General features: G+C 61.0%; 55 protein-coding genes and 1 tRNA gene (1 of these 56 running past the window's edge). 32 read left to right on the top strand and 24 right to left on the bottom strand.

The genetic code is table 11. The features are described 5' to 3' along the window. Positions 1-52: 52 nt before the first annotated feature. From F1609_RS26795 to F1609_RS26810, 4 genes are all read left to right on the top strand, one after another. Positions 53-129: transfer RNA gene (locus tag F1609_RS26795), tRNA-Asp, on the top strand. A gap of 212 nt (positions 130-341) precedes the next feature. After that, entirely contained in the window at positions 342-2,273 is a 1,932-nt protein-coding gene (locus tag F1609_RS26800; RefSeq protein WP_167079781.1) for a SurA N-terminal domain-containing protein, read from the top strand. Positions 2,274-2,376: 103 nt separating this feature from the next. After that, positions 2,377-2,715, top strand: coding sequence for a hypothetical protein (locus F1609_RS26805; protein WP_167079783.1), 339 nt, complete (start codon positions 2,377-2,379; stop codon positions 2,713-2,715). Between the two features lie 53 nt (positions 2,716-2,768). Continuing rightward, positions 2,769-3,056, top strand: coding sequence for a hypothetical protein (locus F1609_RS26810; protein ID WP_167079785.1), 288 nt, complete (start codon positions 2,769-2,771; stop codon positions 3,054-3,056). A 123-nt stretch (positions 3,057-3,179) separates the two neighbouring features. Here F1609_RS26810 and F1609_RS26815 read toward each other — a convergent pair whose 3' ends face one another. Next, positions 3,180-5,405 carry a hypothetical protein gene (locus tag F1609_RS26815; RefSeq protein WP_167079787.1) on the bottom strand — a complete coding sequence of 742 codons (2,226 nt, stop codon included), beginning with the start codon at positions 5,403-5,405 and terminating at the stop codon, positions 3,180-3,182. A gap of 188 nt (positions 5,406-5,593) precedes the next feature. Between F1609_RS26815 and F1609_RS26820 the strand changes: the two genes are divergently transcribed. From F1609_RS26820 to F1609_RS26835, 4 genes are all read left to right on the top strand, one after another. Next, the gene (locus F1609_RS26820) at positions 5,594-6,328 is read left to right on the top strand and encodes a hypothetical protein (RefSeq protein WP_167079789.1); all 735 of its coding nucleotides are present in this window, start codon (positions 5,594-5,596) and stop codon (positions 6,326-6,328) included. A gap of 67 nt (positions 6,329-6,395) precedes the next feature. Beyond that, the gene (locus tag F1609_RS26825) at positions 6,396-7,259 is read left to right on the top strand and encodes a hypothetical protein (protein ID WP_167079791.1); all 864 of its coding nucleotides are present in this window, start codon (positions 6,396-6,398) and stop codon (positions 7,257-7,259) included. A gap of 24 nt (positions 7,260-7,283) precedes the next feature. Then, entirely contained in the window at positions 7,284-7,598 is a 315-nt protein-coding gene (locus F1609_RS26830) for a hypothetical protein (protein WP_167079792.1), read from the top strand. Between the two features lie 4 nt (positions 7,599-7,602). Continuing rightward, the gene (locus F1609_RS26835) at positions 7,603-8,478 is read left to right on the top strand and encodes a hypothetical protein (protein ID WP_167079794.1); all 876 of its coding nucleotides are present in this window, start codon (positions 7,603-7,605) and stop codon (positions 8,476-8,478) included. A gap of 9 nt (positions 8,479-8,487) precedes the next feature. On the opposite strand, the gene F1609_RS26840 is transcribed toward F1609_RS26835, so the two are convergent. Genes F1609_RS26840 through F1609_RS26850 form a run of 3 tightly spaced genes read right to left on the bottom strand, consistent with a single transcriptional unit; the run spans position 8,488 to position 10,677 of the window. After that, the gene (locus tag F1609_RS26840) at positions 8,488-9,045 is read right to left on the bottom strand and encodes a hypothetical protein (protein ID WP_167079796.1); all 558 of its coding nucleotides are present in this window, start codon (positions 9,043-9,045) and stop codon (positions 8,488-8,490) included. Next, entirely contained in the window at positions 8,996-10,051 is a 1,056-nt protein-coding gene (mnmH, locus tag F1609_RS26845; RefSeq protein WP_167079798.1) for a tRNA 2-selenouridine(34) synthase MnmH, read from the bottom strand. The genes F1609_RS26840 and mnmH overlap by 50 nt, the downstream gene beginning before the upstream one ends. A 2-nt stretch (positions 10,052-10,053) precedes the next feature. Continuing rightward, positions 10,054-10,677: an arylesterase gene (locus tag F1609_RS26850; RefSeq protein WP_167079800.1), complete on the bottom strand. Its 624-nt coding sequence runs from the start codon at positions 10,675-10,677 to the stop codon at positions 10,054-10,056. Between F1609_RS26850 and F1609_RS26855 the strand changes: the two genes are divergently transcribed. After that, positions 10,676-11,392, top strand: coding sequence for an ABC transporter ATP-binding protein (locus F1609_RS26855; RefSeq protein ID WP_099882717.1), 717 nt, complete (start codon positions 10,676-10,678; stop codon positions 11,390-11,392). The genes F1609_RS26850 and F1609_RS26855 overlap by 2 nt on opposite strands. Before the next feature lie 104 nt (positions 11,393-11,496). Here the strand turns inward: F1609_RS26855 and F1609_RS26860 are convergent, their stop codons facing one another. Next, entirely contained in the window at positions 11,497-12,981 is a 1,485-nt protein-coding gene (locus F1609_RS26860) for an NAD(P)H-hydrate dehydratase (protein ID WP_167079802.1), read from the bottom strand. A 112-nt stretch (positions 12,982-13,093) separates the two neighbouring features. On the opposite strand from F1609_RS26860, the gene F1609_RS26865 reads away from it, so the two are divergent. Further along, positions 13,094-16,720 (top strand): hydantoinase B/oxoprolinase family protein, encoded by a 3,627-nt coding sequence (locus tag F1609_RS26865; protein WP_167079804.1) that lies wholly within the window; start codon positions 13,094-13,096, stop codon positions 16,718-16,720. Positions 16,721-16,893: 173 nt separating this feature from the next. Next, positions 16,894-17,733 (top strand): hypothetical protein, encoded by an 840-nt coding sequence (locus F1609_RS26870; RefSeq protein ID WP_167079806.1) that lies wholly within the window; start codon positions 16,894-16,896, stop codon positions 17,731-17,733. A gap of 266 nt (positions 17,734-17,999) precedes the next feature. Here the strand turns inward: F1609_RS26870 and F1609_RS26875 are convergent, their stop codons facing one another. The 6 genes from F1609_RS26875 to F1609_RS26900 form a co-directional block, all read right to left on the bottom strand. Continuing rightward, positions 18,000-18,212, bottom strand: a complete 213-nt coding sequence (locus F1609_RS26875) for an RICIN domain-containing protein (protein ID WP_167079808.1) — start codon at positions 18,210-18,212, stop codon at positions 18,000-18,002. A 45-nt stretch (positions 18,213-18,257) separates the two neighbouring features. Further along, complete coding sequence (locus tag F1609_RS26880) at positions 18,258-18,431, bottom strand: hypothetical protein (RefSeq protein WP_167079809.1); 174 nt, start codon at positions 18,429-18,431, stop codon at positions 18,258-18,260. 249 nt (positions 18,432-18,680) lie between these two features. Beyond that, positions 18,681-19,340 (bottom strand): hypothetical protein, encoded by a 660-nt coding sequence (locus F1609_RS26885; RefSeq protein ID WP_167079811.1) that lies wholly within the window; start codon positions 19,338-19,340, stop codon positions 18,681-18,683. Positions 19,341-19,343: 3 nt separating this feature from the next. Next, on the bottom strand, positions 19,344-19,979 hold the full coding sequence (locus F1609_RS26890; RefSeq protein WP_167079813.1) for a hypothetical protein: 636 nt from the start codon (positions 19,977-19,979) through the stop codon (positions 19,344-19,346). Between the two features lie 5 nt (positions 19,980-19,984). Then, positions 19,985-20,503, bottom strand: a complete 519-nt coding sequence (locus tag F1609_RS26895) for a hypothetical protein (RefSeq protein ID WP_167079815.1) — start codon at positions 20,501-20,503, stop codon at positions 19,985-19,987. A 1,488-nt stretch (positions 20,504-21,991) separates the two neighbouring features. Continuing rightward, entirely contained in the window at positions 21,992-23,623 is a 1,632-nt protein-coding gene (locus F1609_RS26900) for a tetratricopeptide repeat-containing response regulator (RefSeq protein ID WP_167079817.1), read from the bottom strand. A gap of 251 nt (positions 23,624-23,874) precedes the next feature. Between F1609_RS26900 and purL the strand changes: the two genes are divergently transcribed. From purL to F1609_RS26920, 4 genes are all read left to right on the top strand, one after another. Continuing rightward, on the top strand, positions 23,875-27,921 hold the full coding sequence (gene purL / locus F1609_RS26905; RefSeq protein ID WP_167079819.1) for a phosphoribosylformylglycinamidine synthase: 4,047 nt from the start codon (positions 23,875-23,877) through the stop codon (positions 27,919-27,921). Between the two features lie 181 nt (positions 27,922-28,102). Continuing rightward, a complete protein-coding gene (locus F1609_RS26910) occupies positions 28,103-28,549 on the top strand; it encodes a hypothetical protein (protein ID WP_167079821.1) in 447 nt (148 codons plus the stop codon). Between the two features lie 93 nt (positions 28,550-28,642). Then, a complete protein-coding gene (locus F1609_RS26915; RefSeq protein WP_167079823.1) occupies positions 28,643-28,972 on the top strand; it encodes an NIPSNAP family protein in 330 nt (109 codons plus the stop codon). Continuing rightward, positions 28,969-29,313 (top strand): antibiotic biosynthesis monooxygenase family protein, encoded by a 345-nt coding sequence (locus tag F1609_RS26920; RefSeq protein WP_167079825.1) that lies wholly within the window; start codon positions 28,969-28,971, stop codon positions 29,311-29,313. Before F1609_RS26915 ends, F1609_RS26920 begins: the two co-directional genes overlap by 4 nt. A 70-nt stretch (positions 29,314-29,383) precedes the next feature. Here F1609_RS26920 and F1609_RS26925 read toward each other — a convergent pair whose 3' ends face one another. The 7 genes from F1609_RS26925 to F1609_RS26955 form a co-directional block, all read right to left on the bottom strand. After that, complete coding sequence (locus F1609_RS26925; RefSeq protein ID WP_167079828.1) at positions 29,384-30,163, bottom strand: peptidylprolyl isomerase; 780 nt, start codon at positions 30,161-30,163, stop codon at positions 29,384-29,386. A 116-nt stretch (positions 30,164-30,279) separates the two neighbouring features. Next, positions 30,280-31,059, bottom strand: coding sequence for a peptidylprolyl isomerase (locus F1609_RS26930; RefSeq protein WP_167079830.1), 780 nt, complete (start codon positions 31,057-31,059; stop codon positions 30,280-30,282). A 108-nt stretch (positions 31,060-31,167) separates the two neighbouring features. Continuing rightward, positions 31,168-31,443 carry a BolA family protein gene (locus F1609_RS26935; protein WP_167079832.1) on the bottom strand — a complete coding sequence of 92 codons (276 nt, stop codon included), beginning with the start codon at positions 31,441-31,443 and terminating at the stop codon, positions 31,168-31,170. Next, positions 31,440-32,075 (bottom strand): septation protein A, encoded by a 636-nt coding sequence (locus F1609_RS26940; RefSeq protein ID WP_167079834.1) that lies wholly within the window; start codon positions 32,073-32,075, stop codon positions 31,440-31,442. The genes F1609_RS26935 and F1609_RS26940 overlap by 4 nt, the downstream gene beginning before the upstream one ends. Before the next feature lie 15 nt (positions 32,076-32,090). Then, the gene (gene msrB / locus F1609_RS26945; RefSeq protein ID WP_167079836.1) at positions 32,091-32,498 is read right to left on the bottom strand and encodes a peptide-methionine (R)-S-oxide reductase MsrB; all 408 of its coding nucleotides are present in this window, start codon (positions 32,496-32,498) and stop codon (positions 32,091-32,093) included. 21 nt (positions 32,499-32,519) lie between these two features. Then, entirely contained in the window at positions 32,520-34,016 is a 1,497-nt protein-coding gene (locus F1609_RS26950; RefSeq protein ID WP_167079839.1) for a protein adenylyltransferase SelO, read from the bottom strand. 243 nt (positions 34,017-34,259) lie between these two features. Then, positions 34,260-36,011 (bottom strand): hypothetical protein, encoded by a 1,752-nt coding sequence (locus F1609_RS26955; protein ID WP_167079841.1) that lies wholly within the window; start codon positions 36,009-36,011, stop codon positions 34,260-34,262. Between the two features lie 316 nt (positions 36,012-36,327). Here F1609_RS26955 and F1609_RS26960 point away from each other — a divergent pair, with 316 nt between their 5' ends. The 7 genes from F1609_RS26960 to F1609_RS26990 all read left to right on the top strand — a co-directional run bounded on the left by F1609_RS26960 (position 36,328) and on the right by F1609_RS26990 (position 45,608). Beyond that, on the top strand, positions 36,328-37,980 hold the full coding sequence (locus F1609_RS26960; protein WP_167079844.1) for a 3-(methylthio)propionyl-CoA ligase: 1,653 nt from the start codon (positions 36,328-36,330) through the stop codon (positions 37,978-37,980). A 275-nt stretch (positions 37,981-38,255) separates the two neighbouring features. Continuing rightward, entirely contained in the window at positions 38,256-39,494 is a 1,239-nt protein-coding gene (locus F1609_RS26965; protein ID WP_167079846.1) for a branched-chain amino acid ABC transporter substrate-binding protein, read from the top strand. A 168-nt stretch (positions 39,495-39,662) separates the two neighbouring features. Further along, positions 39,663-40,607, top strand: a complete 945-nt coding sequence (locus F1609_RS26970) for a branched-chain amino acid ABC transporter permease (RefSeq protein WP_167079953.1) — start codon at positions 39,663-39,665, stop codon at positions 40,605-40,607. Then, on the top strand, positions 40,604-41,881 hold the full coding sequence (locus F1609_RS26975) for a branched-chain amino acid ABC transporter permease (RefSeq protein WP_167079848.1): 1,278 nt from the start codon (positions 40,604-40,606) through the stop codon (positions 41,879-41,881). The genes F1609_RS26970 and F1609_RS26975 overlap by 4 nt, the downstream gene beginning before the upstream one ends. Beyond that, a complete protein-coding gene (locus tag F1609_RS26980) occupies positions 41,878-42,642 on the top strand; it encodes an ABC transporter ATP-binding protein (protein ID WP_167079850.1) in 765 nt (254 codons plus the stop codon). The genes F1609_RS26975 and F1609_RS26980 overlap by 4 nt, the downstream gene beginning before the upstream one ends. Next, entirely contained in the window at positions 42,639-43,343 is a 705-nt protein-coding gene (locus F1609_RS26985; protein ID WP_167079852.1) for an ABC transporter ATP-binding protein, read from the top strand. The genes F1609_RS26980 and F1609_RS26985 overlap by 4 nt, the downstream gene beginning before the upstream one ends. Positions 43,344-43,520: 177 nt before the next feature. Next, entirely contained in the window at positions 43,521-45,608 is a 2,088-nt protein-coding gene (locus F1609_RS26990; RefSeq protein WP_167079854.1) for a 3-hydroxyacyl-CoA dehydrogenase NAD-binding domain-containing protein, read from the top strand. Positions 45,609-45,670: 62 nt separating this feature from the next. On the opposite strand, the gene F1609_RS26995 is transcribed toward F1609_RS26990, so the two are convergent. After that, positions 45,671-46,129, bottom strand: coding sequence for a hypothetical protein (locus F1609_RS26995; RefSeq protein ID WP_167079856.1), 459 nt, complete (start codon positions 46,127-46,129; stop codon positions 45,671-45,673). Positions 46,130-46,265: 136 nt separating this feature from the next. Between F1609_RS26995 and F1609_RS27000 the strand changes: the two genes are divergently transcribed. The 3 genes from F1609_RS27000 to F1609_RS27010 all read left to right on the top strand — a co-directional run bounded on the left by F1609_RS27000 (position 46,266) and on the right by F1609_RS27010 (position 47,839). Beyond that, complete coding sequence (locus F1609_RS27000) at positions 46,266-46,838, top strand: helix-turn-helix domain-containing protein (RefSeq protein ID WP_167079858.1); 573 nt, start codon at positions 46,266-46,268, stop codon at positions 46,836-46,838. A 4-nt stretch (positions 46,839-46,842) separates the two neighbouring features. Further along, positions 46,843-47,373, top strand: a complete 531-nt coding sequence (locus tag F1609_RS27005; protein ID WP_167079860.1) for a GNAT family N-acetyltransferase — start codon at positions 46,843-46,845, stop codon at positions 47,371-47,373. Positions 47,374-47,593: 220 nt separating this feature from the next. Next, a complete protein-coding gene (locus tag F1609_RS27010; RefSeq protein WP_167079861.1) occupies positions 47,594-47,839 on the top strand; it encodes a hypothetical protein in 246 nt (81 codons plus the stop codon). Positions 47,840-47,892: 53 nt separating this feature from the next. On the opposite strand, the gene F1609_RS27015 is transcribed toward F1609_RS27010, so the two are convergent. Further along, positions 47,893-48,327 (bottom strand): PACE efflux transporter, encoded by a 435-nt coding sequence (locus F1609_RS27015; protein WP_187363149.1) that lies wholly within the window; start codon positions 48,325-48,327, stop codon positions 47,893-47,895. A gap of 120 nt (positions 48,328-48,447) precedes the next feature. On the opposite strand from F1609_RS27015, the gene F1609_RS27020 reads away from it, so the two are divergent. Further along, positions 48,448-49,341 carry a LysR family transcriptional regulator gene (locus F1609_RS27020; protein WP_167079863.1) on the top strand — a complete coding sequence of 298 codons (894 nt, stop codon included), beginning with the start codon at positions 48,448-48,450 and terminating at the stop codon, positions 49,339-49,341. A 54-nt stretch (positions 49,342-49,395) separates the two neighbouring features. On the opposite strand, the gene F1609_RS27025 is transcribed toward F1609_RS27020, so the two are convergent. Both F1609_RS27025 and F1609_RS27030 read right to left on the bottom strand, forming a co-directional pair. Continuing rightward, positions 49,396-49,773 (bottom strand): hypothetical protein, encoded by a 378-nt coding sequence (locus F1609_RS27025; RefSeq protein WP_167079864.1) that lies wholly within the window; start codon positions 49,771-49,773, stop codon positions 49,396-49,398. A 125-nt stretch (positions 49,774-49,898) separates the two neighbouring features. Then, complete coding sequence (locus tag F1609_RS27030) at positions 49,899-50,351, bottom strand: GNAT family N-acetyltransferase (protein WP_167079866.1); 453 nt, start codon at positions 50,349-50,351, stop codon at positions 49,899-49,901. Between the two features lie 271 nt (positions 50,352-50,622). Between F1609_RS27030 and F1609_RS27035 the strand changes: the two genes are divergently transcribed. Both F1609_RS27035 and F1609_RS27040 read left to right on the top strand, forming a co-directional pair. Continuing rightward, entirely contained in the window at positions 50,623-51,984 is a 1,362-nt protein-coding gene (locus F1609_RS27035; RefSeq protein WP_229422092.1) for a serine hydrolase domain-containing protein, read from the top strand. A gap of 89 nt (positions 51,985-52,073) precedes the next feature. Then, positions 52,074-52,616, top strand: coding sequence for a TetR/AcrR family transcriptional regulator (locus F1609_RS27040; protein WP_167079868.1), 543 nt, complete (start codon positions 52,074-52,076; stop codon positions 52,614-52,616). A gap of 49 nt (positions 52,617-52,665) precedes the next feature. Here the strand turns inward: F1609_RS27040 and F1609_RS27045 are convergent, their stop codons facing one another. Continuing rightward, complete coding sequence (locus tag F1609_RS27045) at positions 52,666-53,040, bottom strand: DUF6463 family protein (RefSeq protein WP_167079869.1); 375 nt, start codon at positions 53,038-53,040, stop codon at positions 52,666-52,668. 157 nt (positions 53,041-53,197) lie between these two features. Here F1609_RS27045 and F1609_RS27050 point away from each other — a divergent pair, with 157 nt between their 5' ends. Genes F1609_RS27050 through F1609_RS27065 form a run of 4 tightly spaced genes read left to right on the top strand, consistent with a single transcriptional unit; the run spans position 53,198 to position 55,771 of the window. Beyond that, on the top strand, positions 53,198-53,842 hold the full coding sequence (locus F1609_RS27050; protein ID WP_167079959.1) for a helix-turn-helix transcriptional regulator: 645 nt from the start codon (positions 53,198-53,200) through the stop codon (positions 53,840-53,842). Continuing rightward, entirely contained in the window at positions 53,839-54,810 is a 972-nt protein-coding gene (locus F1609_RS27055) for a threo-3-hydroxy-L-aspartate ammonia-lyase (RefSeq protein ID WP_167079871.1), read from the top strand. The genes F1609_RS27050 and F1609_RS27055 overlap by 4 nt, the downstream gene beginning before the upstream one ends. Beyond that, complete coding sequence (locus F1609_RS27060; protein WP_167079873.1) at positions 54,811-55,344, top strand: gamma carbonic anhydrase family protein; 534 nt, start codon at positions 54,811-54,813, stop codon at positions 55,342-55,344. A gap of 16 nt (positions 55,345-55,360) precedes the next feature. Continuing rightward, positions 55,361-55,771 carry a hypothetical protein gene (locus tag F1609_RS27065; protein WP_167079874.1) on the top strand — a complete coding sequence of 137 codons (411 nt, stop codon included), beginning with the start codon at positions 55,361-55,363 and terminating at the stop codon, positions 55,769-55,771. A 70-nt stretch (positions 55,772-55,841) separates the two neighbouring features. Here F1609_RS27065 and F1609_RS27070 read toward each other — a convergent pair whose 3' ends face one another. Beyond that, on the bottom strand, positions 55,842-56,075 hold the 3' end of the coding sequence (locus tag F1609_RS27070; RefSeq protein WP_167079876.1) for an MFS transporter. It continues 1,470 nt past the right edge of the window; 234 of the gene's 1,704 nt are visible here — the last part of the coding sequence; the start codon falls outside the window, past its right edge — the gene reads right to left on this strand; it ends in the stop codon at positions 55,842-55,844.

Here is a 56,075-nt window from a genome sequence, read left to right on the forward strand (position 1 = left end):
CGGGTTCGAGTCCCGTCCGCTCCGCCAACAACAAAGAAGAAGAAACGATTTAGGAGTGGTAGTTCAGTTGGTTAGAATACCGGCCTGTCACGTCGGGGGTCGCGGGTTCGAGTCCCGTCCGCTCCGCCAGCATATAGCAGTACGATGGTGCAGTCCCTGAACGGGGAGTGCGCCGGGGTTCAGGAGTCGCCATCAGGCAGATTCCATGGTTCGCACACAAGGCGGCCGGGTCCTGGCAGTCCTGTCAAAAAAAAGAAGAGGCGAACGAAAGTTCGCCTTTTTTTATATGTGCGTCTCATTCGCATTCAATCGCAATTTTATTTATCTCGAATTGGCAAACCATGTTTGAATTTATTCGTAATCACAAACGCTGGATCCAGGTCATGCTCGTGCTGCTGGCCGCCTCGTTCCTGGTCGTCGGTGGCATGGCCACCAACGAAAACACCGACAGTACGGTGGTCGTGGCGAATGTGGACGGCAAGAAGATCACGCAGCCCGAATGGGAAGAGGCGCAGCGCCAGCAGGTCGACCAGTACCGCGCCATGATGGGTGCGCAGTTCGACCAGAAGCGCTTCGACACCCCTGAATTCAAGCGCGAAATCCTCGACAACCTGATCGCGCGGCGCGCCGTCGAAGCGGAAATCGACCGCAGCCACCTGACCGTGGGCGACGATGTGCTGATCAACACCATCCAGCAGAATGATGAATTCAAAACCGCCGGCAAGTTCGATGTCGATGTCTACAAGGCGGCGCTGCTCAACGCGCGCATGACGGCGCCCCAGTACGAGGCCAGCCTGCGCCGCGATTTCGTGCTGCGCCAGCTGACCGGCACCGTGCAGGAAACCGCTTTCCTGCCGCGCACGGTCGCCACGCGCATGTCGAACATCTTCGACGAAGAGCGCGAAGTCCAGGAAATGCTGTTCCCGGCCAGCGAGCAGCAAGCCCAGGTCAAGGTCACCGACGAGATGATCAAGGCCTTCTACGACAAGAACACCGCCTTGTTCCAGGTGCCGGAAAAGGCGAAGATCGAATACGTCGTGCTCGACGCGGCCGCGGTCGAAGGCATGGTCACCGTCAGCGATGAAGAAGTCGCCAAGTTCTACGAAACCAACAAGGCGCGCTTCACCACGCCGGAAGAGCGCCAGTACAGCCACATTCAGTTCAAGTTCGCTAAAGACGCGAGCGCGGCCGACAAAGCCGCCGCCAAGGCCAAGGCCGAGGCTGCTCTGGCCGAGCTGCGCAAGGCGCCTGCCACGTTTGCCGACGTTGCCAAAGCCAAGTCGCAGGACGTGTCGACGGCCGAGCAGGGCGGCGAACTGGGCCAGGCCGAAAAGGGCAAGATGATCAGCCCGGCCATTGAAACCGCCGTGTTCAAGCTCAAGCAGGGTGACATCAGCGACGTGGTCGAATCGGACCAGGGTTACCACATCGTGACCGTCACCAAGCTGGTGCCGCAGACCATCAAGCCGTTCGACGACGTCAAGACGGCGCTGGTGGCGGAAGTGAAGAAGCCGAAGATGTCGCAGAAGTACACCGACCTGTCGCAAACCTTCACCGAAACCGTGTACGACCAGTCCGCCAGCCTGAAGCCGGTGGCCGACAAGCTCAAGCTCAAGATCGAGACGCTCGACAATGTCACGCGCACGCCGAGCCCTGCGCTGGCCCAGTCGCCGCTGAACAATGCCAAGTTCCTGGCCGCGCTGTTTTCCGATGGCGTGGTCAAGGAAAAGCACAATACCGAAGCGATCGAAGTCAAGCCAGGCATGCTGGTCTCGGCCCGCATCGTGGAATACGCGCCGGCCGCCAAGCGTCCGCTGGCTGAAGTGCAGGACATCATCCGCATGCGCGTAGCCCAGCAGGAAGCGGCCAGCCTGGCCAAGAAAGCCGGCGAAGCCAAGATTGCCGCAGCCAAGGCCAGCGGCGACGCGGCCGGCTTCGGCGCAGCCAAGGTGGTCAGCCGCGCAGCGCCGACGGCGGTCAACCAGGCAGCCCTGCCGGTGGTCCTGAAGGCCGACGCCAGCAAGCTGCCGGCGTATGTGGGTGTCGACATTCCTGGCGTAGGCTACGGTGTGTACCGCGTCAACAAGGTATCGCAGCCAGCCAAGGTCGACGAAACGCGCCGCACCGCCGAGCAGAAAGAAATCGCCGAGCGCCTCGGCCAGGTCGAAATGCGCGCTTATGTCGATGCGCTGAAAGAAAAATCCAAGGCCAAGGTCATCGTCAAGACCGAGGTTGCCGCAGCCGATGCGAAAGATGCGCCGGCAGTAAAATAAGCCGCCGCACACTCGGATCAAAACCCGGTCGCTCGCGCTGCCGGGTTTTTTTTCGCCGCAGCGCAGCGGCGTCTCGCCTGATATCCCAACTTCTCCTGTCGCCATGACCAGCAAACCCGACTCCTTCGCGTCCGGAGACATTGTTTTCGCCGGTGACCTGGACGCACTCGGCGCGTTGCTTGCCGCGTCGGGCATGCCCAATACCGTTGGCGCATATGCGATCAGGCTCGACGACTTTCCGACCAGCTTCGAGATTGCCTGGGTCGGCAATGTGTCGCCCGACGCTCCTTACGAGGTCGACTGCTGCGGCTACGGCATGCCGCATGAAGCGGTCGCCTTCTGGTGCGCGCGGCTGGCTGCCATCCTGCAAGCAAACGGCATCAAGTACGATTTTGCCCATTGCAATGCCGAACATGAGGAACTTGGCGTCTATACTGCGTAGAGCCGCGCCAATGGCGCTATCTGACCTTACCAACACATGAACAGGAGATCGACGTGGACAATATGAATGTGCCGCCCGCCCCGGCGACAGTGGTGATTATCGGGACGCAGGCCTACTCCGTGAACGGCGTCGCACTGGCGGACACCGCCGGCCTGTTCCAGGCCCTGCAGGTGCAGCGTGCCGAACGTATCGAGGTGCGCATCGCTCCCGGAACGGGCACCGACTACGAGCGCGTGGGCAAGCTCATCTTTGCGCTGTCGCGCAATGGCTGGAACAGCGAATCGCCCGACAGCATGCACTGGGCCCTGGAAGCGGCCGGCCCGGCGTCAACGGCGCACTGATCCAAACATCGCCATCAGTGCCGCCAAACTTGCCGAGTCGGGCCGTTTCACCAATGTCCCGCTGATGGTCAATTGGGACGGCGTGGCGCCAGCTGATCAGCCTGTGGCACGCCGTCCCGGTGCTCAGTCGGGCGCCAGCACGAAAGCCCGCGCCGCGCTGCTGTCGTAGCCGCTCAGGCGCGACCAGCCGTCGGTCCCGCTGTGCGCCACGTACAGCTGCTCGGTAAAGCCCGCCAGGCTGCAAGCGTCGAGCAGGCTGCCCACCGTTGGTGGCGGAGCGGCCGGTGGCGACGCCGGTATCGCCCCGGGCATGCCGGCGGCGCTGGCGGCCGCCGTCGCCGCCAGGCTGTACTCCGGCGGCCACACCGCGCCGCGCTGCACATAGAAGCTGTAGCTGGCAAAGCGATTCAGTTGCAGCGCCAGGAAAGGCACCGCCACCGCCTGGCCCGACGCACCGTAATGCATCACCCCGCACTGATCGGCGGCCGTGCTGCCGCCCACGGCCGGGGCGTCGATGCGGGCGAAGGCGGGGTTGTTGTCAACCCGCACCGTCAACACCATGCGGTTGAGCGCCGCATCGACCAGCCCCAGCAGTGCCGCATCCTGGGTCTGGATCGTGCCGCTCAGGGTGTCGGTGGCCGGCACGCGCCATTTGATGCCCAACGCCTCCGGGTCGACCAGCGCGCCGGCAGTGTTGAACAGCTCGACCTTGATCTGCCACAGGCCGCCCTGGTCCGGCCCCGTCGCCACCCCGTTGAGGTCGAACGGAACGCCGGGCGCGACCGCCGTGGTGGGAATCACCGCGTTCTGCGTATCGAGCACGGCGTTCGGGATCGACCACTGGCCGGTTGGCGGCAGTGCCGGCGCAATTTCGTACAGATGCGCGCTGCTGCCGACCGTGCGCGGCCCCAGCGCGTACTGTTCGAGGATCAGGTCGCCGCCGACTTCGCGCGTGTAGTGGCGGTTGATCGCCTCCACGCTGGGGCGCCAGGACGATTCGTCCTCGCTGGCGCGCTTGTACGATACGCGGTAGAAGGCCACGCCCAGGTCGTTGCGCAGGGAACTGTCGAACTCGAGGCGGGGGCGCAGCGACCCGCCCCAGGGCGCAGTGCCGTCGAGCAGGCCGCGCTGGGCCGGATCGAAACCGGCGCTGCCGATCCGGGTGCTGTCGTTGGCGCCGTGGATGCGCCACACCGAGGTATTGCCGATGGCCATGAACAAGACCCAGTTGTTGGGCGCCACCACCGGCGGGCAGGGCGGGCAGGCGCGCGCCAGCGGGTGGCTGGTGACGAGCGTGACTTCCGAGCCGCAGGCATAGTTCCACCAGGTATGGCACAGCACCGGTTTGGGTTCGTAGATGGTGACCGAAAAGCCCGGCCAGATGCGCTGGCGCGCGATGAAGTACAGATCGGGCTGGTCGAAGTTAAAGATCGAGCGCCAGATCACGGCGCGGAAGTGGCCGCACTCGTCGGTGGTCACGGTCGCGATCCTGGTTTTGCGCACCGCGAACGGGAACAGCCAGCAAAACAATGGGCGCAGCAGATCGAGGTGGGTCAGCACGGCGCGTTCGAAGACTGGGCGGGGCGCGCGCGCGGCCAGCACCAGGTCGGCCGGCAGGGTCAGCGCGCTCAGGGCATGGTTTTGGTCGATGGCGAGCGGCTCGGCGTGCTGAAACGCGTCCGCTTGCAGCCGGCGTGGCGGCAGCGGCTGCGGGTTCAGGGCCACGCTCAGCAGCGGATCGTCCAGTTCGGTGGCCAGGAAGGGCTCGGGAGAATTTGACGTATTCGGCGCAATTGGCAGCCGCAGCGGCGGCCACGGGCCGTCGACGATGTCGCGCAGGCGGTCGATGTCGAGCTGGGGCAGGGCGGCGATGATGAGCGGCCACGGGTCGACTTCGTAGACCTCGACGCTGGCATGGCATACCGGCAGGTTCAGCACGATACCGCCCGAGACGACGCGCTTGAGCAGCGTGCCGTTGACCACGCACAGGCGCCCGATCCAGCGGCGCCAGCGTTCCGGGCCTAGCTCGAACAGCACCGGCTCCACCCGCTCCGTGCCCGGGCGCAGCGCGACATGCCGGTCGACTCCGCCGCGCCGCAGCAGTTCGCCAACGTCCAGCGCGTCCTTCTCCAGTTCGGAGCCCAGCACGATACGCACCAGTTGTCCTTCCGCGCCGACCGGGACGGTGAGGCGCGCGCGGCCTTCCTTGTCGAGCGGCTGCGTGTCGAGCAGGGTCCCGCCCTGGCTGAACGCATAAGCGACGATGGTGGGAAGGTCGTCCGGGCGCTCGGCGATGCTGGCCTGGACTTCCAGCGTGACGCTGCGCTCTTGGGCTTGTTTCGATGACATTTCGGCTCCTTTGTTGTTGGTATGAGCTTGAAAAGTAGACCTGCCGCAAAGCGGACGCTAGCGGCGATGTCATGAAAACCATGATTAATAACTACAGATCTGATAGGTCAGGCTGGCCGCAGGGGCGTCGCGCTGTGGCAAAATGCGCCACTGGCTACGCAGGGTAGCCCGCCGGATTGAGGAAACAGATGCAAAAGATGATGACGGAACTGAACCGTTTGTACCTTCCCGCGGGCGCCTTGTCGCTGGAACTGCTCGCACAGCGCCGCGCGGGGCACAGCGCACTTGCCATCGAGCTGGCCGAAGGCGGCATGACGCGTGCGCTGGTGATTCCGTTTCGCAAGATGCCGGGTGCGGGGGAGGCGCAGCACTGGGAGCAGCTGTGCACGCTGGCGAATGGCGTGCAGGCCGAACTCGGCTTTCCCGCGCCGGCGGTGAGCATTTCCGGGTCGGATGGCTATTACTTGTGGATGTCGCTGGAAACGCCGACGCCGATCGCGCAGGTGCGCGCTTTCCTGGAGCTGATCCGCAAGGCCTACGTGCCGGCGATGGCGCCGTTTGCCGATGCGGCCGGCGCGGCGGTGGAATTGCCGCCGTGCCTGGACCCGCGCACCGGCAAGTGGGCCGCGTTCATCGACGCCGGCCTGGGCGCCGCGTTCGCCGACGAATCGGGGCTGGAGATGGCCCCGCCGCTGGGCGCCCAGGCGGCCTTGCTGGAGCGTCTGGAACGCATCAGCGCAAAGCAGTTCCAGCAGGCGCTGGAGGTGCTAGGGGCCACCCATGGTGCACCGGTGGCTGGCGCCACGCCTGCCGCCGCGAGCGCGCCGGATGGCTTGCTGCTGCGCGACGCGACCCTGGAAGATATCGTGCGCTTCCTGCATGCGAAAAACATCGAGCCGACATTTCGGCATCTGATCTCTTGAACTCTCGCATAGTGAGTCAATAATGGCGCATTCACGACAGTTAGAGCGTACCCGGCCGAGGAACACATTGCTGCAATTGTGGGGATTCGCCGTCATGACGGTGGTAGGGAGCGCCGCGGCAGGGGAGATGCGTCACCAGGTTTTTCAGACGCAAAATACATTCTTGGCTCCTGAAATCAATATTGTTCTGTATAACGATAAGGATTATTCAAGAAAATTCATCGTGGATTTTGGCGACAATGACGTAAAAAGCCCGGCCGCACACCGCCACTCGTGCCTGTCACGCAGGCCTGTCGCGGTGATGAATGGCCCGCCGTTTGATCAATGGGATCCTTCCGCAAGACCGCGCCCGTATGGCGCTTTTGAACGCTCGACCAGCATGGCGATGATTCCTGCCAAATCTTTTGCACACCGATATTATCCAGTCGGCTTCTTTGCGCGAATGCCGTGCGAAATCACGCTGACCATCACGGATCAGGCCGACGGTCAAAAAATCGCGAGCCGGATTGTCGTGACCAAACCTTCACAGGATGAGGACGTCGAGCCGGATAATGTATCGGTAACAGCGACAGCGGAATCGCTGGACGAGGACAAACTCCGACTAGTCACGATTCTGGTCAAAAACAACGCGGCAAAACCGGTCGCTTTCAGGTTGGTGCGGAAAGTGCTGCTTGACTGTGATGCTGATATCAGCGATTTCTTGGTCAAGGAGGGGATGGAAGGCAGCTTTGTGCGGATCGAAGAGCATTCCTATGCAGCGGTGCTCACTGCGGTCACTATGCGGTCCGGATCTGTTTCGAAGGACTGCCGCTTATCGGCCGAGTTTCAGGCGCTAGAGCAGTTGTCCCGGCGCCACCCTTTGCGCCAAGTGACGGTTCCGCTATCGGCAATAGCTCAAGATCATCGCGCGGCGCCGCGTGTGGCCAAATAATGCGGCCTCCGACACGACTCTCATGTGGACGTCCACAACGATATCGTTGTCGTCAATACTAAGGTTGCCTCGGCAGTGCAGCCTTCGCCCGGAGATTGGGCAAGTGGATTTGGGCACGAGTTGTTGCATGAGTGGCAATGGGAGTCTCAGCAAATGCGCGATATAGCCAAGCCAGAAGTCGATGCCTATCAATGGCAGATTGAGAACAAGGGGAAATTTGGGGAGCAAAAGGTGTTTTCTGATGATGCACTGAAAAAATCGCTTGATAACTATAAAAAGGGGAAGCACCCTAGCGTTGTGCCTAGTAATCGAACGCATCCACCAACTGGGAAGAAATAAGAAGGTGAATAATTCTTTATTGCTTGTTCCGCTCTTTCTATTCTGTGCGGCACCTGCGGTAGCAGAGGCGCAAACTCGTCATCTGGTTTTTCAGTCGAATGCGACCTTCCTGGCGCCGGAAGTCAATGTCGTATTGTTTAACGACAAAGCCTACCCCGTATCCGTCGCGCTGGACTTCGGAACCAGGGGCGCCGATCTGGACTTGCTGACGGATCGGACATGTTACTCACGCAATCGTGCCGTGCAGTTTGCCGGAACGCGTTTTGAAATTTTTTTTGATAAAGATGGAGTGAAACGCCCCAAGCTGTTTGAAGCGCAATCGACAATCGCCGTCATTCCGCCCGGCGGCTTTGCCCATCGATCTATTCCCGTGGGTTTCTTTTCATCGCTCCCATGCGAAATTTTATACACGTTGAGGGATCTGCCTGGTGATCGCCGCGTGACGCGTCAGTTCATGGTCAAACCAACTACGGATGCCCATGTGCAGAATGCCCTCGATGTGAGCGTTGATTCAAGCGTCGAAAATTTTTCGGATAAAAGGCTGATTTTTATAACGCTCTTGTTTAAGAATAGCGCTAACAAGCCCGCGCGATTCAAACTGGTGCGCAAGACCATGCTTGGATGTGCGGCTGATATCCGGGATGGCATGGTACGACAGGGCATGGAGGGCAGCACCGTCGAGATTGATCCGGTCTCGTATGCGGCGACAAAAACCGTCATCGAACTTCGTAAGCGCGCCAGCGCGGCGAATTGCCGTTTGATGGTTGAATTCTCGGCGATGGACGGAACGGCCCTTCCTGAGCACCTGCGGAAAATCACTGTGCCGATGAAGCGGCGTGGCGAGTTCAAGTTCTGGCCGAGCGTGATGTTGCATCAATAAGTGTGCTGGTCAGGTGTTCGTTGAGCGCTCCACTGCCTCGACCCTGCCATTTACGTATGCAACAATCGCGCACCAGTCCGCGGAGGCGTTAGGCAGCCTGTACCGTCCAGCCAGCCCGGAGACGAGCGGATAGATCGTGGCGCCTTCTTTCTCGACGATGAAACCGAGCATGCCAATCCAGCCCTCCGCAATGAACCACCATCCGGCGCCTTCGACCGCATGCTCGGGATTGCCATCGAGTGGACGCTCCAGGTAGGCCGACAAGGCCGCGAGCGCGCAATCGTAGGACTGCCGGGACGCCGCTCCCACGATGCCGTACGTCCCGTGCAGCGCATGTTGCTCAAGAAGCCGGCGCTTGGCCTCGTCGAACGCTCGCACTCGCTCCACAGCCCGGGCTTCGCAGGCCGGGTGAAAGCCGTACTTGCCGCAACCGCTGCAAACGCCGGGGCCGAACAGATCGACATCCTGGTGAGTCAGATAGTGTTCGTGAACCGGTGATCCTTCTCGAACCAGACAATCAGATGGCATGCAAACGCCGCGCCGCCGCCATAAAATCAGCTTCGCCAATATCGTCCAGCTCCACTACCTCCGCCTTGCCGACCTGAATGAAATTGCGGTCGATCGAGCGCAGGTAGGCCGGGTCGTAGTGCGAGGCCAGCAGTTCATCGACCAGCACCGGCATCTGCCCGCCGCTGGCCAGCGCGTGCCAGCTGTCGATCTTGTCGCGCCCGTGCAGCTGCGCTAGGCAGTCGAGCTGGGTATTGAGCGTGTCGGGGCTGTTGGTGAAATGCTCGTAATCCTCCATCAGCAAGCGCACCCGGTTGGGGCGCGACAGCATCAGGGACACGCAGGGCGATTGCCGCATCTTGTTCATCAGCGCATCCGGCACGCGCAACTGGCCGACCTTTTTGCTTTCGGATTCCACGAACACCGGGCGCGCCGGATCGAAGTTGCGCAGCTTGTCCCAGATCGTCGTCTCGAACATTTTTTGCGATGGCTGCGGCTTGCTCGGCAAATTCCCCAGCACCGAACCGCGGTGCGCGGCCAGCTGTTCCAGGTCCAGCACCTGCGCGCCGATCGAGTCGAGCACTTGCAGCAGGCGGCTCTTGCCGCTGCCGGTGGTGCCGCAAATGACCTTCAATTCGGGCAGGGGCGACTCGAGCAGCGCGGTGCTCACGTGGGCGCGATAGGCTTTATAGCCGCCGTCGAGTTGCACCGCCGGCCAGCCGATCTTGGCCAGGATCAGCGCCATCGAGCCGCTGCGGTTGCCGCCGCGCCAGCAGTAGATCAAGGGACGCCATTCCTTCGGCGTGTCCAGGAACAAAGTTTCGATATGGCGCGCGATGTTCCTGGCCACCAGCGCCGCGCCGACCTTTTTCGCTTCGAACGCGTTGATCTGTTTGTACATGGTGCCAACCCGCACCCGCTCCGGATCGGTCAGTACCGGGCAGTTGATGGCGCCGGGAAGATGGTCGAGCGCGAACTCGGACTCGCTGCGCGCGTCGATGATGCAGTCGAACTGGTCGAGTTGCGGCAGCAGGTCCGCAAAATTCTCAAGGGCGGGATATTTCATCGTCATTTCACCAAGGGCAGGATGTGCGGCCAGATATTATCCAGGATGATCGGATGCGCGTTCGCGGCCGGATGCAGGCGGTCCGGCTGGAACAGGGGCGGCTTGTCGGCCACGCCATCAAGCATGAACGGCACCAGAGCCGTCTTGTATTTGGTCGAGAGCGACTTGTACATGCCGAAAAAGCTGTCGGTGTATTGACGTCCGTAGTTGGGTGGAATGCGCATGCCGACCACCAGCACGCGCGCCTTGTTCTTTTGCGCCAGCTCGATCATGGTGCGCATGTTCGCTTCGGCGGCCGGCACCGGCAGGCCGCGCAAGCCGTCATTGGCCCCCAGTTCGATGACCACCACGTCCGGCTTGTGCTTTGTGAGCAGGGCCGGCAGGCGCGCGCGCCCGCCGCTGGTGGTCTCGCCGCTGATGCTGGCGTTGACGATGGCCGCCTCGATTTTTTCGGCCTTGAGTTTTTGCTCCATCAGCGCGACCCAGCCGGCGCCGCGATTGAGTCCATACTCGGCCGACAGGCTGTCGCCCAGCACAAGCACGGTTTTTGGTGCAGAATAGGCGCTCGCCGAGGCGGCCATCGTCAGCAGAGCGCAAACCGACCACTTTTTGAGATAAACAAACATGCGTGACATTCCTGATTCTTCCAATCGTTACGTAAGTGACCATGCAAAGGCGCCCGCGGCGATCGAGGTGATCGGCCTGTCGAAGCGCGTGGCCGATGCCAGCGGCGAACTGACCATTCTGCACAGCGTCGATTTTACAGTGCAACCGGCCGAGACGCTCGCGATCGTGGGCGCGTCCGGTTCGGGCAAGTCGACCTTGCTCGGACTGCTCGCGGGGCTGGACACGCCGTCCAGCGGTAAAGTCATCCTGGCCGGCGACGACATCTTCGCGCTCGATGAAGATGGCCGCGCCAGTCTGCGCAAGGCCAAGCTGGGCTTCGTGTTCCAGTCGTTCCAGCTACTGGCGCATTTGAACGCGCTGGAAAACGTGATGTTGCCGATGGAGCTGCGCGGCGAAAGCGATGCGAAGGAAAAGGCGGCAGCCATGCTTGGACGGGTAGGGCTGTCGAGCCGTTTGAAGCATTATCCGAAGTTTTTGTCGGGCGGCGAGCAGCAGCGCGTGGCCCTGGCGCGCGCGTTCGTGACCGAGCCGCCGCTCCTGTTTGCCGATGAACCGACCGGCAGCCTCGATGCGGCGACCGGCGAGGCGGTGATTCAGCTGATGTTCGAATTGAACCGCGAGCGCGGTTCGACCCTGGTGCTGGTGACGCACGATCCGTCGATTGCGGCGCGTTGTGGCAGGACGATCACGATTGCGGGTGGACGGCTGGTTTAGCGGTTTCCCGTTAGCCACAATCTTATGAGCCGTCTCTCCCGGCCTCGGCGGCACCCTTGGCGGGAGAGACGGGTCATGCTGTCGTGACTTTCGGTTGAGTACACTTAACGCGCCAGCGCGTTGAGCACCGCCCTTGCCGCCACCGGCAATTCGCCGGCTGTCAATCCAATCGGCCCGCTCCCTTGCGCCACCAGCCGGTCGGCCGCCGCGCCATGCACCCACACCGCGCCGATGGCCGCCTCCCACGGCTGCCACCCCTGCGCCAGCAAACTGCCGCAGATCCCCGCCAGCACATCGCCGCTGCCCGCCGTCGCCAGTCCGGCATTCCCGGTCGGATTGATCACCACCGCGCCGCCGGCATTGGCAATCACCGTGCCCGAGCCCTTGAGCACCACCACCGCATTCAAACGCGCCGCCAGTTCACGCGCCGCCGCCAGCCGGTCGCCCTGGACCACCGCACTGGTCACGCCCAGCAGCCGCGCCGCCTCCAGCGGATGCGGCGTCACAATCGCGGTGGCCTCGCGCTGCGCCAGCCGTCCCTGCAAATCCGGACTGTCGGCGATGAGGTTAAGCGCGTCGGCGTCGAGCACCAGCGCCGCTTTGCCTTCGAGCGCCTTGAACAGCACCCGCATCGCGGTCACCGAATCGCCCATGCCCGGCCCGATCACCAGGGTGGCGTCGCCGCTGTCGAACTCCTGCGCGTCGCGCATCATGATCTCGGGCTGCACGACATCGACCGCGCCGGCCGGCTCGATGGCCGCCACGAACACCCGTCCGGCGCCGGTAAACAGCGCCCCGCGCGCCGCCATCAGCGGTGCGCCCGCCATGCCCCTGGCGCCGCCGATCACCGCCACGTCGCCAAAACTGCCTTTGTGGCTGTTATGGCGGCGCGGCGCCAGGTAGCGCGCAAACAGCGCCGGCTCGTTCAAACGTGCCCCCGCAGGCGGGCGCTGGCCCGGGTCGATGCCCAGTGGCGCCAGCTGCACCTGGCCGGCGTAATCGCGTCCTTCGAACGTATGCAGTCCCGGTTTGTCGCCGATGAAGGTAATCGTGCGCGTGGCCTGCACCGCCACGCCATCGGGGCCGATCACGGCACCGGTATCGGCATCGAGCCCGCTCGGCACATCGAGCGCCAGCACTGGCCGTCCGAGCGCATTGATCGCCTCGACCAGCAGGCGCATGGCGCCGTCGATCGGACGCGCCAGGCCAATGCCGAACAAGCCGTCGACGATCAGGCTCCAGTCGCGCCCGAGCGGCAGGCTGTCGACAAACTGCGCCTTGCTGGCGCGGGCCCGGGCCAGGGCCCTGGCCGTCTCGGGCGAGGGCGCGCTTGAACCCGGGAGGTACAGCACCGTCACCTCGGCCTCAAGGTCGGTCTCGGCGCCGGCCAGGTTGGCCGCCACTTCGAGCGCGTCGCCGCCGTTGTTGCCAGGTCCGGCCAGGACCAGGACCTTGCGTCCGGCCAGCATGGCGCGCGCGGCGCTGGCGGCGGCTTCCCCGGCGCGCTGCATCAGCGTGCCGGCCGGCAGGCTCTCGGCCATGGTGTGTTCGATCGTGCGGATTTCGGCGACGCTGTACAGTGATTTCATCATAACTCCGTTGCAAAGGCGCTAATATTGCGCCAATTTCAAGACACGCTGACTAAAATTTCGGGATGGGCACTACAATATGCGCCATCCCAAACACATTGAAGGATGGCACATGGATTGGCAATTCTGGATCGATCGCGGCGGCACATTTACCGACATCGTAGCGCGCCGGCCTGACGGCAGCCTGGTGACCCATAAATTGTTGTCCGAGAATCCGGAGCAGTACAGCGACGCCGCCGTTGCCGGCATCCGCCACCTGCTTGGCCTGCACACCGATGCGCCCATGCCGGTCGATGCCATCGAGGCCGTCAAGATGGGCACCACCGTCGCCACCAACGCCCTGTTGGAGCGCAAGGGCGAGCGCACGGCGCTGGCCATCACGCGTGGCTTTCGCGACGCGCTGCGCATAGCGTATCAGAACCGGCCAAAATTGTTCGATCGGCATATCGTGCTGCCGGAACTGCTGTACAGCCATGTGGTCGAAATCGACGAACGCATCGGCGCCCACGGCGACGTGCTCACCGCGCTCGACGATGCCACCACCCGCGCCGCCCTGCAGCGCGCCTACGACGACGGCGCCCGTTCGCTGGCCATCGTCTTCATGCACGGCTACCGCTACACCGCCCACGAAGCAGCCTGCGCGCGCATCGCCCGCGCCATCGGTTTTACCCAGGTGTCGGTGTCGCACGAAGTCAGTCCGATGATGAAGCTCGTCGCGCGCGGCGACACCACCGTCGTCGACGCCTACCTGTCGCCGATCCTGCGCCGCTACGTCGACCAGGTGGCGGCCGAGATGCCGGGCGTGAACCTGCAGTTCATGCAGTCGAACGGCGGCCTGACCGACGCCCGCGCCTTCCAGGGCAAGGACAGCATTTTGTCCGGCCCCGCCGGCGGCATCGTCGGCATGGCGCGCGCCAGCGGGCTGGCCGGCTTCGACAAGGTCATCGGCTTCGACATGGGCGGCACCTCGACCGACGTGTCGCACTTTTCGGGCGAATTCGAACGCGTGTTCGAAACCCAGGTCGCGGGCGTGCGCATGCGCGCGCCGATGATGAGCATTCACACGGTCGCCGCCGGCGGCGGCTCGCTGCTGCATTTCGACGGCAGCCGCTATCGGGTAGGCCCCGACAGCGCCGGCGCCAATCCGGGCCCGGCCAGCTACCGGCGCGGCGGCCCGCTCGCGGTCACCGACTGCAACGTCATGCTGGGCAAAATCCAGCCCGCGCATTTCCCGCGCCTGTTCGGACCAAGCGCCAACGACCCGCTCGACCCGGAACGCGTGCGCGCCCAGTTCCTCGCCATGGCGCAGAGGATCGGCGCCGCCACGGGCGTGACGCCGGCACCGGAACAGGTGGCCGAAGGCTTCATCCAGATCGCGGTCGGCAACATGGCCAACGCGATCAAGCAGATTTCGGTGCAGCGCGGCCACGACGTGACCGAGTACGCCCTCACCAGTTTCGGCGGCGCCGGCGGGCAGCACGCCTGCCTGGTGGCCGATGCCCTCGGCATGAAAACCGTGTTCGTGCATTCGCTGGCCGGCGTGCTGTCGGCCTACGGCATGGGCCTGGCCGACCAGCGCGCCATGCGCGAACGGGCGGTCGAACTGCGCCTGCTGGACACCACGCCCGATCTGCTGCACGGCTACCTCACGGCGCTGGGCGATGGCTTGACCCGCGAGCTGACCGGCCAGGGCGTGGCCGCCGCGCGCATCCGCCTGGTGCGACGCGTGCACCTGCGCTACGAAGGCACCGATTCGGCCATCATCGTCCTGTTCGATAATCCGGAACGCATGAAAAACCAGTTCGAAGCGGCCTACAAGAAGCGCTTCTCGTTCCTGATGCCGTCCAAGGCGATGGTGGTCGAAGCGGTGTCGGTGGAAGCCATCGGCGCCTCCGACGCCCCGGCCGAGAATTTGACCGAAAATCTGGCCGTGCAAGCGACGCGCGACGGCCCGCTCAAGGCGCGCGAGACGGTGCGCATGTTCGGCGCCGATTCGTGGCACAACACGGGCCTGTACAAGCGCGCCGACATGCGCCCGGGCGATGTGATCAAGGGCCCGGCCATCGTGGCCGAGGACAACGCCACCACCGTGGTGGAACTGGGCTGGCAGGCCAGGGTCACGCCGCACAACCACCTGGTGCTCACGCGCATCGAAGCCATGCCCGAGCGGCGCGCCATCGGCACCACGGCCGATCCGGTGATGCTGGAGATTTTCAATAACCTGTTTATGTCGATCGCCGAGCAAATGGGCCTGCGTTTGCAGAACACCGCGTACTCGGTCAACATCAAGGAACGGCTGGACTTCAGCTGCGCCATTTTCGACGCTTGCGGCAACCTGATCGCCAATGCCCCGCACATGCCGGTGCATCTGGGTTCGATGGGCGAGTCGATCAAGACCGTCATGACCGAAAACGCGGGCAAGATGCGTCCGGGCGACGTCTTCATGCTCAACGATCCTTACCACGGCGGCACCCACCTGCCGGACGTCACGGTCATCACGCCGGTGTTCGACGAGGCGGGCGCTGCGATCCTGTTCTACGTCGGCTCGCGCGGCCACCATGCCGACATCGGCGGCACCACGCCGGGCTCGATGCCGCCGGACTCGGTGTTCATCGAGCAGGAAGGCGTGTTGATCGATAACTTCAAGCTGGTCGACGGCGTCGACGGGCTGCTGCGCGACCTTGAGGCGCGCGCGCTGCTGTCGGGTGCGCGCTACCCGGCGCGCAATCCGGACCAGAACATGGCCGACCTGCGCGCGCAGGTGGCGGCCAACCAGAAGGGCGTGGACGAACTGCGCAAGATGGTCGCGCACTTCGGCCTGGCCGTGGTGCAGGCCTACATGGGCCACGTGCAGGACAACGCCGAGGAAGCGGTGCGGCGCGTGATCGGGGCGTTAAAAGACGGCGACTTCACCACGCAGCTCGATAACGGCGCGCAGATCCAGGTGGCCATTCGCGTCGACCAGGCCGCGCGCAGCGCCACCATCGACTTCACCGGCACGTCGCCGCAACTGGCCAACAACTTCAATGCGCCGTCGGCGGTGTGCATGGCGGCGGTGCTGTATGTGTTCCGCACCCTGGTGGACGATGAAATTCCGCTCAACGCGGGCTGCCTGAAGCCGCTCAAGGTCCTCATTCCACCCGGTTCGATGCTCAACCCGCACTATCCGGCGTCGGTCGTGTCGGGCAATGTGGAGACCTCGACCTGCATCACCAACACGCTGTACGGCGCGCTCGGGGTCATGGCCGCCTCGCAGGGCACGATGAACAACTTCACCTTCGGCAACGCCAGATACCAGTATTACGAGACCATTTCGGGTGGCTCCGGCGCCGGGGAGGGTTTCGACGGTACCGACGTGGTCCAGACCAACATGACCAATTCGCGCCTGACCGATCCGGAAATCCTGGAATTTCGCTTCCCGGTGCGGCTCGAGAGCTACGAAATCCGCCCCGGCTCGGGCGGAGCAGGGCGTTGGTGCGGCGGCAATGGCGGGGTGCGCAAGGTGCGCTTCCTGGAGCCGATGACGGCGGCCATCCTGTCGAACAACCGCATCCATGCGCCGTTCGGCATGGCGGGCGGCAGTCCGGGCGCGTGCGGCGTCAACAGCGTGGTGCGGGCCGACGGCAGCGTTGAACTGCTGGCCCACATCGGTAAAACCGAGATGGCGGCGGGCGACCTGTTCGTGATCGAAACCCCCGGCGGCGGCGGATTTGGCGATTTGTGCTCCAAAACTTTGTGATATTGGCTACACTTGTGGCATGGTACACAATTTGGTGTCAGATCAATAAGGGTTAGATTTTGGAATCACATGAGCAAAACGGACCTCGGCGCGTCGAGCCGAGCCTGACACCCGACGATGCAAGGTTCGATCCGGCGCCTCCCGCACCTTCCGCTCCACCTGCGAAAAAGCCGATGCCGTCCTTGCTGCCCGACGAACCCTCGGGGGCGCCGGTGCTGTCGGGAATTCTCCCGCCACAAAAACCGCCTGTGGGCGACAGGATCGGCAAGGCGGTGGCGTGGGGCGGTGGCGCGCTCGCGCTGGCGGCCTTGATTGGCGGCGGCTTGTGGTTCAACTCCCAACGCAAGCTCGACAATGCCATGGAGGTCGTGGCGCTGAGCGCCAAGGCCGATGCGGCGGCGCGCGCCAAACCGGTGGTCAAGCCGGAGAAGGCGGTCGTTCCCCTGGCAGAACCCGAACCGGCGCCGGATTACACATCGCCGCCGCCGGGCACCATTACGCCCGCGCCGGAAAAAGTGCCGCCGCTGGTCGTGTTGCCGCCCGAACCGGAAGCGGCAGCCGCCAAGAAACCGGTTGAGCCGGTGGCCGCGCCTGTGGTGAAAGCGGCGCCGGCGCCGAAACCGGCGCCCAAGCCCACCCATCCGCTTGCCACGTCCGTGCTCAAAAAAACGTCTGCCGCAAAACCAGTGGTCAAGGCCAAGGCGCCCGTCGTTGCCCCTAAAAAGCCGGTGGTCAAGGCAAAAGCACCGGTCAAGCCAGGCGCGAAGAAGGTCGTCGCGCCGGCGCCGGCCAAAGCGGGTGCGAAGAAAAGACCGGTCGCCGCGGCGCCGGCCAAACCTGGCGTCAAGCCAAAGGTCGCACCCAAGCCAGGCGCCAAGCCGGCCGCCAAGCCGGCCGCCAAGCCGAAGCCGGCGCCCGCCAAGGTGGCAGCCCGGCAAGAGCCTGCCTTCAAGCTGCACACGCCCGCCGGCGCCAAGCCATGCACGAGCGGCGGCCTGGCGCGCGAGTGCTGAAGCGCGCCGGCCCATGTCTGCACGGCGCCACAACGCTTTGCTAAGCCAGGGCTAAGTGCCGCGCGCCAGACTGAGGTCAATGGTGGACGAAGCTCCTCGGACTCGTTCTTCTGCCTCGCGGCTGGACCGGCTCCGGAAATCGATGTTCGACTCCTGGCGTCCGGTTCAAGCGCGAGGTATTTTTTTTACCACGTCCATGTCGAACCCTGTAGCAGGTCGACCGCCTTACCGCTGTTGACGTTAAGCAGGCGGTAGTAGCCGCCTATCTACAGCACGTCGAATCTCTGCGCGTTGCTGCCGTTGCAGGTGCATTGCTGGATGTTGACGCCGTCTTCCAGGCCGGCCGCGGGGACATCGACGCATTTGCCGCTGTTGCTCGATACGATGCTATAGCGGCCATTGGCGTTTGCGTCGACCATCTTCCCGCCGCGCACGATGTAACTGTGCTTGCTCGGTTGGTAGAGTAATCGAAACGCCATCTGCTCGTCCCAGGTCGAACAACTGCTGGATCAGCAAGAGGCGAACTACCAGTTCGGTCCTGAACCTGTACGGCCACCGTGTTCGCGGCTGGAGCGACGGGCTGCACGGTCCACTCCGTCGGCCAAGGCGCTGTGCTGCTCCCTCACCAGCAGCGCATCGCCCAGCTTGTTTACCTTGGCTTTGCGCTCCTGGCCGGCAAAGATTCGGGTTTTGATCATGACGAAGCCGTCAGAATGGGTGGGTCGTCATCATGCCTGGACAGGGAAGTTTTTCGAGGTGCCCGAGAGTCGTCAACGACAAGTCGTCACCAAATCACCTCGAAAAAGCCTTCAGACCGATCACTTTCGTCAATCAGGACGGAGAGTTTTACATATATTGCAAGCCAATTGTTTAGATTTTTGCAGAGCAGTCTTTCCGCTTATATGCCTGCCGCTTATCACGAACATAACCCGATCAAATATTTCCTTCTATTTTTTTGGGTAAATTATTGCCAATTTTGCCAACTGAAGTATGTCATTCACTGATTTTTGCGACGGTTTGCCGTTTTTCAAAATATCGCTAACATAGAATTCGAACATTTCCCCATTTTTCCACCACGTCAACTTCCAAAGTGCCTTTTCTGTTTTTTCAGCATAAGATAAGCTGAGAACAGCTGGCGCCCCATCCACCGATTGATTCAAAAATTCCTCTGATACGGTATACACTGCTCCAGCAAGCTTGTATTTCCATACCGTCAACAGCATATTCGAGTTGGAATGCGAAAAAGCCCATGTCACACGATTTTCATCTTCTACGAACCGGCCAAGCAGTTTGACGTCTCCTCGTGCTACGACCGACGTGTTTTTTTCCGGCAAAAAACCGGGATGCTTAAAAATTGTGGTTGGCAAATCCAGATAGTCTTGAGTGGATCTCACCAGAAAATAACCCGCTGCGTCGACGGTTTTATCTTGCCAGACGAATGCTCGTTGCTCGTTACTCATCTCGTTTTTTTTGATGACGCGGTCTGCACGCACGTCTTCTTTTACGACACTTAGCGGGCGCTCGTTAGCAACCGACTTGGGTTGTGGACCAGAAAAGGCCGGCAGGCTGATTGACAAACATAACGCCGATAAGAAATATTTTTTCATACATTACCAATCAAAAAGGGAAGTGCCAACCCCGAAGTTCCCGGTGTTGCAGTTAGTGGCTTTGCTCTCGCCTAAATCTAATTGGGCACCACTTTGCGAATCATAATAAAAATGACGGCCAACGACCATGAGCTGTCCGTCGGGTACCGGCGTATTATCTGAATCCATGTACCAGTAAATTAATATGCGAGGATCGCCCGCACGTGCATTGTACAGTGGAGTCGGCCCGCGATTGACATAATACGGCGAAAATTTAGGATTGTTTCTGATTTCCTTTTTGACTTGATTTACTGACCAGTTGCTGCTGTAGGTTTGATAACGATTATAGCCACTCGCGCCTGAGAGATTTTTTCGATAGATGCTCATTGTAGCGAACAGGTAATATCTGACGTTAAAATAATCTGTTGTAAGAGCTTCGTTAATCCAATAGTAGGATTGTTGATGATTCGAACGCGCAGCCAGATCATCAAAGTCCATGGAAGCGCCCTGATGGATAAAAAAAGCTGTCAACACGCCCTTTGAACCCGAAGGTAGCGTGTCAAAGCGGCATGCCCGGCTGAATTTTCCTAATGCACTTGCAGGAGCGACGGTACCTAGACCTATAATGGTAATTAGAGCGGCTGCTAAATGTTTTTTCATGATGTCTAATTTGAATAACTTGGAGGGAAAAACGGAACTGGGACCGCCGATGGACGTTTGCCGGGCGGCAATTCATATTCAACCATCCCGGTTATGCTAGTCAAAGGATTTGGATCCCGGCCCAGACTCCAAATTCTTCCTATCAGATGCCCCGCCATAGGAAAATCTCCATAGTCAATGGTTAGATCTCCATTGTCCCAAATTCGAAGATAGTGATAACTCGGGCATGGACAACGCCCTCCCGTTTGAGTATTCCAAATGGCAGTTGAACCGCTGTATTCCACAAAATTTCCATCATATTGCATGTTGGCATGCGTACCGTGTTTAGCCATTCCGTGCCGCTTCGAACCGTCCGCCCGATACATTACCAAACTTCCGTCGCTTTGCATTACCAAAGAATAGTTGCCGTTTGGTGACATAATAAATGCATTGTTGCTCAACGTTTCGCCGGCGTTCAGCCTGTCGTTAGCAATGCATATTGCTGGCAGCAAGGCTGCTATGCACATCAGATATTTTAACCTCATTTGAACTCTTTCTTGAAAACGAAATATAAATATTGCGAAGTGGCAATTTCAAAAGAAATTTCCCCCCTTCATTTGCATTTTATACTCCGCAGTGGAATTGAAATCTATCCAATTGTTCCATGTTAGAATTTTTTCCTCGTGCGAAAGTCAAAAGATGAAGTAAATTATGCAAAGTAAATATCTTCTGGGGTGTATTACTAATCCGGGGATTTGATATGCCCTGTGCATGATAAAGGCACCAACGCGGACGCGAAGAAATAGGTTCCGTCGCTTTATTAATTGGGTAAAAAAATTTCTCCCGGAACCGCACTGCTGTCTCACACCAGACGAACTATTCCTGCCCACGTAAAAAAGTGGCCGGCGAAAGGTGGGCGGTCAACATTTTCCACCTCAAACCGACCTTTGCGGATCAGTGCAGTTCAAGCAAGCGCGAGGCTGCAATGTCGACGGTTGTGACATCGAGCAAGGGCTAGGAGCCTGCGCGGCAGAAGCTCGTCGGCCGAAACGGGTGGAGAAAAGTCCCACTTCCCACCCATTTCTCGGTCTGTAGCTAGGAGCCTGCGCGGCAGAAGCTCGTCGGCCGAAACGGGTGGAGAAAAGTCCCACTTCCCACCCATTTCTCGGTCTGTAGCTAGGCTACAGACCTCAAAAGTGGGTGTGAATTGGGTTCTTTTCCCACGCGTTTCGCCTCGACTCCTTCTGCCGCGCAGGCTCCTAGGCTACAGACCTCAAAAGTGGGTGTGAATTGGGTTCTTTTCCCACGCGTTTCGCCTCGACTCCTTCTGCCGCGCAGGCTCCTAGTCACGCACTAGCGCGACGTTGTTGCTTTATTGCTCTAAGGCATCGTACGTGGCGCAAAAGACTGGTGGACCTGCGCTTGTACAGGGAGTCGCGTGACGTTTGCGGCCAGTGTGGGTTTCCGGTTCTGACCACTGCGCCGGTGCTTTCACAGCCTGATCGCTACCGCCAGGGGCAATGGACTCGATCCTTCGCGCTAGCTTGTCGCCGTGCCCGAGAAACTTCCGGCGTGCCCCCAACAGCGAGATTGATGCGCTGCTACGGTCCGCTAACGCTACAAGGGGCAGCCGGCGCGAGTAGATTGGGGCGGATGGCGGCTGGTGGAGCAGCCCGAAATTAGAGCTATTTGGACAGCGCGTTTTTGACAAGAAGATACTTGACAATTAAGCAATCGAGTGCGCCAGTATATGGTGACAGCTCCGAGTTGACTGAACGCATCGCAGCCATAATCAGGATAGTAGGAGGCCAGCATTGCGATGCTCATGCGCTGAACGTATTGCCTGTGCAGGCCACCGTGCAGTGCCCATCTATGAATATTTTTTAATGCCTTTTGGCCTGCCTGGCGCCCGATCTCCCGCGTCGACTCCGGCAGAGCGACTATATCGGTGAGCAATGCTAGGTCTACCGTCGAGAGCGGTCCTTCCGAACCAGCGGAAACAGGCAAGTCGGTGCTTTCGGCGTCATCACTTCTCAGCTCGAAATCCCGTACTTGCGCTGCGCCCCATGATAATCCTCGGTCAGCCCCGGCAGTAGCGGATTGCCCGGATCGACCTTGCGCACCGCTTCGAGCTGGCCGACGCAGACCTCGGCCAGCGGATGATCCCAGCCCAGGTCTTCGAGCTGGCGCAGGATCGCCTTGGCCAGCGCCACCATGACCTGCACGTTCCTGGGCGCCATGTGCTGCGCTTCGAGCAGGGTCTGGACCGCGCCCTTGACGTCGCCCATATTGCCTTTTTCGGCGGCCAGGTCCAGCAATTCCAGCACCTGGGTCATCAGGCGCGAATTCATGCCCTCGGCCAGATCCGGGCGGCCAGCCTTGACGAACACGCTCATGGCGTCCTGCATCGAGACCTTGCTGTCGACATCGTTCATGACCGTCAGCATCACTTCCGCCGCCGCGTTATCGAGCCGGTTCGACAGGCAGGTGCGCGCCAGGCCAATCTTGAAGTCGCTCGACAAGCCCTTGGACAGGCGCACCGCCGCCACCGCCGCATTAAGTTCGGTCACCGCCGCCGAGGTGTTGCCCGCCGATTCATGCAGCAGCGCCACCGAAATGGCCTTGCAGGCGTCGATCGCGGCATTGCCGCGCAGTGACTTTTCCATATCGCGGATGACGCTGCCGGCCTGGTTGGCGTCGCCCTTTTTCAGCAAGGTCTTGACCAGCTTGACATGATCCTCGGGATCGCGAAATTCGGAGTATTTCGACTTCGACACCACCTGTTTGAACGATTTTTCGGCCACCACCACATCGCCCGCTTCCAGCGCCACCTCGCCCAGGCGGCGCAGGCGGCGCACCATGTGCGGCGAAATCGCCACCGCTTCTTCCAGGGTTTTCTGGGCGCGGTAGGCAGCGCCGTTCATTTCGTGGCACTTGGCCAGCAGGTCGTAGGCGGCCATGAACTTGGGATTGTCTTCGATGAGCTTGGTGACAACGGTTTCGGCTTCCTCGATCTTGTCCTGCGCAAACAGCACACGCGCCAGGCCAAGGCTGGCCCAGCCGATCGACTTGCTGGCCAGGATGCCGCTGTAGATATCTTCCGCCTGCGGCAATTCGTCGAGCGTCACATGCATCTCGGCGCGCAGGCGCGCGAAATCGGCCACATGGCGCGGGTGCGCCGCTTCGCCGGCCGCCGCCGACTTGATCGCCTCGCGCAGGTTGCCCTGGCCGATCAGGTTGTAGGTCGGCAGGAACACAGCGCGGCGCTCGATGGCGCGGTTGATGCGCGAACTGAGCATGTCCACCGTGAACGGCTTGAGGATGTAGTCGGTCGGGGTCAGCTCGGCGGCGCTGACCACCTTGCTGTAGACACCTTCCGAGGTAATCATGATAAAAATGGTACCGAGGCCGATCAGCTTGTGATGGCGCATGTCTTCCAGCAACTGCTGGCCGTCCTGGCCGCTCTCGGCGCCGCCGCCTTCCAGGTCGTATTCGCACAGGATCAGGTCGTACTTGCGCTTCTCGACCTGCTTGATGGCGGTGCTGGCGTTGACGGCGAAGTCGATCCTGGTGATGCTCGACTGCGTCAGCATGTTTTGCAGGCTGCCGCGCATGCCCGGATTCGGGTCGATCACCAATACCGACAAGTTGCTGTTATCTTGCATCTGTTCACTTTCGTGCCCCCTTGAGCGGGGGTACACCTATTAACGGTTCGTGCGGGAAACTCTTGAAACCCTACGATACGCTAATCCCCTCGCTCGCGGCAACTGTCACGCAATGGCGGTGAGGCGAATACGCCGCGCTGGCGGAGTAGCAACACGGTATAATGTCGGCCTAAAGGATTCCAGCCCTACCAAGATCAGTGCCATCATTACCTTTAACCCTGCAGCCCCGCTGCAACAACCACCATCCCACCATGTTGATACTACCGGGTTCCAATGCCCTGTCCGTATTTCGCAGCCAACGCCTCCTGAGCCAATTGCAAGCTGTCGCCCCGGCGATTACGGCGGTCCAGGCGCGTTTTTATCACTTTATCGATACCAGCGCCGCGCTGTCAGCCGAGGACACGTCGCGCCTGGACGCGATGCTGACCTACGGCGAGCCGGCCGCGGCAAGTCCGCGCGAGGGCGTGACCGAAGAATTCTTCGTCATCCCGCGCCTGGGCACCATTTCGCCATGGGCATCGAAAGCGACCGATATCGCGCACAACTGCGGCATGGCGCATGTGCACCGGATCGAGCGGGGGATTGCCTTTTCGGTCAGCCTGAAAACCGGCCTGCTCGGTTCGAGCATCGGCGCGGCCAAGAAGCTCTCCGATCTTGAGACCGAGGCCGTCGCGGCGCTGTTGCACGACCGCATGACCGAAAGCGTGCTGCGCAACGCCGACCAGGCATCAAGCCTGTTCCGCGAACTCGAAGCGCGCCCGCTGGAATCGATCGACGTTCTGACGGCCGGCAAGCAGGCGCTGGAAAAGGCCAACACCGAACTTGGCCTGGCCATGTCGGACGACGAAATCGACTACCTGTTCGACGCCTTCACCAAGGCCGGGCGCAACCCGACCGACGTCGAACTGATGATGTTCGCGCAGGCCAACAGTGAACACTGCCGCCACAAGATCTTCAACGCCGACTGGATTGTCGACGGCGTCTCGCAGCCGAAAACCCTGTTCCAGATGATCAAGAACACCCACGAGTTGCAGCCGAAGGGGACCATCGTCGCCTACAGCGACAACTCGTCGATCATGGAAGGGGCGACCGTGATGCGCTTCTATCCGCGCGGCGCCGGGCACGAATACGCCCCGTCGACGGAACTGACGCACACCCTGATGAAGGTCGAAACGCACAATCACCCGACCGCGATTTCGCCATTCCCCGGCGCCTCCACCGGCGCCGGCGGCGAGATCCGCGACGAAGGCGCGACCGGGCGCGGCGCCAAGCCGAAGGCCGGCCTGACCGGCTTTACGGTCTCGAACCTGATGATCCCGGACGCCGTGCGTCCATGGGAAAACGCGGCCAACGTCACCCAGCCGGCCGGCCAGCGCGCCGGGGCGGCGGTCTACGGCAAGCCTGACCGCATCGCTTCGCCGTTGCAGATCATGATCGAAGGCCCGCTCGGCGGCGCCGCGTTCAGCAACGAATTCGGACGCCCTGTGTTGGGCGGCTACTTCCGTACCTACGAACAGAATGTGGGCGTGCTTTCCGCCGGCCTGCCTGACGCGGTGTTCGGCTACCACAAGCCGATCATGATCGCCGGCGGCATCGGCAATATCTCGGGCCAGCACACGCACAAGAACGACATCCCGGTCGGCAGCCTGCTGATTCAACTGGGCGGTCCGGGCATGCGCATCGGGATGGGCGGCAGCGCCGCGTCGTCGATGGCCACCGGCACCAACACCGCCGACCTGGACTTCGACTCGGTCCAGCGCGGCAACCCCGAAATGGAACGGCGTGCGCAGGAAGTCATCAACGCGTGCTGGCAGATGGGCGAAGACAATCCGATCATCTCGATCCACGACGTGGGCGCGGGCGGCTTGTCGAACGCCTTCCCGGAAATCACCAACGACGCCAAGCGCGGCGCGATTTTCGACCTGCGCAAGGTGCCGCTGGAAGAAAGCGGCATGGCGCCGAAAGAAATCTGGTCCAATGAATCGCAGGAACGCTACGTGCTGGCCATTGCGCCGGAAAGCCTGCCGCTGTTCGCCGCCATGTGCGAGCGCGAGCGTTGCCTGTTCGCCGCCGTCGGCGTGGCCACCGAAGAACGCCAGTTGAAACTCATCGATCCGGAACTGGGCAACTCGCCGGTCGACATGCCGATGGACGTCTTGCTCGGCAAGCCGCCCAAGATGCTGCGCAACGTCACCCACGTGCGTAATGAATTTCCGGCGCTCGACCTGACCGGGCTCGATCTGCTTGATGTGGCCAAACGCGTGCTGCTGCTGCCGGCGGTGGCTGACAAGTCGTTCCTGATCACGATTGGCGACCGCACGGTTGGCGGCACTACGGTGCGCGACCAGATGGTCGGCCCGTGGCAGGTGCCGGTGGCCGATTGCGCCGTCACCGCCATGAGCTTCGAAGGCAACCTTGGCGAAGCGATGGCGATGGGCGAACGCACCCCGCTGGCGGTGATTAACGCCGCCGCGTCGGGCCGCATGGCGGTCGGGGAAGCGGTGACCAACATCGCCGCCGCGCCGATCCGCGACATCTCCGACATCAAACTGTCGGCCAACTGGATGGCCGCCTGCGGCCAGCCAGGGCAGGATGCCGCACTGTTCGACACCGTCAAAGCGGTCGGCATGGAACTGTGCCCGGCGCTGGGCATCAGTATCCCGGTCGGCAAGGATTCGCTGTCGATGCGCACCACCTGGAAGGATGACGGCGACTCGAAAGCTGTCACCTCGCCCGTATCCCTGATCGTGTCCTCGTTCGCGCCGGTCTACGACGTGCGCCGTTCGCTCACGCCGCAGATCAAGCTGGACGCGGGCGACACCGCGCTGATTTTGATCGACCTTGGGCGCGGCAAGAACCGCCTTGGCGCGTCGGCCCTGTCGCTGGTGATCCAGCAGCTCGGCAACGAGACGCCGGATGTGGACAGCGCCGACGACCTGAAAGGCTTCTTCGCCGCGATCCAGCAGTTGAACGCCGACGGCAAGCTGCTGGCCTACCACGACCGCTCCGACGGCGGCCTGTTTGCGACCTTGTGCGAAATGGCTTTCGCGGGCCGCAGCGGCCTGTCGGTCAACCTCGATATCCTCACCTTGGAAGCCGGCCATGGCGCCGACTGGGGCGACGCCAAGAACTGGGCGGGCCAGGTGGCCGAACGGCGCAACGAGCAGACCCTGAGCGCCTTGTTCAATGAAGAACTGGGCGCCGTGATCCAGGTGCGCGCCGATGAAAAGACGCTCGTCATGAACGTCCTGCGCGAGCACAACCTGGGCGCGTGCAGCCATATCATCGGCAAGCCGAACGAGCGTGGCGTGATCGAATTCACGCGCGACGCCAAGGTGATTTATACCGAAGCGCGCAGCGCGCTGCACCGCGTCTGGAGCGACACCAGCTGGCGCATCGCGCGCCTGCGCGACAACCCGGCCTGCGCCGATGCCGAATACGACCGCCTGCTGGACGAAACCGATCCCGGCATCACGCCGAAGCTGACGTTCGACCCGAGCGAGAACGTCGCCGCGCCGTTCGTGGCCACGGGCGTGCGTCCGCGCGTGGCGATCCTGCGCGAGCAGGGCGTCAACTCGCATATCGAAACCGCGTGGGTGATGCACCAGGCCGGGTTTGCGGCGGTGGACGTGCACATGAGCGACCTGATTGCCGGGCGTGCAAAGCTGGACGACTTCCAGGGCGTGATCGCCGTGGGTGGTTTTTCGTACGGCGACGTGCTCGGTGCGGGCGAGGGCTGGGCCAAGACCATCCTGTTCAACGCCCAGTTGGCCGAGCAGTTCGCGCGCTTCTTCAGCCGTGGCGACACGTTTGGCCTTGGCGTGTGCAACGGTTGCCAGATGATGAGCAACCTGAAATCGATCATTCCGGGCGCGCATGCCTGGCCGAAGTTCACGCGCAATAAGTCGGAGCAGTTCGAGGCGCGTTTTGCGATGGTCGAAGTGCTCGATTCGCCGTCGATCTTCTTTGGCGGCATGGCCGGCACGCAAACGGCGATCGCGATCGCGCACGGCGAGGGTTTTGCCGACTTCTCGCAGACGGGCGATATCGACGCGGTGCTCAAGGCGATGCGCTTTGTCGACAACCGCGGCGCGGCCACCGAAGCGTATCCGTTCAACCCGAACGGCTCGCCGCAGGGCTTGACGGCGGTGACCACGGCGGACGGACGCTTTTCCGTCATGATGCCGCACGCGGAGCGCGTGTTCCGGTCGGTGCAGCAGTCGTATCATCCGGAATCGTGGGGCGAGGATTCGCCGTGGATGCGCATGTTCCGCAATGCGCGCAAGTGGGTGGGGTAAGCGAGAGAAGCTGTCCAGGCACTGACGGATCCGGGCGCCGTTAGCGTCGTCGGCCCGACCACTGGCAGGACCGTCGTCCCCGCGCAGGCGGGGATCCATAGCACGTATGCGTTACGGTGCCATGGTTCCCCGCCTTCGCGGGGACGGCGGCTTTTAAGTCAACGAAAAAAATGCCATCGCCATGAAAATCACTATTGAAGACATCGACAGCGCTTCCATGCGCCCGATTGGCCATTCCCAACTCCCTAGTTATGTTGTCCGCTTCCGCAGCGTGCCGTTCAGTGGCGTAGCACGGCTGGTGCCGGCGTACGACGAGCCCACGGATTGCCTGGGCCTCGACATCGGCGTGGAAATCACCCAGGGCTCGGTCACGGATTTCCGTGTCATCGGTTTGCCCGCCATCGTTGGCGCCGATGCGCTCGATACTCCGGGATCGTTCAAGGTCTGCGGCATTCTGGAAAGCCAGTCGCCTCCGTCCGATACCGGCGAAAGCCGCTATGCGTTCATCGCTGTCGGTGAAGCCAGTTTTTGCCTCTCCGAACAAGAAATGGGCGGCATGTGGCCCGAGCCGGAGAGTATCGTCTCCTTCGTCGCACACGACGTCACGCTGTGGGACGAGGCACTGTAAAGCCTACTTCGCCGTTCAATGGTTCGGGCCACGCCGAACCATCCGCGATGCGCATCCCGCTATAGTCAGGTCTTCACCCAACAGAGGACCATCATGACCATCGCCTGCTTCATCCGTTACGAAATCGACCCCTTCCAGCGCGACGCCTTCCGCGAGTACGCCGAGAACTGGGGCCGCATCATCCCGCGCTGCGGGGGAAACCTGATCGGCTACTTCCTGCCGCTCGAAGGCACCAATTACGAAGCCTGGGGCCTGGTCGGTTTCGACAGCCTGGCCGCGTACGAAGCCTATCGCGCACGCCTGCGCCTTGACCCCGAAAGCCGCGCCAATTTCGCCCTGGCGCAAGAGAAGCGCTTCATCCTGCGCGAAGAGCGCACGTTTACCGAGGTGGTGGAGGGCGCTTTCCAACGAGCTGCCCAATGATCGCCGTGATCTTCGAAGTCGTTCCCCATGATGCCGAGCGCCAGGCCTACCTGGACGCCGCAGCGGCCCTCAAGCCGCAGCTGGAGCGCATGGATGGCTTCGTGTCGATCGAGCGCTTCCAGAGCCTCGCAACGCCCGGCAAGATCCTGTCGCTGTCGTTCTGGCGCGATGAAGACGCCGTGCGCGCCTGGCGCAACCACCCCATGCACCGTGAAACCCAGGAGCAGGGCCGTGCCTTCATCTTCGCCGACTACCGCTTGCGGGTGGCCGCCGTGATGCGCGACTACGGCATGGAAGAACGCGCCGAAGCGCCCGCCGACTCGCGCGCCCTGCACGGCTAGTGGCACCGGCGCCAGACGTAAAAAAAGCGCACCAGATGATGCGCTTTTTTTCAAAGAAGCAGACCAATGATTACTTGATCGACGCTTTCTTCATCAGCTCTTCGCGGAACGCTTGCAGCTTGCGCTGTTGCAGCTGTTCGGCGATTTGCTGTTTGACTTCTTCCATCGGCGGAATCTTGGCCGTACGGGTGTCTTCCAGCTTGATGATGTGGTAGCCGAACTGCGACTTGACCGGGGTGTCGGTGATGGCGCCTTTTTGCAGTGCAACCATGGCCTTCGAGAACTCAGGCACGTAACCAGCCGGGCTGGCCCAGTCCAGATCGCCGCCGTTGGCAGCCGAACCGTCTTTCGACGAGGCCTTGGCCAGGTCTTCGAACTTGCTGCCGGATTTCAGCTTGACGATGAGGGCCTTGGCTTCTTCTTCGGTTGGCACCAGGATGTGCTTGGCGTGGTATTCCTTGTCGCCCATCGTGGCTTTGAACTTGTCGTACTCGGCCTTGATCTCGGGATCCTTGACCGGGTTCTTCTTGACGTAGTCAGCCAGCATCGCGTTGATGATGATGCTCTGGCGCGCGTTTTCAAGCGCCGACTTGACTTCAGGACGGATCCCGAAGCCTTGCTTGTCGGCTTCCTGGATCATGACTTCACGGCCGATCAGGTCGCGCTTGATGGCTTCGCGCAGTTGCGGGGAATCGGTTTGCTTGCCTTGGGCAACGACTTGCTTGACGACTTGGTCTACCTTGGCGGCAGGAATGCCTTTACCGTTGACGGTAGCAATATTTTGCGCGAACGCAGGTGCGGCGGTCAGCGCGATCAGGGCTAACAACAGGCGGGCAGGCTTCAACATCATTATCTTGGATCCTTTATCAATACAAAAGTAGGCGGCTGGACGGGATCATACCGCCAATCAGTCCAGCGAGCCACGGCGCACGCGTGCGCCGGGCATTCATGCGCCGTGCACCGGTCTTATTTGACCGACGCTTTCTTGACCATGTCTTCCTGGTAGGCTTGCAGCTTCTTCTGCTGCAGCGACTCGGCGATCTGCGGTTTGACTTCGTCGAACGACGGCAGTTTGGCCGCACGGGTTTCGTCAAGCTTGATGACGTGGAAGCCGGCAGGGGTTTGCACCGGGTTCTCGCTGACCTGGCCTTTTTGCAGGCTGACGAAGGCGTCGCTGAACGGTTTCGGGAACGACGATGGCAATGCCCAGTCGAGGTCGCCGCCATTGCTGGCGGTGCCGGTGTCCTTGGAGGTCTTGGCCAGGTCTTCGAACTTGGCGCCGCCCTTGAGCTTGGCGATGATGGCCTTGGCGTCGGCTTCGGTCTCGGCCAGGATGTGGCGGACATGGTATTCCTTGTCGCCGGCCTCTGCCTTGTAGCGGTCGTATTCGGCTTTGAGGTCGGCGTCGCTGACGGCGTTCTTGCTGACGAAGTCACGCACCAGGGCGTTGATGACGATGGTCTGGCGCGCGCTCTCGAGCTGCTGCTTGACGGTGGCGTCTTTCTCGAAACCCTTCTTGACGGCTTCCTGCATCATGACTTCGCGGGCGATCAGGTCTTTCTTGACCATCTCGCGCAGCTGCGGGGAATCCGGCTGCTGGCCTTGGGCGACAACTTGCTTGACGACTGCTTCGACGCGGGCCGAAGGAATGGGCTTGCCGTTGACAACAGCAACGTTCTGCGCGAAGGCAGGCACGGCGGCAACGGCGATCAGTGCTAACAGCAAGCGGGCTGGCTTAAAGGTCATTATTAATTCCTGTTCGGGGAAAGTTACTTGGACAAAGATTAGATTAGTTTTTTTACTTTACGTTCAATTGTCGGACAGATTTCTTAAAGCGCTCTGAAAGCGCACGGTTCACAGCTCGGACGGCGCCAGCGCGGTGATGGCCAGTGCGTGTATCTCATTGTGCATCATATCGTGCACGGAATCATACACGAGTCGATGTCGCATGACGAGCCTGAGCCCCTCGAAACGCTCTGAAACGATCTTCAAACGGAAGTGGCTGCCTCCCGAAGCGGCCCCGGCGTGGCCTGCATGCAAGGCCGATTCGTCGGTCAGTTCGAGCACGCTCGGCGCCAGTGCGGCGGTCAGTTGGGCGCGGATGCGCTCGGGACGGGTTGCCTGGTTCATGCCTGTTCCTCCGCTTCAATATATTTCGACAGCATCAGCGTCTGCACGATGATGAACACGAACAGCAGGCCGTTGATGCCGAACAGCTTGAAGCTGACCCAGCCGCTGGTATTGCCCTTGAAAATCACGAACGCGGCGACCAGGTTGATCACGCCCAGCGCAAAGAAGAACACCATCCACGCCAGCCCGACGTTTCGCCATACCGGCTCGGGCAGCTTGATCTGCGCTTCCATGGCCTGGCGCATCAGGTTCTTGCCGAAGCCGAACTGCATCACGCCCATGACCAGCGCGAAGATCCAGTAGATGATGGTCGGTTTCCACTTGATGAACACATCGTCGTGGAAGTAGATGGTCATGCTGCCGAACACCGTGATGATCAGGAAGGAGACCCACAGCATGGCGTCGATCTTGCGCCCGCGCAGCTTGAGGTAGACCAGTTGACAGGTGGTGGCGACGATCGCGACCACCGTGGCGATCATGATCGGCGCCTGGTCCGGCTTGATGCTCCCACCTGCGACGAGTCCGCCCAAGAATTTGGTGGCGATGGCGAACGAGGTCTGCTCATACATCTCGGCAACTTTAAAGACGCCGAAGAACAGCAGGATGGGGAAAAAGTCGAACAGAAATTTCATATTGTTATTCGTTGATCAGGTTGGGTCGAAGCGCAGCGACGCGGAATTGATGCAATAACGCAATCCGGTCGGCGGTGGGCCGTCCGGAAACACGTGGCCGAGATGCGCGTCACAGACCGCGCAAATAATCTCGGTGCGCAGCATACCATGCGTGCGGTCGGTTTTTTCGATCACATTGGCCGGATCGAGCGCCGTGAAGTAGCTGGGCCAGCCGCAGCCGGAATCGAACTTGGCGTCGGAGGCGAACAGCGGCGTCTCGCAGCACACGCAGGTGTAGATGCCGCGCTCGTGGTGGTCCCAGAATTTGCCGGTGAAGGCGCGTTCGGTGGCCGCGTGGCGCGTGACCTCGTATTCCATCGGCTCGAGCATGGCACGCCATTCGGTGTCGGTTTTGGTGACGCGTTTGCTATCGTTATCGGACATGGTGGACTCTTTCAGGGAAGTTCAGGACGAGCAGCTCACTGCCAGATGGCTCGCCCAGTCGGGCGGCAACACGGCGTACTGTTCGTTGTGGGGTTGTTCGTCGAATGGATGCTCCAGCACGGCCAGCAGCCGCGCCACTTCGGAGAAATCCTTGTTCTGCGCTTTTTCGATGGCCGCCTGGGCCAGGTAATTGCGCAATACATACTTTGGGTTGACCTTGTCCATTGCAAGCTTGCGTTCGCCGTCAATGCTGTTTTCCAGGCGCAGGCGGGCGCGGTAGCGCACCGCCCAGGCGTCGAAATCTTCGCGCGCGATGAACATGTCCCGCAGCTGCGCGTCGTGCTCCGGCGCGTCCAGGCGCAGGGCGCCGAGCCGGCGGAAGAACAAGGTAAAGTCGGCGTGATTGGCATGCATCAGGGTGAACATGGCATCGAACAGTTGCGCGTCGTCTTCTTGCACCGTTGTCAGGCCCAGCTTGGCGCGCAGCAGCTCGTCGATCTTGCTGGCGAATGCAGGCTGGTACACCTCCAGCGCATCCTGCGCTTCTTCCACGCTGCCGATCAGCGGCAGCAGCGCCTGCGCCAGCGCGTAGCAATTCCAGTGACCCACCTGCGGCTGGTTGGCGTAGGAATAACGCCCCTGCTGGTCGGTGTGGTTGCAGATGTGCTCGGAATCGAAGGCGTCCATGAAGCCGAACGGGCCGTAGTCGAGCGTGAGGCCGAGGATCGACATATTGTCGGTGTTCATCACGCCGTGCATGAAGCCGACGGCTTGCCAATGCGCAATCATGACCGCAGTGCGGCGCGTGACTTCTTCCAGCAGCGCCCGGTAGGGATTGGGCGCGCCGGCCAGTTCCGGGTAGAAAGTGGCGATGACGTAATCGGCCAGGATGCGCAGTTCCTCGGGCTTGTCGCGCGAGGACCAGTGCTCGAACGAGCCGAAGCGCACGAAGCTGGGCGCCATGCGCGTGACCACGGCGGCGCTTTCGACCGTTTCGCGCAGGATGCCCTGGTCGGAGCCGGTGACCATCAGCGCGCGCGTGGTGGGAATGCCCAGCGCGGCCATGGCTTCGGAGCACAGGAATTCGCGGATCGACGAACGCAGCACGGCGCGCCCGTCGCCCATGCGCGAGTACGGCGTTTTACCGGCGCCCTTGAGTTGCAGTTCCATCGGGCCGTGCGGACCGTCGAGCTGGCCGAGCAGGATGGCGCGGCCGTCGCCGAGCTGTCCGGCCCACACGCCGAACTGGTGGCCGGAATAGACGGCGGCGAGCGGCTTGGCGCGCGGCGGGACGTGGTTGCCGGTAAAGGTGGCCACAAAACCGTCCTGCGCCAGCAAGGCCGGGTCGAGGTTGACCAGGGCAGCGGCGCGCGCGCTGGCGGCCACGAAATAGGGCGCAGGCAGCGGCGTGGGCATCAGCCGGGTGTAGTAAGCGGGAGGCAATTCGGCAAACGAATTGTCCAGCGGCAAGTCATCGACGTTAATGGCAAATCCAGTCGCGGTAAGGGGTGAAAACAATAGCGGAATTCTACCGTACCGGCTGTTTTTTGGCCGCTGGCATACGCGCCTGCCCGATCATTCAGCATGGCGTGTGGCGTGTGGCTCGTTCTCGCAAGCCATTGAAGAAGCAGGAATGGCTTGCCGCGCCAATGCGCCGGCCATGCCTGGCTCGGCAATGTGCCGGACTCTTAGGCGCGACATGGCTAAACCGCGCCTTCCCGGCATAAGGCCCAGCCACGGCGCATCTGCTGCCGTCGACGATCAGGTATACGGGCGGACGATCCTGATCTTCGGGCTGCCAATGAAACGCCTCCAAAACGGCATGTTTGGTCGACGCAGGTCAAATCCGTACCGCGCGTCGATTCGGTCTCGCAAGAGCGCCGGGGCGATTTCACTGTCGACTCCAGCCGTGGCAATGTAGTATTTTCCTATGCACTTGGCATCTTCAAGCGGGAGCAGACCTTGCAGCCCGTCGCTTGGCCGCTGTGCTGGCTCGCTCTCTCTGTCGGCGGACACGCGTGTGAGATCAATGGCCCCTCGAAGCAGCAGATTCCTGAACAGATTCCATTCGTATATCAAGATGTTGTCAATCATATACGGACTGAAATGCGGGGATGTGTGGATCACTACGAAATGGGAGTTCGCGAGAATATGTTGCTCTGATAGCCGTAGTCCTTTTAGTCGCCCCAAGACTTGGTCAAGTACACCTCGTTCGGACAGCCGCTCCCTAAATCCCGCTATCTGAGAGACTCCATGACTCATCGCCCAGTTACGTCCTCTCCAATTCTTCATCTCATCATCGAGATTTGCCGTTCTCCCGTCACGCTTCCATTTAATTTGCAGAAAGAAGATCTGTTTTCGTCCAGGCTCGAAGAGTATGAGGTCGCAGTCAAAGTTACGTCCTGTGTCTTTCCTGCTTTGATCTACACCGCGCCTGATAATGTAGTCGGTAGACGGCACCCGCTCGCTCACGTACCTGAATATATGTTCTTCAAATTGGCAGCCCAGTCGCTCAGCCTCGGAGTCGGATATCACGGCGGCTTTGCAGCAGTTTATTGCATGACCAAGGGCAGTGGTTCCTAGCGTTAAACCTCCAGAGGACGTCCGGAAAATGCCTTTGTCAGATTCAAGCGCAGGACGGCGCTCGTTGAGTACATGCTCTATCAGCTGCAAGTCAAGCCCGAGCCGTTTTATCAGCATCGGCGTCGGGTAGAGCGCTTCCTGCTCAGCAAGACGAATGATATGCAGGGCGGCGATCCAGCGGCAGAACTTTTTCGCACGTCCGATATCATGCGCGACCTTCGGGTCCACTTGCATTAGTGAACTCAAAGAAAAGAAGGTATCCAGCAACCGGGCCTCAAGCATATCAAGTTGCTGCGTGGTGACTAATTCAATTACGCAAGATCGGCTCGCAGGGCAGCTTTGATGAAGCGCACGCATCATTGATAGTACATCCAATGTGAAGGCATTCTCGGTCTGTTCTTGCATGATCACACTGATGACCCGGTCATGCATGCATTCTTCCCCAAGAGGGGTGAGACCGAATTCAATCAGGGAGTGGAACGTTTGCACATTAAAATAGCCTAGGAGTGCCAGAAACGTGGCCTCATGAAAAGATCTTGCCTGGATGGCGCGCATTGTCTCCGCAGACCCTAGCGTATCGACAACTTTATCACCCCGATGCTTCCACAGCAGCTCAGAGTAATCGCGGATGTCTTCTTGCAGCAGCCGCACTTGAGTACCGAGCAATGCTATAGGTAACAAGGGAATATTTCTCGCATGGATAGACTTTACCGGCATGAAGATGCGGGTTGGGTTTTCAACTTGCGAAGGAATCGCTGCCGCCTCCCACAATGCCTTGGAGGCGGCGATGGCACGATACATCGGCGCAATGTGGGGTAATTCACGCTCAACGAGCAAACAGCTCTGCTCCGAGAATGGTCGACGCAGGAAATTGAGTAATTCTTGATGCGCCCATTTGGAGAGATGGGCGGGATCCATTTGAACGAGCATGTTTTCCTCATTGTTTTCAGGACGTTGAGTTACAACCTGGGACAAGTAATCTTACAGCGACCTCGCTACAGGCTGCGCTCCTGGTAGGAGCGGAGTAATGTGATCACAAACTTCTTCTCGTTTCCTCGTCTGACAGTGGTCTTGACGGACTGATGGAACGTAGGGCAGCAAAGGCAGACACTCCTTCCATTGCCAACTGGACCATCCGGTCTGGATGCACTGCACCATCGAAAATGATTGACTGTTTTAGCACGGTCGTACGAAACTGAGTCCACGGCTGCCATGGCGCAGCCGCAATGCGATGACAGGAGTATTGATGACGTCTTACCCGATGAGCCCACTGATGGGGCAAATGATGGACCAGCCATTGCTCATCTCCAGCATTATCGAATTCGCGGCAAGGCACTACGGCAACACAGAAATCGTTTCGCGCCGGGTTGAAGGCGATATCCACCGCTACACTTACAGCGACTGCCACCAGCGCGCGCGCCAGATGGCCAATGCGCTCACCAAGCTCGGCGTCAAGCTCGGCGACCGTGTCGCCACCCTGGCCTGGAACGGCTACCGCCACATGGAACTGTATTACGCGGTGTCCGGATCGGGCGCCGTGCTGCATACGATCAACCCGCGCCTGCACCCGGAACAGATCGCCTATATCGCCAATCACGCCGAAGACCAGTACCTGTTCTTCGATATCACCTTCCTGCCGCTGATCGAGGCCGTGGCCGCGCACTGCAAGACGGTCAAGGCGTTCATTCTGATGGCCGGGCGCGAGCACATGCCCGCCGAAACGAAAATTCCCCAGTTGCTGTGCTATGAAGACTTGATTTCGAGCAGCTCGGCCGATTACGCCTGGCCGCTGTTCGATGAAAACTCGGCCGCCTCGCTGTGCTACACCTCAGGCACCACCGGCAACCCCAAGGGCGCGCTGTACTCACACCGTTCGACCGTGCTGCACGCGTATGGTTCCGCGATGCCGAATGCGCTCAACGTGTCCTCGGCCGACACCGTGCTGCCGGTCGTGCCGATGTTCCACGTTAACGCCTGGGGCTTGCCGTATTCGGTGCTGCTGTCGGGCGCGAAGATGGTGTATCCGGGCGCGGCGCTGGATGGCAAGTCGCTGTACGACCTGTTCGAGGCGGAAAAGGTCACCTTCTCGGCCGGCGTGCCGACCGTGTGGCTGGGCCTGGTCAACTACGCGCTCCAGAATCAACTGCAGTTTTCCACGTTCCGCCGTACCGTGATCGGGGGCTCGGCCTGCCCGCCGGCGATGATGGATACCCTGATCGACAAGTTCAATGTCGAGGTCATCCACGCCTGGGGCATGACCGAAATGTCGCCGCTGGGAACGGCCGGCGGCTTGCAGACCAAGCACCTGGCCTTGCCAAAAGAGGCGCAGCGCAAGATCTTGCAGAAGCAGGGACACGCGATTTACGGTGTGGACATGAAAATCGTCGACGACGCGGGTACCGAATTGCCGTGGGATGGCAGTACTTACGGCCATTTGCTGGTCAAAGGGCCGTGGATCGTCAAGAGCTACTTCAAGAATGAGGGCGGCGACGTGCTCCAGGATGGCTGGTTTCCGACCGGCGACGTGGCCACCATCGATGCCGACGGCTACATGCAGATTACCGACCGCAGCAAGGATGTGATCAAGTCCGGCGGCGAGTGGATCGGCACGATCGACCTGGAAAATATCGCCATGTCGCATCCTGCCGTGCTGCAGGCGGCCTGCATCGGCATTGCGCATCCAAAATGGGATGAACGTCCGTTGTTATTGGTGGTCAAACGTCCGGGGATGGACGTGACGAAGGAGGAGATGCTGGCGTTTTTTGAAGGCAAGATCGCCAAATTCTGGATGCCGGACGATGTGGTGTTCATCGAGGCGCTGCCGATGGGCGCGACCGGCAAGATTCAGAAGAACAAGCTGCGCGATCAGTTCAAGGCGCATCAGTTGCCGGTGGTTTGAGTGGGACGCCTGGTTAAGAAATTGTTTCGTTATCCTCGGAGTATCGTTGACCACGAAACTCAAAACCGTCTTTCCCGCGCCAAGGCGGCCCTCGGCGGGAATCCATGCCGCCTTTGAACACAGGTGCTATGGATCCCCGCCTACGCGGGGACGACGGGCCTTAGCAAGCACAGCCGTACGACCAACGTTAAAGAAGAGGTTTTCAGCATCAGGATGGGCAGCACTCGCTGCAAGGGCATCAGACCCGCATAGACAATAGAGAAGGATGGAGACGCATGATCAAGACTATTCGCCCGTTGACACTGGCTGTTTCGTTTGCATTGCTGTCGGTGTCGGCCCACGCCGACACCGTGAAAATTGCCTACATCGACCCTCTATCGGGGCCCTTTGCGCCGGTCGGGCAGAACCAGCTCAAAAGCTTCCAGCTGATCGCCGACATGGCGACCCAGCAAAAATGGGCCGGCGAGCACAAGATCGAGGTGGTCGGCTTCGACAACAAGGCCAGCCCGCAGGAATCGCTCACCCTGCTCAAAACCGTCATCGACCAGGGTTACCGCTACATCACCCAGGGCTCCGGCTCCGGCGTGGGCCTGGCCCTGCTCGACGCGATCAACAAGCACAACGAGCGCAATCCCGGCAAGGAAGTCGTGTTCCTCAACTACGCCGCCATCGACCCGGACATGACCAACAGCAAGTGCAGCTTCTGGCACTTCCGCTTCGACGCCAATTCCGACATGAAAATGGAGGCGCTGACCACCTACATGGCGCCCAACAAGGACATCAAGAGCGTCTACATCATCGGCCAGAACTATGCCTTCGGCCAGGCCGTCAGCCGTTCGGCCAAGGAATACCTGAAGCGCAAGCGGCCGGACATCAAGATCGCCGGCGACGACCTGCACCCGATCGCCCAGGTCAAGGATTTTTCGCCCTACATCGCCAAGATCAAGGCTTCCGGCGCCGATACCGTCATCACCGGCAACTGGGGCGCCGACCTGGCCCTCTTGATCCGCGCCGCCAAGGATGCCGACCTCAAGGCCAATTTCTATACCTATTACGGCGTGACCACGGGCGTACCGACCGCCATGGGCGCGGCCGGCGCCGACCGCGTCAAGATCGTCGGCAACTGGATGGTCAACAACGACAAATTCGCCGGCAAAGAGATCGTCGAAGCGTTCAAGAAGAAGTACAACGACGATTACTACGCCGCCCAGACCCACAGCGCCATCGGCATGCTGTCCCAGGCGATCAAGGCCGCCAAGACCACCGACCCGGTCAAAGTGGCGTTCGCCATGGAAGGCGCCAAGTTCAACAGCGTCAACGGCGAAGTCATGATGAACAAGGTCGACCACCAGTTGCAGCAGCCGCTCTACATCGGCACCTGGACCAAGACCAACGGCAAGGACATCAAGTACGATCAGGAAAATACCGGCTACGGCTGGAGAATGGACAAGAAGATCGACGCCTACCTGGCGAACCAGCCGACTTCCTGCCAGATGAAGCGGCCGGGCGCATAACGCTGCCATGGCTGCGGGACATGCCGCCTGGCCACAAGCCGGCGCTGCTGTCCCGGTAAGACTGCAGGGTGGACGGGCCTGGCGCCGGGAGTTGCGGCGCGCGTGTCCACCACCTTCGCGTTTTCGACCACGGTGGAGCACGCACGTCCACCCAACCTGATCACACCTATGGAATTTACCCTGTTCACTCTGCTGAACGGGATCAGTTACGGACTGCTGCTGTTCATGCTCTCGTCCGGACTGACCCTCATCTTCAGCATGATGGGCGTGCTCAACTTTGCGCACGCCAGTTTCTACATGCTCGGCGCCTACATCGCCTACACCATCAGCAGCGTGCTCGGATTCTGGCCGGCGCTGGTCCTCGCGCCCGTCGCGGTCGGCCTGATCGGGGCGCTGGTCGAGCGCTACGGCCTGCGTCCGCTACACAAATTCGGCCACATCCCCGAACTGCTGTTCACCTTCGGCCTGTCCTTCCTGGTGGTAGAACTGGTCCAGCTGATCTGGGGCAGGGCGGCGGTGCCGTATCCGATCCCCAAGGAACTCGACGGTCCGCTGTTCACCCTGTTTTCGACCAGTTTTCCGATGTACCGCGGTTTCATGATGCTGGTCGCGCTATCGATGCTGGCCGGTATTTACCTGGTGCTCACGCGTACCCGGGTCGGACTGGTGATCCAGGCGGCGCTCAGCCATCCGGATGCGGTCGAGGCGCTCGGCCATAACGTGCCGCGCATCTTCATGTGGGTGTTCGGCGGCGGCTGCGCACTGGCCGGGCTGGCGGGCGTGATCGGCGGCAACGCCTTCGTGACTGAACCGGGCATGGCGGCCACGGTCGGCAGCATCATCTTCGTGGTGGTCGTGGTCGGCGGCATGGGTTCGCTCGCCGGCGCCTTTTATGCCTCGATCCTGATCGGCGTGCTGCAAACCTTCGCGGTGGCGCTCGACTATTCGCTGATGAGCGTGTTCAACGGCCTCGGCGCCAATATCACCATGGAAACGCCCGGCTACGAGGTGCTCAAACTCACCATCTCGCAAAGCGCGGCCATCCTGCCGTTCCTGCTGCTGGTGCTGATCCTGATTTTCCGCCCGAAAGGCTTGATGGGGACGCGCGAATGAGGCTCACTTACACTCCAATGAACCTGGCCCGCTACCTCGTGTGGGGCGGCTTTGCGCTGATCCTGCTGCTCGCTCCGCTCATTTTCAGCAAAGGCTCGGCGCTGTCGATCCTGTCGCAGATCGGCACGGTCATGATTTTCGGCCTGTCCTACAACATGCTGCTCGGGCAAGGCGGCATGCTGTCGTTCGGCCACGCCGTCTATTCCGGCCTGGGCGCCTTCTTTGCCATCCATGCCATGAACAGCAGCGGCCTCGGCGCGGCTGTGCCGACCTCGCTCATTCCGCTGGTGGGCGGCGTGGCCGGCATGGGCTTCGGCGTGCTGTTCGGCTACGTGACGACCAAAAAATCCGGCACCACGTTTGCCATGATCACGCTCGGCCTGGTCGAACTGGTGTTTGCCTGCTCGCTGATGTTCCCTGGCTTTTTTGGCGGCGAAGGCGGCATCACCACCAACCGCGTGCGCGGCCAGGCCTTCATGGGCGTCACCTACGGGCCGCAGGTGCAGGTGTATTACCTGATCGCCGTCTGGCTGTTCATCAGTACCGTTGCCATGTTCGCCTTCACGCAAACGCCGCTCGGGCGTATGGCCAATGCCGTGCGCGACAATCCGGAACGGGTCGAATTCATCGGCTACGACACGCAGTCGGTGCGCTACCTGACCCTGATCCTGTCCGCCTTCTTCGCCGGCATTTCGGGCGGGCTGTCGGCGATCAACTTCGAGATCGTCAGCGCCGAGAACGTCAGCGCGATCCGCTCGGGCAGCATCTTGCTGTTCGTGTTCATCGGCGGGATTGGCTTCTTCTTCGGTCCCTTGCTCGGCACCATCGTCGGGGTGTTCTTTTCGGTGATGCTGTCGGACTTCACGCCGGCCTGGCAGCTGTATCTGGGCCTGTTCTTCATCTTGCTGGTGCGCTATGCGCCGGCGGGGCTGTCGAGCCTGATTTTGCTGCTGCTGCGGGTGGCCGGAGCGCGCAAGTTCGGGCGCATCGGCAAGCCCTTGCTGGCGGTCAGCGCCTGCGCGCTGGTCGGACTGGTGGGCTTGGTGATGGGCATCGAGATGTTGTATCACCTGACCCTGGACGCCGCCAACGGCAGCGTCATGACCCGTTTCGGGCATGAAATCGACACCAAATCGGCCGCGCCGTGGCTGGTGGCCGGCGCGTTCCTGCTGGCGGGCATTGTTGGCTACCGGCGCTTCCAGCCGGGATATTACGCAGTCTGGAGTGATGTGAATGCAGAAATCGTGGCCCAACAGCGCGGAGGTGTCGCATGACGACCGCCGCACTTGAATTGAAAGATGTGCGCAAGAGTTTTGGCCGTTCCGAAATCATCCGGGGCGCCAGCCTGACCGTGCACAAAGGCGAGCGCTGCGCCGTGATCGGGCCGAACGGGGCGGGTAAATCGACCCTGTTCAACCTGGTGTCGGGGCGCTTCAATATTACCTCGGGCGATATTTGCCTCAATGGGAACAGTATCAGCGGCTTGCGGCCGTTTGAAATCAACCGCCTGGGATTATCGCGCAGCTTCCAGATCAGTAATCTGTTCGACAAGCTGTCGGTATACGAAAACCTGCGCTGCGCGGTACTGTGGTCGCTCGGTTACAAATACGCGTTCTGGCAGCGTTTGAACGGCTTGCGCGACGCCCACGAGCGCGCCGAAGAAGTATTGGAGCAGATCGGCATGCAGCGCCAGCGCAAGGTGCTGGCCGGGGTGCTGACCTATGCCGAACAGCGCGCACTGGAAATCGGCATCACCATTGCCGGTGGGGCCGATGTGATTTTGCTCGACGAGCCCACCGCCGGCATGAGCCGGTCCGAGTCGGATGCGGCGGTCGAATTGATCCGCAAGGTCACGGTGGGCAAATCGCTGGTAATGGTGGAGCACGATATGAGCGTGGTATTCGGGCTGGCCGATAAAATCGCGGTGCTGGTGTATGGCGAGGTCATCGCCTGCGATACGCCGGCCAATATCCGCTCGAATGCGGCGGTGCAGGCGGCCTACCTGGGCAACGACGCCAGCGAGGAAGCCGCATGAGCGCCATTCTGGAGATTAAAGACCTGCACGCGTTTTATGGCAAGGGACATATCCTGCACGGGGTCGATCTGCAGATCGGCAAGGGCGAGATTGTATCTCTGCTGGGGCGCAATGGGGTGGGGCGTTCGACCCTGGTCAAGGCGGTGATGGGGCAGGTGAATGCGACCGGTTCGGTGCTGTTCAAGGGCGAGGAAGTGCTGGGCTTGAAGGCGTTCCAGATCGCGCATAAGGGGTTGGCGTATGTACCGGAGAATCGCGATATTTTTCCCACCTTGACGGTGGAGCAGAATCTGATCCTGGGGCAGAAAAAGACCGGGGTGGCGGGGCGCTGGTCGCTCGACGACATGTACAAGATGTTTCCGCGCTTGCTGGAACGGCGTACCGTGGCGGCCGGGTTTTTATCGGGCGGGGAACAGCAGATGCTGACCCTGTGCAGGAGTCTGATGGGCGACCCGGACCTGATCATGATCGATGAGCCGACCGAGGGCCTGGCGCCGAAGATCGTGGCGCTGGTGGCGGAGTATTTATTGGCGCTGAAAGAGAAGGGGATTTCGGTGCTGCTGGTGGAGCAGAAACTGGCTATTGCGCTGGAGATTTCGCAGCGGGTATATGTGATGGGGCATGGGGCGATTGTGTTCGAGGGCACGCCGCAGGAGTTGAAGGCGGATGCGGCGGTACGCAAGGAGTGGTTGGAGGTGTAGGCAATTGGATGGCGGATCTAGCGTGCTATGGGTTCCCGCGCAGGCGGGAATCCATAGCACGCCCCCATCATCGGGATCGTCACATCTTACCCGTCATCCGTATCACAAAAAATAATACGACCGTTCTATTATGATGTATAGTCGAAGACTGCAAAACCCACTAACAAAGGAAGAGACATGAGCGCCGAATACCTGGTCAATGGCAGCGTTGCCGTCATCACACTGAACAATCCACCGGTCAATGGACTGGGTCTTGAGACGCGTACCGCCGCGGTCGCCGGCATCCGCCGCGCGCTTGCGGACGACGCCGTCAAGGCGATCGTCATCACCGGCGCCGGCAAGGCGTTTTCCGGGGGCGCCGATATCAAGGAATTCAATTCGCCCAAGGCCCTCACCGAACCCTCCCTGCATTCCCTGATCCAGGTCGCCGAAAGCTCGACCAAGCCGGTCATCGCCGCGATCCACACGGTCTGCATGGGCGGCGGCCTTGAACTGGCCCTTGGCTGCAACTACCGCGTCGCCATGCCGGGCGCACAAATCGCATTGCCCGAAGTCAAGCTGGGCCTCTTGCCAGGCGCCGGTGGCACCCAGCGCCTGCCGCGCGTGGTCGGTCTGGAAATGGCCCTGAACATGATCGTCTCCGGCACCCCGGTGCTGTCGGAAAAATTCGCCGGTACCGCGCTGTTCGACGAAGTCTTCGCCTCCGACGCCAACCTGATCGAGGCCGCCGTGGCCTTTGCCAACAAAGTGGCCGACGTGCGTCCGCTGCCGCGCGTGCGCGACCGCAAGGTGAACTACCCGAATCACGAAGCCTTCCTGCAATTTTCGCGCAATACCGTCAAGGCCATGTCGGGCGCCTTCCCGGCGCCGCTGGAATGCGTCGAAACCGTGGCCGCGTCGGTCACCAAGAAGTTTGAAGACGGCATCAAGTTCGAACGCGAACGCTTCCTGCACCTGATCCAGACGCCGGAATCGAAGTCCTTGCGCCACGCTTTCTTCGCCGAGCGCCTCGCCAGCAAGATTCCCGATGTGCCGGCCGACACGCCGACGCGCGAGATCAAGCAGGCCGCCATCATCGGCGCCGGCACCATGGGCGGCGGCATCGCGATGAATTTTGTGAACGCCGGCATTCCGGTCATCCTGCTCGAAACCAGGCAGGAAGCGCTCGACAAAGGCATCGCCACGATCCGCAAGAACTACGAAAACACGATGAAGAAGGGCAAGCTGACGCAAGAGAAGTTCGAACAGCGCGTCGGCCTCATCAGCGGCACCCTGAACTATGCCGACATCGCCCAGGCCGACATTGTCGTCGAGGCCGTGTTCGAAGACATGGGCGTGAAGGAATCGGTCTTCAAGCAGCTCGACGCGGTCATGAAGCCGGGCGCGATCCTGGCGTCGAACACCTCGACCCTGGACGTGAACAAGATCGCCGACTTCACCAGCCGCCCGCAAGACGTGGTCGGCACCCACTTCTTCAGCCCTGCCAACGTGATGAAGCTGCTCGAAATCGTGCGCGGCGCCAAGACCGGCAAGGACGTGCTGGCCACCACCCTGGCGCTGTCGAAGAAGCTGCGCAAGACCGGCGTGGTCTCGGGCGTGTGCGACGGCTTCATCGGCAACCGCATGATCGAACAGTACAGCCGCCAGGCCGGTTTCTTGCTGGAAGAAGGCTGCTTGCCGGAACAGGTCGATAAAGCGGTCGAGAAATTCGGCTTTGCCATGGGTCCGTTCCGCATGGGCGACCTGGCCGGCAACGATATCGGCTGGTATATCCGCAAGCGCCGCTATGTCGAGTCGCCGGAGATCACGTATTCCAAAACCGCCGACCTGTTGTGCGAAATGGGCCGCTACGGCCAGAAAACCAGTGCCGGCTGGTACGACTACAAGGCGGGCGACCGCAAGGCGTATGCATCACAGGATGTGAACGACATGATCGTCAAGCACTCGGCCGATATCGGCGTCGAGCGCCGCAAGATCAGCGATGAAGAAATCGTCGAGCGCCTGGTGTACTCGCTGGTGAACGAAGGCGCGCTGATCCTGGAAGAGGGCATTGCCATGCGCGCATCGGATATCGACATGGTCTACCTGACCGGTTACGGTTTTCCAGTGTTCCGCGGCGGCCCGATGTTCTACGCCGACACGGTCGGTCTGGCGAATGTGCTCATGGCGATGGAGAAATACGCCAAGGGCCGCCATGGCGACGCCTGGAAACCGGCGCCGCTGATGGTGCGTCTGGCCGCCGAAGGCAAGGGCTTCAACAGCTGATTGGTTGTCATCCCTGTGAAAAAGGCAGCCCTGGTCTTCCGGCGCTGCCTTTTTTATTGGCCTTATTCGTCCGCGCTCCAATACAATGAAGGCAATGAAGGCGCGTTTTTCTTGGCAAGCTTTCTGACTATTCTCTTGACTTGCGCAAAGCCGTACCGATCCATTCTGACTTGAGTCGCCCCCATGATCACGCCGCCGTCGTCGTCAATATAGATGATGTCGGAATCCGGAACGGTGATGGTGACTCTGACGCCCAAATCCAAAAATGGCCCCGGCTTGGCCTTTTTGATCAATTTCAGTATTTCCAGATATTTTCTATCCTGAACGCTGAGTTCCCCGACATATGCGCAAGAACGAGGGAAATTCGATATTTTCATCCCAGTCGATGTTGCGACATCAAACGGGACATGACAAAACACGGCAGTACGCTTGTCCACCGGCAGATTGTCGTCTTTGATTCCGCAAGATGTGAAACAAAAACAAATCAGAACCGCAGAAATCAATGTCGTCATTTTGTTCATACATTGCCCATGATGGCTCCCGAGTTGACTCATCATCCGATTGTGCTTCGCACAGCATGGCTGGTCAATCCCTTTGCCGTAATCCGGGACGATACAAATACTTGCGTTTCTTCAGATCGTCCATTATATTGGACTTATGGATACATTAGAAGACGGCATGAGTACCGCGCTGGCCCACAGGGTCCGCCTGGAGCGCGACGCGCGCGGCTGGTCGCTGGCGGAGCTGGCAAGCAAGTCCGGCGTGGCCAAGGCCACCATCAGCAAGATCGAGCGCGGGGAAACCAGCCCGACGGCAGTGATTCTGGTGCGGCTTGCCAACGCCTTCGGCCTGACCCTGGCCGGCCTGTTGCTGCGCGCCGAGGGCCATGACGATGCCAGCCGCCTCATCCGGGAGGCGCAGCAAGCGGTGTGGCGCGATCCGGATAGCGCTTACCTGCGCAGGCAAATTTTTGCGCGCCCCGACCACCCGGTCGAAATCGTTCAGATCGACATGCCGCCCGGCCAGCGCGTCGTACTGCCGGCCTCGTCGTACGCAAATATCCGCCAGGCGATCTGGGTCCAGGCGGGGCCGTTGAGCGTGCTCGAAGGCGGAGAGCAGCATCTGCTGGAAAGCGGCGACTGCCTTGGCTTCGGGCCCCCATCCGAGGTGACAATCGCCAACAACGGGATGGACACCTGCCGTTACCTGGTCGTTCTTTCAAGGAGCTGAGCGCATGAGCAAGATCCACATCCATCCGCTGGCCGCCACCCCGGCCCTGATCGAGACGCTGGCCGGACTGCTGTCCGAGGTCGTTGCGCAGGGCGGCTCGGTCGGCTTCATGCACCCGCTGGCCGACCCGGAAGCCCGGTCCTTCTGGGAACGCGCGCTGCAAGCGGCAGCGGATGGCCAGCGCATCGTGTTCGGCGCCTTCGACGATGATCAACTGGTGGCGACGGTGAGCCTGCTGCTCGACTGCCCGCCCAACCAGCCGCACCGCGCCGAGATCGCCAAGATGATGACTGTGCCGCGCTGCCGTGGACGCGGCATCGCGGCGGCCCTGCTGCGGACGGCCGAAGCCGCTGCGATGGAGCGCGGCAAGACCCTGCTGGTGCTCGACACCGCCAGCGAGGGCGGCGCGGCCGGGCTCTACGAAAAACACGGCTTTACCCTGACCGGGGAAATCCCCGACTTCGCACTCAAGCCCCATGGAGGACTGACGGGAACGTTGTTGTACTGGAAGAGGATTGGAATGCAGCACGCCTGACAACATCTCGCGGGCTTCGGGTCGAGAGCTGCCGACGTGGTCTGCCCAAATTCTCCTTCGAGTACAATCGGCAGAGATCGGCCACAAGCATCAGTCCTACGAATTGAATCCGCAGCCAGAAACCGACGGTCGAGTAGGGGCTCCAATCAAATTGTGAATAGCGCTGCGACCCCTGAAATGACGACGAATGCTGCCCAAAACCACCTTGTGAGCAACATCTATGAAGACCGACTTTTCAACGATCGACACGTTGATTCTTGAAGCGCTCGCGAAACGCCCATTGTATCTGCGTGAAATATTGGCAGTGGTTGCTGTCCGTGATGAAGCGCTGCGCCTCAATCGACGTCGGGCCGGGGCATCGCCAGCTGAGAGCGCCGACATGACGTTAAATGAGCGGTTGCAAGCATTGCGGCGAAGCGGCAGAGTTACCTATGACCCAGCGACGAGCCGCTGGGAGGGCCGCTAAAGTGCATCAGGCCTCCCTTTCGCTTGCCTGCTCGTTTATCTGTTTTGCGGTCCTCAAGCTGCGCACGGCACCGCCACGGCATTGATGGGAAACAGGCGGTCGTAGGCGATGTTGAAAAGGAATCCGTAGACCAGGTAGAAGGTCACGATCGCCAGATCCATCAAGAAAGCTGCCCACAGGCCAATTCCCAGGTACCAGGCGATCATCGGGATCAGCATGATCACCAGTCCCGCCTCGAACAGGAAGGTGTGGGCGACCCGGATGGCCATGGTTTTATGCACGCTGCCGCGCAGGCGCAGCAGGGCGCGGTCGAATCCCATGTTGAATACAAAATTCCAGAGCGTGGCAATGGTCGCCGAGGCAACGCCGATCACGCCCATGTGCGCAATCGGCTGGTCGAACACGAGTGCCGATCCGGGAATGAAGATGGCCAGGGCCACGGCCTCGAAGAGAAGCGCGTGTCTGACGCGATCGCGGAATGTGCGCATGTAAATCCTTTGTTTGTCGTTACGGACGTCGTCCGACTACCCGGTTGACGTTTCGGCAGCATGATCGCATACTCGATAAATGCACACATAGAGGTAAAATCGCGCCATCATGCTCCAAATATGAAACACATGAACTGGGATGACCTTCGTTTGTTGTCGTTGATCGCACAGGAAGGCACCTTGCGGGGCGCCGCCCGGAAAGCCGGGCTCAGCCCGGCTACGCTATCGCGCCGGCTTGACGCCCTGGAAGAAGCGGTCGGGCAAAAGCTCGTTGAACGTTTCCAGGGCGGTTGCATTCCGACCGCCTTTGGCGCCGATGTTTTCGCTTTAGCCGACCAGATGGGCGAGATCGCACTGGAAGTCGAGCGCACGCGCGATCGCCAGGACGCCCATGCCGCTTCCGGCGTGGTGCGGATCAATACCGACGAGTGGCTATCGTATTTCTTGACGACCCGGTTCGCGCCATTTCATGAGGCCTATCCCAACATCGAAGTGGAAATCGTCACCTCCCACCGGCCCTACAATCTGGCGCGACGCGAAGCCGATATTGCAATTCGCCCTTACCGGCCCGAACAGCTCGATCTCGTCACCCGGCATATGGGGACCTTGTCGTTCGGGCTGTATTGCAGCCGCGATGTGGCGACGCGCCATGCGGCTGCCTTTGCGAGCCAGCAATGGGCGAGCATGCCATTCGTCGGTTTCGACGAGCCGCGCGCGGAGTTCCAGTCCGACCGCTGGCTGCGCGCACTGCCCGGCGGTCCGGTGCCCTGGATGCGATGCAGTTACGGGCTGGGCATTCTCGATGGCGTGGCCCATGGCGCGGGACTGGGCGTGCTTGCCACTTTTCTCGCCAATGACCAGCACGATCTGGTGGCCGCAATTGCGCATATTCCCGAGCTGGACCAGGATATCTGGCTATCGATGCACGGCGGTTTGCGCACCAGCGCGCGGGTCAGGGCGGTCGTCGATTTCATGGGTCAGGTATTCAGCCAATACCGCGAAACGGGCCGTTGATGCCTGAGGCCTGCATCGGCCGCTGCGGGCGATGCTCAAAAGCGTGTTTAACGGCTATTCCTGGCCGCTATCTACCCATGCATCTGTCTCTCGGTACCGGCCAAGTGCAAGCGATGTAAACGCATCTCCGCCGAAGCCAGATCGAATACCCAGCGAGCGAAGGGCGACGTTGATGGCGTCGTGCGCTACGATCGCCGAACCGATTTTTCCGCCCGCTTCAACCAGGACGGACGCCTGGACGCCCGCTCCGCCGAACATCTCCGCCTCGATGTAAGCGAGGTCGCCGCCTGCGCTCAATTGACGACATAGTTCTTGTATTGATGGGGGAAATTCAACATCCCCGTCGTCGGTCAACGGCAAGAACGGAATTGCGTACTGTTCCCGGGCGGTTGATCCAAGTGGAATCATCTGCACATCGTCATTGAGCTGCACTACCACCAACCCCGCAGGAAGTTCAGCCGGATAAACGCCCCGCAGTGCCACAATGGATTGAATCGAGTAGCTCAGTTTTTCCCTACCTTCCGTATCCTCCGATAAAGCGGCCTTGTCAGACGTTCTTATGCCGGAATCGTGTAAACATAAAAGAAGTCATCATCACGCTCCCAGCCTTTCGCCTCATACAGTGCTTGCGCATTCGCGTTGGTGCTCGCGGTTGACAGCGCAAGACGGATTGACCCCACCGTCTTCGCAAAGTCAACGGAAGCGGAAATGAGACGGGATCCCACACCCTTGCGGCGCCCCGATTCGCTGACAAACAAGTCGTTCAGGATAAAAATCCGCCCGAGAGAAACACTCGAAAAGCTCGGATACAACTGCGCAAAGCCGACTGGCTCGGATCCCTCGTGCGCAATGAACACGACCGACTCGCCGTGATTAAAACGGTCCGACAAAAACTGCTTCGCAGCAGTCACGTCGCTGTCGCGTTGGTAAAACTGGCGGTAGCCATCGAATAAAATTGACAATGCGTCGAGGTCGGCAAGTACGGCCTGGCGAATCTGAATCATGCTCATGCGGTTATCATCCATGCAAGGTGTTTGAAAGCAGCTAATCCTGCTTAAATTGCAATGTATCATCAATTTGAAGAGGGTTGAGGACGATGGATGAAGCGGCCAAGAAAGACATTGTCGCGTTCGGGCGCAAAGCGCACGACCGATCATCGCCGACCAGTTCAGCCGCGATGATGGCATGAAAGCGATTACCGACCGCTTACTTGCCACTTGAACTTGCCACTTGACGGTAGAATGTCCTTAAGAAAACAATTCTAAAAGGACATTTATGCGCATGACATGTGTATTTCTGTTTGCTGCCATGGTCGGCGCCGCTTCCGTGCATGCCGATCCGCTCGACGACGCCATCATCGCCGAAATGAAACGCGGCCACGTGCCCGGCCTCGGCATCGCCGTGGTCAAGGATGGCAAGATCGTCAAGGAAATGGGATACGGCGAAGCCGATGTCGAAAGCGGCGCGCGGGTGACGCAGCAGACTGTCTTCCAGTCCGGCTCGGTCGGCAAGACCTTTACCGCCGCACTGGTCATGCTGCTGGCGGAAGATGGCAAACTCTCGCTGGACGACCCGGTCGCGCGCCATCTGGCGAATACGCCCAAGGCGTGGGACAAGATCACCATCCGCCACTTGCTGACCCACACGTCCGGCCTGGGCGACCCGTATGCCAAACTGGACATGCGCAAGGATTACACCGACGAGGAACTGATCGCCCTGGAAGCGACCATCCCGGTGTTGTCCGAACCCGGCGAAAAATGGTCGTACAGCAATATGGGCTATCACTTGCTGGGATTCATCTGCAACAAGGCGGGCGGCAAGTTTTATGGCGACCAGCTGCGCGAGCGGATTTTCGCACCGCTGGGCATGGGCACCCGCATCATCAGCGAGAGCGAGATCATCCCGCATCGCGCCCGGGGCTACGAACGGGTCGATGGCGTGCTGAAGAACCAGGCATGGGTGGCCCCGCGCCTGAACACCACCGCCGACGGCAGCCTGTACCTGACCGCGCGCGACCTGGCGCTGTGGGACATGGCGCTGTACGACAACAAGATCCTCAACGCGCGTGTGCGCGAAGCGAGCTGGACGCCTGTGAAGCTGAACGACGGCAAGACCGCGCCCTACGGTTATGGCTGGCAAATCGATTCGCGCAATGGACACCCCGTGATCCGTCATGGCGGTTCGTGGCAGGGCTTCAAAGCCGATTTCGCGCGCTTTGTGGACGACAAGCTGACGGTGGTCGTGCTGGCCAATTCGGCAGCGGCGCGGCCGGTCAGGTTTGTCGATATCATCGCCGCGCACTACCAGCCGGCGCTCAAGCGCAAGGTTCCTGCGCCGATTGTCGATGCTGAGCCCGGCATTGTCTACCGCGTACGCGAAGCCATGTCGCATCTGCACCATGGCGACATGCCCGCTATCGGCGCCAGGGCCAGGACCAGCTTCACCCCGGCGTTCTTGAAGAACATTGCCTCCGAATCGCGCGAATGGGGGCCGGTGCAGTCGGTCGACCTGCTGTCGCGCGCCACGGAGGGCGAGCTACGGCGCTACCGCTACCGCTTCAATTACGTCCATTACGCGGTTCTGGTCGATGTCGTTCTCGACAAGGATGGAAATATCGACGCGTTCAATCTGCGCCTCGATTAGACCGGATATTGCCTTTCTCTATAGCGGGAGGCATGGTCGGCTTTACATCTGGCATTGGAGTTGCCAGAACCATTGGGTATGATAACGGCATGGACGATAAAAAGAACAGACAGAGCTGGCTCAGCGCCGGCTTGCAGGCACTTGCCGACGATGGCCCGGAAGGCTTGCGCATCATGACGATCGCGCAAAAGATGGGCGTTACCAAAGGCAGTTTTTACTGGCATTTCAAGAACCTGGAAGATTACCAGTCCGCGCTCATGGAAGAGTGGGAGCAGGTGCATACCCAGCAGGTGATGGACATTGTCGATCAGGAGGACGCGGACGTCGGCAGCAAGCTGGCCAAGCTGTTTACCGGCGGACCGCCCCATCTGTTCACCTTGGGCCGGGCGATCCGCGCCTGGTCCATGACCAACGAGCAGGTGCGGGAAGTGCAGGAGCGGGTCGACCGCAAACGGGTCGAGTATGTCGCCACGCTGCTGACCGATAGCGGCTGGCCGGCCGATCAGGCGCCGGTGATTGCGCGTTGGAATTACTGCGCCTTCATCGGGCATGCCGCGATCGGGGCGCCGGAAATGAGCGAGGCCGAAATCGGCACCGTGGTGCAGTTGCTGACGCCGCCACTTAAACGCTAGTTGCGGGGACGCTAGTTCGGTCCCGGCAGCCAGCTTTCGGTGGCAAGCATTACACCAGCCATCCCTGGCCAACGGCAATGAGCACCATCGATACCGCAAGCAGGCCCCACAGCGGCGAGCGCGGAAAGGCAATGACACCGGCGCTGGCCGTTACGCAGCCATATAGTCCGATCAGCCCAAGGGTCGCGAGATCGGCGGCTTCATTGGCCCGCAGTGCAAGGTGGCCGCACAAGGACAGCGGCGCCCCGAAGGCGATGAACCAGCATGCCAGCCTGCGCTCGTCGTCGCCCCCGCATCGGTCGAACACGCCTTCGCGCACGATGGCGGCCAGTGGATGCCGGAAACGTGCTACTCCGAACACCATGTGGAGTATGCCGAGCGCAAACAAGCTGGCTGCTGCAATGTGGCCCCAAGCGTAATTCATCGTCAATTCCTCTAAAATCGTGCGCTGGCAGGATGCTGCACGTCACCATACCTCGCGGTATGGTTGGGATAATGCCAGTCCAGCCCGGTGTGGTCAATACATCAATGATTCGAATGTGGATATTGACATATTGTCCGGAGGTGACATAATGTCAGTCATGACCCTCACCGAAAACGAACTGCTCCTGCGCGAAAGCAAGAAAATTGTCGATGCCCTCGGACGCACCCTGGCGCCGATGGTGGAAGTCGTGCTGCACGACCTGAGCCGTCCGGCATCGTCGATCGTTGCCATCTCGAACAACTTGTCCGGGCGCGAAGTGGGCGATCCGACTACCGACATCGGCATGGCGCGCATCACCAATCCCGATTTTCCCGATGTCTTGCAAAATTATGCCAACCAGTTCCCGGACGGGCGTCCCGCGAAGAGCACCTCGATCGGCTTGCGCAACAGCGCCGGCGAGTATGTGGCGGCCCTGTGCCTGAACGTGGACGTGTCGATGCTTGCCAGCCTCTCGGCCAGCCTGGCGCAACTGGCGCGGACCGAGTCCGACGCGACACCTATCCGCGAATCGCTGGCCTCGCCGCGTCTGGACGAATTGCGCGCCGCGCTCGAGGGCTTCGCCGCCCGGCTCAACAAGACAGCGCACACGCTCACGCCTGCCCAGCGGCGCGAAGCCGTGCAGCAACTGGCGAACGCCGGCTTGATGGACCTGAAAAACGCCCAGGCGGTCGTGGCGGCCATGCTTGGCGTTGCCCGGCCCACCGTGTATTCCTATCTTCCACAGAAAGATTCATCCTCATGATCCAGCTTCCCATTTCCTTCGACGACGTGGCGCGGGCGCACGAGCGCATTGCCGCCGCGGTCCACCGCACGCCGGTGCTGACCTCGACCACCGCCAACGAACGCACCGGCGCGCAGATTTTCTTCAAGTGCGAAAACCTGCAGCGCACCGGCGCCTTCAAGATGCGCGGCGCCTACAACGCGCTGGCGCAGTTTTCGCCGGAACAGCGCGCCTGCGGCGTGGTGACCTATTCGTCCGGCAACCACGCACAGGGCATCGCGCTCGCGGCCAAATTGCTGGGAATTAAGGCGGTGATCGTCATGCCGCTCGACGCGCCCGCCATCAAGGTGGCTGCCACGCGCGGCTACGGCGCCGAAGTCGTCACCTACGACCGCTACACCGAAGACCGCGAAGCGATCGGCAACGCGCTGGCGCTTGAACGCGGCCTGACCCTGATTCCGCCTTACGACCACGTGCACGTGATGGCCGGGCAGGGCACTGCGGCCAAGGAGCTGATCGAAGACGCCGGCCCGCTCGACGTGCTGCTGGTGCCGCTGGGCGGGGGCGGCCTGCTGTCCGGCTGCGCCACCGCCGCCAAGGCGATGAACCCGGATTGCCGCGTGTTCGGTGTGGAGCCCGAAGCGGGCAACGACGGCCAGCGCAGTTTGCGCAGCGGCGAGATCGTCCACATTGCCACGCCCGACACCATTGCCGACGGCGCCCAGACCCAGCACCTGGGCCAGCACACCTTTGCGGTGATCCGCGCGCGGGTCGACGATATCCTGACGGTGACGGATGCCGAACTGGTCGAGGCGATGACGTTTTTCGCCGGCCACATGAAAATCACGGTGGAGCCGTCGGGCTGCCTGGGCGCGGCCGTGGCGCTCAATCCGCGTTACGATTTTAAGAACAAGCGGGTCGGCGTCATCGTTTCGGGCGGCAATATCGACCTGCAACGCATGGCCATGCTGATCCAGAAGGGGGCTTGAATGGCACTGACTTCCTATCTCGGCGCGCACCCGCGTATCGGCGGGCAGACCTATATCCACGCCTCGGCGCAGGTGATCGGCGATGTGACCCTGGGCGATGATTCGTCCATCTGGTGCAATGCGGTGGTGCGCGGCGACGTCAATCACATCGTGGTGGGGCGCTGCTCGAATATCCAGGATTTCGTGATGTGCCATGTCTCGCACAAGCATCCCGGCAAGCCGCTCGGTTCGCCGCTGGTCATCGGCGACTACGTCACCATCGGCCACAACGCCATTCTGCACGGCTGCACGATTGAAGACGAATGCCTGATCGGCATGGGCGCCATCGTGATGGACGATGCCGTCATTTCGGCGCGCGTGATGGTCGGCGCGGGCAGCCTGGTGCCGCCGGGGAAGGTACTTGAAAGCGGCTATTTATATGTCGGCCGCCCGGTGCGCAAGGTGCGCGCCCTGACCGAGGCCGAACTGGCCTTTCTCAAATACTCGGCCGAGCATTATGTGCGGGTAAAGAACAATTATCTGAGCGGCGAGTGAGCGCCTCGATCACGCAATGATGCCGCTCGATGCCCTGCTGGCGAGCGTCAACGCCGCATTCGGCTGGCGCTGTTCGTCGTTCACGGACGTGATCGAGCATCTTGTACCGCCAGAGCGGTGGCGGCGCCTGGCCGACGCCGAGGGCATGGACGACAGCGAGATCATCGGCCTCATCGACATTGCCGCCTTCTTGCCGGAACAACTGTACGTGGTCACCGATGCCTCGTATACGGGCCAGCGCGGCGCGTTCAAGGTGCATCGCGACGGCCTGCGCGAGTTCGCTGCGGGTTACAGGAAACAGAATGGGGGGATGCTGTTCGACGGCGACGTGCTCATCATCGGCATTGCCTCGCAACGCATCTGGATGCTGCATCACGAAGGCGTGTGGACCTGGTTCGACGGCCGTTCCGGCGCGCCGACGCCCTGATCCGCCAGTCCGGCACGGACGAAAAAAATGCCGCTCGAAAGCGGCATTTTTCATGCGTGCTTCAAACCGCTCAGTCGGCGGCGTAGATGTCGTTGTCCTTGGTTTCGCGGACGAACAGGCCACCAACGACCACCGTGATCAGCGCCACGATAATCGGATACCACAGGCCGTAGTAAATATCGCCCTTGTACGCAACAAGTGCGAACGCGGTGGTTGGCAGCAAGCCGCCGAACCAGCCGTTACCGATATGGTAAGGCAGCGACATCGAGGTGTAGCGGATGCGGGTCGGGAACATTTCGACCAG

Source organism: Massilia aquatica (genome assembly GCF_011682045.1).
In the GTDB taxonomy this organism is placed as follows: Bacteria; Pseudomonadota; Gammaproteobacteria; order Burkholderiales; family Burkholderiaceae_D; genus Telluria_A; species Telluria_A aquatica.

What these genes read in the sequence shown, in the direction of transcription:
- F1609_RS26800 (WP_167079781.1), top strand. Translation starts at nt 342, where the DNA reads ATGTTTGAATTTATTCGTAATCACAAACGCTGGATCCAGGTCATGCTC.
- F1609_RS26805 (WP_167079783.1), top strand. Translation starts at nt 2,377, where the DNA reads ATGACCAGCAAACCCGACTCCTTCGCGTCCGGAGACATTGTTTTCGCC.
- F1609_RS26815 (WP_167079787.1), bottom strand. Translation starts at nt 5,405, where the DNA reads ATGTCATCGAAACAAGCCCAAGAGCGCAGCGTCACGCTGGAAGTCCAG.
- F1609_RS26820 (WP_167079789.1), top strand. Translation starts at nt 5,594, where the DNA reads ATGCAAAAGATGATGACGGAACTGAACCGTTTGTACCTTCCCGCGGGC.
- mnmH (WP_167079798.1), bottom strand. Translation starts at nt 10,051, where the DNA reads ATGAAATATCCCGCCCTTGAGAATTTTGCGGACCTGCTGCCGCAACTC.
- F1609_RS26855 (WP_099882717.1), top strand. Translation starts at nt 10,676, where the DNA reads ATGCGTGACATTCCTGATTCTTCCAATCGTTACGTAAGTGACCATGCA.
- F1609_RS26850 (WP_167079800.1), bottom strand. Translation starts at nt 10,677, where the DNA reads ATGTTTGTTTATCTCAAAAAGTGGTCGGTTTGCGCTCTGCTGACGATG.
- F1609_RS26860 (WP_167079802.1), bottom strand. Translation starts at nt 12,981, where the DNA reads ATGAAATCACTGTACAGCGTCGCCGAAATCCGCACGATCGAACACACC.
- F1609_RS26865 (WP_167079804.1), top strand. Translation starts at nt 13,094, where the DNA reads ATGGATTGGCAATTCTGGATCGATCGCGGCGGCACATTTACCGACATC.
- F1609_RS26870 (WP_167079806.1), top strand. Translation starts at nt 16,894, where the DNA reads ATGCCGTCCTTGCTGCCCGACGAACCCTCGGGGGCGCCGGTGCTGTCG.
- F1609_RS26875 (WP_167079808.1), bottom strand. Translation starts at nt 18,212, where the DNA reads ATGGCGTTTCGATTACTCTACCAACCGAGCAAGCACAGTTACATCGTG.
- F1609_RS26880 (WP_167079809.1), bottom strand. Translation starts at nt 18,431, where the DNA reads ATGATCAAAACCCGAATCTTTGCCGGCCAGGAGCGCAAAGCCAAGGTA.
- F1609_RS26885 (WP_167079811.1), bottom strand. Translation starts at nt 19,340, where the DNA reads ATGAAAAAATATTTCTTATCGGCGTTATGTTTGTCAATCAGCCTGCCG.
- F1609_RS26890 (WP_167079813.1), bottom strand. Translation starts at nt 19,979, where the DNA reads ATGAAAAAACATTTAGCAGCCGCTCTAATTACCATTATAGGTCTAGGT.
- F1609_RS26895 (WP_167079815.1), bottom strand. Translation starts at nt 20,503, where the DNA reads ATGAGGTTAAAATATCTGATGTGCATAGCAGCCTTGCTGCCAGCAATA.
- F1609_RS26900 (WP_167079817.1), bottom strand. Translation starts at nt 23,623, where the DNA reads ATGCAAGATAACAGCAACTTGTCGGTATTGGTGATCGACCCGAATCCG.
- purL (WP_167079819.1), top strand. Translation starts at nt 23,875, where the DNA reads ATGTTGATACTACCGGGTTCCAATGCCCTGTCCGTATTTCGCAGCCAA.
- F1609_RS26910 (WP_167079821.1), top strand. Translation starts at nt 28,103, where the DNA reads ATGAAAATCACTATTGAAGACATCGACAGCGCTTCCATGCGCCCGATT.
- F1609_RS26915 (WP_167079823.1), top strand. Translation starts at nt 28,643, where the DNA reads ATGACCATCGCCTGCTTCATCCGTTACGAAATCGACCCCTTCCAGCGC.
- F1609_RS26920 (WP_167079825.1), top strand. Translation starts at nt 28,969, where the DNA reads ATGATCGCCGTGATCTTCGAAGTCGTTCCCCATGATGCCGAGCGCCAG.
- F1609_RS26925 (WP_167079828.1), bottom strand. Translation starts at nt 30,163, where the DNA reads ATGATGTTGAAGCCTGCCCGCCTGTTGTTAGCCCTGATCGCGCTGACC.
- F1609_RS26930 (WP_167079830.1), bottom strand. Translation starts at nt 31,059, where the DNA reads ATGACCTTTAAGCCAGCCCGCTTGCTGTTAGCACTGATCGCCGTTGCC.
- F1609_RS26935 (WP_167079832.1), bottom strand. Translation starts at nt 31,443, where the DNA reads ATGAACCAGGCAACCCGTCCCGAGCGCATCCGCGCCCAACTGACCGCC.
- F1609_RS26940 (WP_167079834.1), bottom strand. Translation starts at nt 32,075, where the DNA reads ATGAAATTTCTGTTCGACTTTTTCCCCATCCTGCTGTTCTTCGGCGTC.
- msrB (WP_167079836.1), bottom strand. Translation starts at nt 32,498, where the DNA reads ATGTCCGATAACGATAGCAAACGCGTCACCAAAACCGACACCGAATGG.
- F1609_RS26955 (WP_167079841.1), bottom strand. Translation starts at nt 36,011, where the DNA reads ATGCTCGTTCAAATGGATCCCGCCCATCTCTCCAAATGGGCGCATCAA.
- F1609_RS26960 (WP_167079844.1), top strand. Translation starts at nt 36,328, where the DNA reads ATGACGTCTTACCCGATGAGCCCACTGATGGGGCAAATGATGGACCAG.
- F1609_RS26965 (WP_167079846.1), top strand. Translation starts at nt 38,256, where the DNA reads ATGATCAAGACTATTCGCCCGTTGACACTGGCTGTTTCGTTTGCATTG.
- F1609_RS26970 (WP_167079953.1), top strand. Translation starts at nt 39,663, where the DNA reads ATGGAATTTACCCTGTTCACTCTGCTGAACGGGATCAGTTACGGACTG.
- F1609_RS26975 (WP_167079848.1), top strand. Translation starts at nt 40,604, where the DNA reads ATGAGGCTCACTTACACTCCAATGAACCTGGCCCGCTACCTCGTGTGG.
- F1609_RS26980 (WP_167079850.1), top strand. Translation starts at nt 41,878, where the DNA reads ATGACGACCGCCGCACTTGAATTGAAAGATGTGCGCAAGAGTTTTGGC.
- F1609_RS26985 (WP_167079852.1), top strand. Translation starts at nt 42,639, where the DNA reads ATGAGCGCCATTCTGGAGATTAAAGACCTGCACGCGTTTTATGGCAAG.
- F1609_RS26990 (WP_167079854.1), top strand. Translation starts at nt 43,521, where the DNA reads ATGAGCGCCGAATACCTGGTCAATGGCAGCGTTGCCGTCATCACACTG.
- F1609_RS26995 (WP_167079856.1), bottom strand. Translation starts at nt 46,129, where the DNA reads ATGAACAAAATGACGACATTGATTTCTGCGGTTCTGATTTGTTTTTGT.
- F1609_RS27000 (WP_167079858.1), top strand. Translation starts at nt 46,266, where the DNA reads ATGGATACATTAGAAGACGGCATGAGTACCGCGCTGGCCCACAGGGTC.
- F1609_RS27005 (WP_167079860.1), top strand. Translation starts at nt 46,843, where the DNA reads ATGAGCAAGATCCACATCCATCCGCTGGCCGCCACCCCGGCCCTGATC.
- F1609_RS27010 (WP_167079861.1), top strand. Translation starts at nt 47,594, where the DNA reads ATGAAGACCGACTTTTCAACGATCGACACGTTGATTCTTGAAGCGCTC.
- F1609_RS27015 (WP_187363149.1), bottom strand. Translation starts at nt 48,327, where the DNA reads ATGCGCACATTCCGCGATCGCGTCAGACACGCGCTTCTCTTCGAGGCC.
- F1609_RS27020 (WP_167079863.1), top strand. Translation starts at nt 48,448, where the DNA reads ATGAAACACATGAACTGGGATGACCTTCGTTTGTTGTCGTTGATCGCA.
- F1609_RS27030 (WP_167079866.1), bottom strand. Translation starts at nt 50,351, where the DNA reads ATGAGCATGATTCAGATTCGCCAGGCCGTACTTGCCGACCTCGACGCA.
- F1609_RS27035 (WP_229422092.1), top strand. Translation starts at nt 50,623, where the DNA reads ATGACATGTGTATTTCTGTTTGCTGCCATGGTCGGCGCCGCTTCCGTG.
- F1609_RS27040 (WP_167079868.1), top strand. Translation starts at nt 52,074, where the DNA reads ATGGACGATAAAAAGAACAGACAGAGCTGGCTCAGCGCCGGCTTGCAG.
- F1609_RS27045 (WP_167079869.1), bottom strand. Translation starts at nt 53,040, where the DNA reads ATGAATTACGCTTGGGGCCACATTGCAGCAGCCAGCTTGTTTGCGCTC.
- F1609_RS27050 (WP_167079959.1), top strand. Translation starts at nt 53,198, where the DNA reads ATGACCCTCACCGAAAACGAACTGCTCCTGCGCGAAAGCAAGAAAATT.
- F1609_RS27055 (WP_167079871.1), top strand. Translation starts at nt 53,839, where the DNA reads ATGATCCAGCTTCCCATTTCCTTCGACGACGTGGCGCGGGCGCACGAG.
- F1609_RS27060 (WP_167079873.1), top strand. Translation starts at nt 54,811, where the DNA reads ATGGCACTGACTTCCTATCTCGGCGCGCACCCGCGTATCGGCGGGCAG.
- F1609_RS27065 (WP_167079874.1), top strand. Translation starts at nt 55,361, where the DNA reads ATGATGCCGCTCGATGCCCTGCTGGCGAGCGTCAACGCCGCATTCGGC.